This is a genomic window from Kocuria marina (assembly GCF_000786655.1).
Taxonomy (GTDB): Bacteria; Actinomycetota; Actinomycetes; order Actinomycetales; family Micrococcaceae; genus Kocuria; species Kocuria marina_A.
In genome coordinates this window covers 57,672-114,303 of sequence record NZ_JROM01000045.1, presented here as the reverse complement: position 1 = coordinate 114,303, position 56,632 = coordinate 57,672, and the positions used below count along the sequence as shown (strand labels likewise).

Here is a 56,632-nt window from a genome sequence, read left to right as displayed (position 1 = left end):
CAGACAGATGCCCGCCCCCAGGAGCGGACCGTCCGTAAGTTCGCTCAGGTGCATCACGAGTTCTCGCGACTCGGTGAGCGTGTGGTGCGCGTAAGGGTTGGAGTCCCGCGTGATGTCCGAGCGCACGAGCTCGCCGGTGTCGGAGCGTTCGGCGAGCAGGCACACGGCGCCGCGTGCGGACGCGAGCAGCGCGGTACGCAGCCACAGACCGCCGGAGGCCTCCATGACCTCCGAACCGGGGGAGATGAACGCCAGCCCGGGGGCGTCGTGGTCGCGGGTCACCGGCTCGGTGATGATGGCCGGGCGTCGGGCGGCCCCGCTGGTCGAGCGCCGCAGCACCACGGATGTCCCGGCCACGTCCACGGTGATCTCCTGCTCGGGGACCAGGCCGTCCCCGTCGGGACGAGCGGTGTCATCCGGCGTCGTCCCGGCCGGGGCGGCGTCCAGCGCGGTGCGCACGGTGGTGATCAGACGGGCGGGGACGGCGGCCGCGCGGGGGTGCACGTTGATCGGGAGGGCGCCCGCTTCCTCGTCGGACAGGATACGGATCCGACGATCGGGATCGTCCGCGGGCTCGGGCAGCGCCTTGAGTGCGGCCGCGCCGTGCGAGGACAGCTGCAGGTTCATCAGTTCCGTGCCGTCGCTCACGCGGGGCGGTAGGTCGGGCCCGCCCATGCGGCGCAGTGCGCTCTGGTGGCGCACCCACTGCTTACCGGACACGGGGGCCAGCACCAGCCGGGAGGCCCAGCCATGATCCTCGGTGGCGGCGAGCACGGTGCCGCCCAGGCTGAAGCCCACCCCGTGGACGGGGCCGTGGGAGCTCGCCCAGTCGCGGACGGTGGTCAGGTCGTCGACCCACAGTCCGGCGTCCACGGCTTCCTCGGCGGTGGGGCTCTGACCGGTCCCGGACCAGTCGAGGCGCACCACACGCCACCCGTGAGCGGCCAGCGCCCGGGCCGTGTGGATCATGCTGCGGGTCAGGGTCACGCGCTCGCGTCCCGGGGACCCCACGATGATGACGGTCCCGCCGCGCTCGGTGGCCGTGGGTTCGTGCACGTCCACAGCGATCCACCGGTTCCCGGCAGGCACCCACCCGTGGCGTACGGAGTCCTCCTCGCGAACACGTGAGCGGTGGCCGGGCCTGGAACGGCGCAGCTGCGAGTACGTGAGCATGAATGATCCCCCAAGTAATACGTGTCTCCGCCGCGGGCGTCCGGTTCTTCCCCAAGAACCTCGGCGCGCTTGCCCCCTGACGAACTTTTGCCCAGACTAACCATTTTCCCCGGGACGGGCGGAGTGAACTGTGCAAAAGCATACGCCTTTGGCACGTGATTCCGGGGTTCCCGAGGGGAAATGCCTGCCCTCCCTTTAGGGGGTACTTAGGGCAGTTACCGGGTTTTCGCGGGGTCTCGCAGGTCGATCCCGAAGACCCGCTTCACCGCAGTGGTCACGTGGCGGCCATAGCGCTGCGAGGACGGCGTCGAGGAGAACGGCAGGAACCTACCGGGGACGTCCGGGTGGGTGATCTTCCCGTGGGTGGGCCCGGACGTGGTGACCTCGAAGCCCGCCCCGCGCAACCGTTCGAGCAGTTCCCTGCGGTTGGTGGGATAGCGGGTGCCGCTGCCCCCGGGTTTCGCACCGGTGTGCTCGAGGGAGTCGGGGGTGTCCGCCCAGGTCTCGTCCGGGCGCCGGGCGATCGCCCACCCGCTGCGGTAGATCCCCACCACGCGGTGCTCCGCCCGGGTCACCTGCACGCACAGCCGGCCGCGCACGTAGTAGTCGGTGCGCCCGAGGTCCGCGGTCCAGGTGTCCTCGGGGTCCGCCACGACGGCTTGCAGCGCGCTCTCGCTCACGTCCCACACGCCCTGTACGACGACGCCGTCCGCGGGCACCTCGATCGCCGGGGCCCCCGACAGATCGGAGTCCACGGTGTAGAACGCACGCTCGGGGGCAGTGGTGTCGGGGGTGATGCCCGCGCGCAACAGGCGAACGAACTCCGCGAGCTGCGGGTCCACCGTGAGCTCGCGTGGTGCTTCGGACGCGATGGGCCTGGTGGGTTCCCCGGCGGGGACCGTGCGCGGCCCGGGGCCCGGTTTGGGTACCCCGCCCGCTGCAGGAACAGCACGGGTGCCGTCCGCGCCGGGAACTGTTCGGGGCCCGGGACCTGACCGAGGCGTCCCGTCCGGCGCTGCTCCGGCCCGAGGTTCGGAGTCATCGCCGACGGCGTCCGCGTCCCCTTGCCGCGCGGAAGGACGCCACGAGGTGTAGTCCACCGGGCGGACGCCCAGTGCGGGGTCCTTGCGGCCGCGCATCGCGGCGGGGGAGGGATGTGGGGTGCTCATGGCAGGTCCTCGGGCGGAAGGGGCGGTGTCCGTGCCACGCTGTCACGATACCGCCGGGATTACCAGCGGGCGGGCGGCCCGAGCGGGGAAGGGGCGCGTGCGGCGTCGTCGTAGAATCGAGCGGGTGGAATGCGGATATTACGACCGGGACCTGTGCCGATCCTGCACGGTGATCGAGGTACCCTACGCGCGGCAGCTCGCGCGCAAGCAACAGCTCGTGCGCGACCTCGTGGACGCACACGGTGAGCCGCGGTGGCTCGAGCCGGTCGCGTCCGTGGAGGCGGGGTTCCGCAACAAGGCCAAGATGGTCGTGGCCGGGAAGGTCGGCGCACCGACCCTAGGCATCCTGGACCGCGGGGGCCGCGGGATCGACCTGCGCGACTGCCCGCTCTACCCCGAACCCGTGACGCGCGCGATCCACGCGCTCGCCGAGTTCATCGCGCGGGTGCGGCTGTTGCCGTACGACGTGGCCAAACGGCGCGGCGAGCTCAAACACCTGATCGTCACGGGGAACCCGGACGAGCGGCTCATGATCCGGTTCGTGCTGCGCAGCACCGGGCAGCTGGCCAAGATCCGGGACAACACGGATCTGCTGCGCGAGCTCGTGCCGCACGCGGACGTGCTCTCCGTGAACATCCAGCCCGAGCACAAGGCCGTGATCGAGGGCGCCGAGGAGATCCTGCTCTCGCGGCAGGGCGAGCTGATCATGCCGGTCAACGGCATCGACCTGCGAGTCCGGCCGCGCTCGTTCTTCCAGACGAACACACGGGTCACGGAGCAGCTGTACCGCCAGGTCGCGGACTGGGTGGACGCGGTGGACCCGGCGAGCGTGTGGGACCTGTACTGCGGGGTCGGGGGTTTCGCGTTGCATGTCGCCGCTCCCACGCGCGAGGTCGTGGGCACCGAGATCTCCGTCGAGGCCGTGGCCTCCGCCCGGGACACCGCCCGCGCCATGGGGCTACCGGATGAGGGTCCGGGCTCCGTGCGTTTCCTTGCCGACGACGCCGCCGCGACCCCCGCGGATCTGCCCGGCACCCCGGAGCTCGCGATCGTCAACCCGCCCCGCCGCGGGCTGGAAGCGTCCCTGTGTGCGTGGCTCGAGAACTCATCGGTGGATCATTTCGTGTACTCGTCGTGCAACGCCACGACGCTCGCGCGGGACCTGGGCCGGATGCCGTCCTTGCGGCCCGTGGAAGCACGACTGCTGGACATGTTTCCCCACACCGGACACTACGAGGTCGCGGTCCTGCTGCGCAGAGGGTGAGGGGCGGGACTACCGGTTCGATGCCGGCGACCCGACGAGGCTGACGACGGCGCCGGGCCCGGCGCCGTCGTCCCGGGTCGCGGATGGGCACGCGCATCGAAGAAGCGTCCCGGGGTGCCCTGTCGAGCACCCCGGGACGCTTTATACGTTCCCTACGAAGGCGTGGACTACGAGTTCGCGGCGGCGATGGCCCGCAGCTTGGTCACGGCCTCGTCCACCATGTCCGGCACGGACTGATCGATGTCGAGCTTGTAGCCGCCCTCCTCCTGCGCGAGCGGCTCGAGGGTGTCCAGCTGGGACTGCAACAGCGTGGCCGGCATGAAGTGCCCGCTGCGGCCCTCGATCCGCCGGGTCAGCACCGTGACGGACCCGTCCAGGTGCAGGAACAACGCCGACGGCGCTTGCGAGCGGATCCGCTCCCGGTACTTGCGCTTGAGCGCGGAGCACGCGATCACCATGCCCTCGTGCTGTTCCCCGCGCTCGTGCAGTGTGCGGCCCACGATCTCGAGCCAGGGCCAGCGGTCGTCGTCGTCGAGCGGCGTGCCCGAGGCCATTTTCTGGACGTTCTCGATGGGGTGCAGACTGTCCCCGTCGACGAAGTCCACACCCAGCTCGTGGGCCACGAGCGTGCCGATCGTGGTCTTGCCCGATCCCGAGACGCCCATGACCACCACGAGCGGTGCGATGTCCGTGCTTACCCCGCTCACCAGTCGTGCACCGTGCCGTCGGTGAGGCGGTTGTAGGGCAGGTACGCGGTGGTGTACTCGTACTTCTCCGCCTCGTCCTCGTCGATCTCCACGCCCAGGCCCGGGGTGTCGGAGGGGTGCAGCAGACCGTTCTCGAACGTCATGTGCTGACGGAAGACCTGGTTGGTCTTCTCCGAGTGCGGCATGTACTCCTGCAGGCCGAAGTTATGGATGGCCATGCCCACGTGCAGCTGCGCCGCGAAGCCCACGGGGGAGACGTCCGTGGGGCCGTGGAAACCGGACTTGACCTGGTACATCGCGGCGTAGTCCATGACCTTCTTCAGCGGGGAGATCCCGCCGAAGTGCGTGGACGCGCAGCGCACGTAGTCGATCAGCTGTTCGGAGATCAGGTCCTTGATGTCCCAGATCGTGTTGAAGACCTCACCGATCGCCAGGGGCTGCGTGGTGTGCTGACGCACCAGCCGCAGGGCCTCCTGGTTCTCCGCCGGGGTGCAGTCCTCGAGCCAGAACAGGTCGTAGGGCTCGAGCGACTTGCCGAGCTTGGCGGCCTGGATGGGAGTCATGCGGTGGTGGCCGTCGTGCAACAGCGGCAGCTCCGGGCCGAACTCGTTGCGCACGGCCTCGAACACGGACGGGATGTGGCGCAGGTAGGCGCGGGTGTCCCAGTCCTCCTCCGCGGGCAGCGCCGCACGCTGTGCCGGCTCATAGTCGTAGCGCTCGCCGGAGGCCTGCGGCTGGGCGGCCACACCGTACAGCGCGGTGATCCCCGGGACGGAGGACTGCACGCGGATCGCGGTGTAGCCGTGCTCCTGCTCGGAGCGGATCGAGTCGAAGATCTCCTCGGTGTCCCGCCCGGAGGCGTGGCCGTACGTGGACAGCCCGCGGCGGGAGGCACCACCGAGCAGCTGGTACACCGGCATCCCGGCCACCTTGCCCTTGATGTCCCACAGGGCCATGTCCACCGCGGCGATCGCGGCCATGGTCACGGGACCGCGGCGCCAGTAGCCGGAGCGGTACAGGAACTGCCACGTGTCCTCGATGTTCGCCGGATCGCGGTCGATCAGCAGGGGCGCCACGTGGTCGGACAGGTACGTGGCCACCGCCAGTTCGCGGCCGTTGAGGGTCGCGTCACCGATCCCGGTGACACCCTCGTCGGTCGTGAGCTTGAGCGTCACGAAGTTGCGTGAGGGACTGGTGACGATGACCTTGGCTTCGGTGATCTTCATGGTGTTTCCTCTCTGGAACGGTGGGCCCGCTCGATTATGGCGGATCAGCGTGTGGACGGGCCGGACCCGTCGCCGCGCTCGGACGGCACGGCCGGGCCCTGGGTGGTCATGGGGTGGGAATCCCGGGCCGTGGGGCCGAGGCGGTCGGTGCGGGTCCCCGCGGGAGCCGGGACCTCACCGGGGCGTAGCTGCTCGTGGCCCATCTTGCGGGTGAACCAGACGGCGGAGTAGGTGGCACCCTCGGTGTGGATTCCGGTCTTGTACTCGCCGTACTCCACGGGGATCCAGAAGCACAGCAGGCTGGAAAGCAGCAGGGGCACGGAGTAGCACAGCAGGAACGGGCGGAACGTGTCCCAGCGGGTCATGGTCTTGTCCACCATGCGCCTTCGCGCGTCCACGAGCGGCAGGGCGCGCTCGGCGAGGGAGCGTTCCTCGCGGAGCAGTCCACGAGCCTGCATCAGCTGGGCATCAATCCGGTGACCGTTCTGCTGCGCAGCGCCATGTACGTCTCACCCATCGAGCTCGCGGTGTGGTGGATCGCGTTCTCCCTGGTCGTGGCGCCCATGGAACACCGCTTCGGGTGGCGGCGCGTGTTCGCCGGCTTCGCGATCGGGCACGTGGGTGCCACGGTCTCGACCGCGGCCCTGCAGATGTGGGAGGCCCAGGCCTTCCCGAATCCCGACCTGATCCCGGAACGGATCGACGTGGGCGCGAGCTACGGGTTCTTCGCGCTCGCCGCGCTGGCCACCTATCACGGCTCCGCGCGCCGCGGGCTCCTGTGGGCTGCCGGGCTCGTGGCCGTGGCGGCCGGGGGGATGGTCCTGGACTTCGGGTGGACGGCCATCGGGCACGCGATCGCGGTGCTGCTGGGTTTCGCGAGCTACCGACTGGTGAATTCCGACGCCGCCGTCCACCACGAAGCGCGCGTCCGGGCCCGGCGGCTGTACGAGATGGAGCACTGATCCGGCACGGCCCCCGGTCTCGTGCGCCCGGACCGGAAGGGGCCGACGGCGCCGCGGAGTTCGACGGCGCTGCGTAGTTCGACCGCGCAGGGGAGTTCGACGGCGCCGCGCAGTGTGACCATCCAGCGGACCCACTCGTCCCGGTTGCCCGCGTGACGCGCGCCACCTAGTATGCAGCTTGTATCTATGCGACCCGCGGCCTGATCGCTATGGGCCGCCGCTCGCCCCACACCCCGGGGCGCGCGGACGAACGAGTGGGTACGGAACCGGCCGGAGCGACGTCGAACAGGGAGCACCATGGCGCACAACGCGGCCGAGCGCGCGTACGAGCACGTCAAGGCCCGGATCCTCACGGGTGAGCTGGACGGGCACATGTTGTCCGAGGGCGTCTTCGCCACGGAGCTGGGGGTCTCGCGGACTCCCGTCCGGGAGGCGTTCCTGCGGCTCCAGGTGGAAGGGCTCATGCGGCTCTACCCCAAGCGCGGTGCGCTCGTGGTGCCGGTGGGCCCGCACGAGTCCCGCGAGGTGCTCGCGGCGCGGCGGGTCGTGGAGTGCGCGAGCGTGAAGGAGGCGATCGGGGATCCCGAGCTGCCCGACACCCTCGCCGACCTCCTGGAACAGCAGCGGGAAGCTGTGGGCACTCCGCGGTTCGGTGAGCTGGATGCCGCGTTCCACACCGCTCTCGTGGAGGCCGCGGGCAACAGTCTGCTGAGCGGTTTCTACCAGGGGCTGCGGGACCGGCAGATCCGGTTGATCGCCACCGCGGTGCGCACGGTCCAGGAGCGGTCGGACGAGATCCTGGCGCAGCACGCGGAGATCGTGGCGGGCGTTCGGGAGAAGGACGTGGATCGGGTGGAGGCCCTGTTGGCGGAGCATTTGCAGCGCGTGTACGAAGGGATCGTGTCATGAGTGTGAAGCCCTGGATGAGGGTCAGTTCGGCGCTGTTGGCGGTGGCGTGGGGTGGCAACGAGTTCACCCCGTTGCTCGTCATGTACCGCACGGTGGAGGGCTATGAGCAGGTGGCCGTGGACATGCTCCTGGCCGCGTACGTCCTGGGGATCGTCCCGGCCCTGTTGATCGGCGGACCGCTGTCCGACCGGCACGGGCGGCGGGCACTGATGATCCCCGCCCCCATCCTCGCGATGGTGGGCAGCATCCTGTTGGCCCTGGGCGCCGGGAGTCTGGTGCTGCTCTTCGTGGGTCGGGTCTTCTCCGGGCTGGCCCTGGGTCTGGGCATGGCCGTGGGGACCTCGTGGATCAAGGAGCTCTCCGAGCGGCCGTACGAGGAGTACCCGGAACGGGTCTCGGGCGCTCGCAGGGCGTCCCTGTCGCTCACGGCCGGTTTCGCCCTGGGGGCCGCGATCGCGGCGACGCTCGCCCAGTTCGCACCGCTGCAGACCGTGTTGCCGTACGTGATCAACCTGTCGATCTGTCTGCCCGCGGTCCTGCTGGTCGCGGGCGCACCCGAGACACGTCACGCCACCGCCCCGCACGGCTCGCTCCTGTCCGACCTGAAGATCCCGGCCACGCGCCAGCACCGGTTCTGGTTCGTGGTGGCGCCGTCCGCACCCTGGGTGTTCGGGTGCGCGGCGTCCTCGTACGCTATCCTCCCGGCGCTCATGGCGGACGTCGTGGGCCCGGACTACGGCATCGCGTTCTCGGGGCTCATGTGCCTGGTGGGCCTGGGCTGCGGGTTCTTCATCCAGCCCCTGGGCCGTCATCTGGACCGCGACGGTTCCATCCGTTCGCTCGCCGTGGGCATGGTCGCGGTGATCCTGGGCATGCTCACCGCGGTGGCCGCCGCCGCGACCCTGAACATCGTGGTGGTCCTCGCGGCCTCCGCGGTCCTGGGTTGCGGCTACGGGCTCGTGCTGGTCTCCGGGCTGCAGGAGGTCCAGCGCATCGCCCGCCCGGACGACCTCGCGGGACTCACCGCGGTCTTCTACTCCCTGACCTACGTGGGCTTCTTCGTGCCCATGGTCCTCGCGCTGATCGCCCGGTTCACGTCCTACCCGTGGTTGTTCGCCTCCGGCGCCGTGATCGCGGCCCTGTGCCTGGGTGTCATGGCCTACGGGCGGCGACACGAGGTGCGCGACCTGGACGCCCTCGAGGCCGCCGCGGTCGCGCGGTAGCCGGGGCAGCGGCGTCGTCGTCCCGTGACGGGTACGACCGCGCGGCAGCCGCGCTCAGCCGAGCGCCAAGGACGCCGCGCCGCGCAATAGGACGACGACGCCGCCCGCGGCCGCGAGCGCCATGGCCAGTTTCTGTGCGGTCGTCTTGGTGAGGTGACGGGAGAGCCAGGTCCCCACCGCGATCCCGGCGAGGACCGTGAGCACGAGCGCGCCCACGGCCACGACCGCGGGGACGGGCAGGGCGAAGTGCACCCCGGCCGCGAGTTTGGAGACCACCGACAGGGCCCCCATGGACATGAACACCGGTTGCATGGTGGCCGCGAACCGGTGCTGGTCCCAGCGGGTCACGCGCGAATAGATCACCATGGCGGGGGCCGCCACACCCGCGGTGGAGTTGAAGAATCCCCCGATCACCCCGGCCGGGACCATGGCCTTGCGGCGGGAGAGCTCGGGAGTCGCGGGGGAGAAACGCGTGACGGCGAGGCCCGCGAGCACCACCGCACCCACGGCCACCTGCAACCACGCGCTCGGCACCCAGCGCACCACGAGCGCGCCGGCTACGATCCCGGGCACGGCGGACGCGACCAGCACCGCCGCGTGCCGCCATTCCACGAGCCGGCGCACGGACAGGGTGATCAGGAAGCCGGAGCACGTGGTGGCCGCGTTCGTGGCGAGGACTCCCGGGCCGGGGCCCATGATCAGGGACAGCACCGGTGCCACCACGAGACCCACCCCGGTGCCGGACACCCGTTGCAGGACGGTACCCACGAGCACGGCGAGCAGGGCGGCGATGAGGATCGACATGGGCGGCTTCCGGTGAGGGGGTCGGTGGTTCGAGCGTAACCGTGTGTGCGCCGCGGGGTGGTGCCACCTGGGATCCGTGGCGCATGTCATGGGTGTTGCCCCCGGGACATGGGTCACGACCTGGGACGACGGTAGGAGGATAGGGGTATGAACTTCCTCCGCGGCATCATCCGGGCCCAGGGCCAGATCTTCCTGCAGGCCGGATGGGGCCCCGCGGTGTTCGCGCTCGCCGCCATGACGGTGGCGTCCCCGTGGTTCGCGCTCGCCGCGCTCGCGGGGGCGGCGGTCCAGGCAGGGTGTGCGCTAGCGCTCGCCGGGTGGGACGACGCACGGGGCCTGCACCGTCTCCGGGAGGGCGGGAACCGGGCGCGGAGACGTCCCCTGGGACACGACCCCGAGAGCTCACGGGTCGATGCGAAAGCCCTGGCCCGGAACCGGTCCGGGGTGATCCCCGCGGAGGTCGACCAGGGATTGCACGGCTTCAACGGTGCCCTGACCGGGTGCGCCGCGGTGCTCGCGTGCGGGCCCGGAATCCCTGCGGCGTTGTGGACCCTCGCGGGTTCGGCGGTCTGCGCGGTGATCGTGTGGGGTGCACCCAAGCTCTCGTGGCCCGCATCCCTTCCGCTGCTCACGGGGCCGTTCTGCCTGGTCAACAGCATCGCGGTGGCCGTGGCGGCCCCGTTCGAGCGGACCCCGGGAGCCGTGGTGCCCCTGGGATCCCCCGTGCACGATGTGCTCGCCGGGGCCGTGCGGGGAGCACACCAGGTGATCCTGGGTGGTTCCGTGCTGGGCGGGCTGCTGGTGCTCGCGGGGATGTTCGCCGCGGGGTGGCGGGCCGGTGTGTGGGCGGCGGCCGGGACCCTGGTGGGCACGCTCGCCGGGTTCGTGGGGATCGGGCAGGGCCCCGCCGCATCCGGGTTGCTGGGCTACGGCGCGTTGCTCGTGACCGTGGCGCTCGGTGTGGCATTCCCCGCGCGGGGGTCCCTCGCCTCACGGATCGGGGTGCCCCTCCTGGCCGCCGCGGTCACCGTGCTGCTGTGGTGGGCCATCACGGCCGTGGGGGTCGCGCCGTACACGTGGCCCTTCGTGCTCGTCACGTGGACGGTCCTGGCGCTGCGCTCCCGTCAGCGGAGGGCGGGGGAGGCCCGCCACGACGAGCGGTGAACCAGGGCGAAGATCCCCCACACCGCGAGCAGCCCCGCGATCAGCACCAGTCCCGCGTGGCCCAGGTCCACGGAGGCCAGGAACGTGGTGAGCGGATCGTCCAGGTCGAACGCGGTGTTGAGCACCGCACCCACCGTGATGAACGCGATGAACAGGGCGGAGACCGCGGAGATCCCCGTGATGACCGCGTTGAACCCGAGTTTGCGCACGGGATCGCGCCACGTGGAGCCGTACATGCGCAGCACGGCCAGTCCGTTGAGGGAATCGCACAGACACATGCCCGCGGCGAAGAAGAACGGCAGGGAGATCAGGGTCCACGTGGACACCCCTGCCACGGACGCGGAGGCCGTGACGATCAGCAGGGACACGGTGCTCGCGGTGTCGAAACCCAGACCGAACAGGAAACCGATCACGTAGATGTTGCGCGGGCTCTTCACACGCTGCAGCGGCCGGTCCAGGACCCGGGCGATCAACCCCTGGGACCGCATGTCCTCCTCCGTGATCCGCTGCCCGTCCGCCACGGCACGTCGTAACCGCCACGACCGCACGCTCGCGGTGGCGTTGTACGTTCCCAGCACCAGGAGGAAGACCCCGGACACCGTGCCGCCGATAACCCCCAGGGCGGTGTTCGCGGTGGTCCCCTCCTCGATGAACGAGGACACGAACGTGGCCCCGAGCACCACCAGGATCCCCGCGAGGATCACCACGGAACTGTGCCCCAGGCTGAACGCGAGACCCACGCTTGCGGGTCGCTTGCCCTGGGAGATAAACCGGCGGGTGGAATTGTCGATCGCGGCGATGTGGTCCCAGTCGTAACTGTGCTTCACCCCCGTGAGGTAGCACGTGACCACGAGCCCGATCGACAGGGGCACGGAACTCTCCAGGGCACCCGCACCCAGCATGCCCAGCGCGAGGACGTGCAACAGCAGCACCGCCCCCAGGGTCGCGAGCACCCGGGCGCGCAGACTCCACTCACCCACCCCCGCGCGGGCCATGCTGCTTCCACCGGTGTGCGCCATGTCTACCTCCAACGGACGTCAGTACTTCCTCAGGTTCACGGGTTCCTGCCCGAAGAACCGCTTGCGGACCACGGCCACCGCGGCCAGGATCAGCTCGTCGATCTCCTGCGTCGAGTCGCCCAGCACCCGCAGCGCGAAGCCGGGCACCGCCAGCGCGGATGCACCGCCGCGCAGGTACCCCGCGCGCTCGGTGAGCAGTGCACGGACGGCGGCCAGAGCGGCGTCGTCCGCGCGGGGATCCAGGACCAGCAGCGAACCCACGTGGCTGAACCCCTCGAACGAGCCCACACCGCCGAATCCCGTCTCGTCCCCGGACGGTTCCAGGCGGATGTTGTCGAGCGCCACCGGTCGCCCGGACATCCGCACCTCGGTGCGCAACCGGACGCTGTCGTAGCGGAAGGGCTCACCCGTGGGGGACCAGCCGGGCGTCACGACCTCCGCGAGCACCAGGGTCGCGGACGGGTCCATGTCCACGAGCGTGTGCTGGCGGTAGCGCGAATCGCGGTAGGCGATCAGCTGGTCCGGCAGGTACTCGAGCCGCGCGCCCGCGCCCAGGCGCACGGTCATCTCCTGGGTGGAGCGGCCTACAGGGGTGCGGTAGATCTTGGTCGCGGACTGGGTGGTCAGCAGCAGGTCCGCGTGGTCCTCGACCGTGACGGCCACGCGATAACGGTCGCCGTCCAGGAACGCGCCGCCGGGGTTGACCATCGTGTAGGTCACCTGCCCGCTCGCGTCCAGGTAGTGCGGGCGCAGCACGCGCAGCGCCCCGCGGTGGAACTGATGGGTCGCCGCCGAACGCCCTTCGCGCGCCGTGATTCCCAGCTCCAATTCACCGCGCCACGTCTCTCGCGCGGTTCCGGGGGACGACGACGCCGCGGTCGCCATGGTCGCCGATGCCGCCACAGTCAGTGTGGTCGCAGCTGTCCCCGCGGTCGTCGACGCCGACTCGGACGCGTCGTCCCGCGTGGCCGTCGGCGCGGCGGAGGCGTGCGTGTCGGTCACCGGTGCGGCTGGGTTCACGCGAGGTCCTGCATGAGGACGTCGTGGCGCAACCACTCGATCACGTGCTCGAGGCCCTCGTCCGTCTTCAGATTGGTGAAGCAGAACGCCTTGTCCCCGCGGAACTGGCGGGAATCGGCCTCCATGACCGTGAGGTCCGCCCCCACGTGCGGCGCCAGGTCCGTCTTGTTGATGATGAACAGATCGGACTTGATCATGCCCTGGCCGGCCTTGCGGGGGATCTTCTCGCCCTGGGCCACGTCGATAATATAGATCGAGAAGTCCACGAGCTCGGGGCTGAACGTGGCGGAGAGGTTGTCCCCGCCGGATTCCACGAACACGACCTCGAGGTCCGGGTGCTCCTGCTCCAACCGGTCGATCGCCGCCTGGTTCATGGAGGTGTCCTCGCGGATCGCGGTGTGGGGGCACCCGCCGGTCTCGAGTCCCACGATCCTATCCAGGGGCAGCACGCTGTTGCGGGAGAGGATCTTGGCGTCCTCGATCGTGTAGATGTCGTTGGTGATCGCCGCCATGGAGATGTCCTGGCTCAGCGCCCGGGTGAGGCGTTCGATCAACTGGGTCTTGCCCGCGCCCACCGGTCCGCCGATCCCGATCTTCACTGCCGTCATGTGGTTTATTCCTCCGTACGTTCGGTGGCGCGGTTCAGCTCATGAACATGCGCGCACGTTGGGTTTCGTGATGCATCTGGGCGATCTCCAACCCCGGGGAGACCACGCCCAGATCGGACATGTCCAGCGTGGAGATGCGCTCCCATGCGGCCGCGACCCGGGGGCGCAGTGCTCCCAGGGTGCGCTGGCCCGCGTTCTGCCCGATGGGGATCCCGCGCACCGCGTTCTGGGTCAGCGAGGTGAGGGTGGAGAACAGGAACGCCTGCGTGACCGCTGCCGGGGGCACACCGTGGTCCACCCCGATCAGCGCGAACACGATCGCCTGGTGGCCGTGGCACGTCCCCTCCGCCACGAGGCGGGCGTAGCGTTCCAGTCCCGGGCCGGGTAGGGACAGCGTGCCGATCTCGAGCAGCCGGCGTCCCATGGTCAGCCCGGCTTGTCGCACCTGGGCCGGGAGGGCCTGGGCGAACAGGAGGGCGTCGAGTTGGACGAGGCCGGCGTCGATATCGGAGTCGGGTGTCGCGTCCGCCGGGGCTGCGGGGGGATCCGCGGGCGACGCCGCGCCATCGGCGGCCGCCAGCGCGGAAGGTGCCGTGCCCGCCGAGGCTCCGTTCGCCGTCGTCCCCGCGAACAACTCCGCGGTGAGCCGCACGGCCAGACCGTCCGCGTAGACGAGCTGGTGGTCGAGGAAACGTTCGAGCCAGTCCTGGAAGCTCGCTTGGTCCGACACGGTGCCGCGTTCCAGGTAGGTCTCCATGCCGAACGTGTGCGCGAACGCCCCCGTGGGCAGCGCGGAATCGCAGATCTGCAGCAGCGGCAACAGGGAACCCGCCCAGTCCTGCGCGTCCCCGGTCATTAGTGCGTATGCTCCGCGTGGCGGAACGGGACCGGCATCACGCGCTCCTGCCGCTCGTAGGGCACGCCGTGCTCGTCCAGGTACTGGGTCACCGTGTGGTCAAACTGCACCACCATGACCTCTGCGCCGTATTCGGAGGACGAGTCGAAGAACTGGGCCTGCAGGTGCCGGTTGCCCAGCCCGTGCGCCGTCATGCCCATCTCGGTGATGGTGCGCGGGGCGATCACGAGCACGTCCGTGGCCTCGACGGACACGACGACGACGCCGCGCTCGTCCCGGAGCAGGATGTCTCCGTCCTGGAGGTCGCCGGCCGCGCCGCGCGGACTGTCCAGGCGCAACCCCAGGGTGCGGCCGTGATCCGTGGTCACGCGCTGGATCCGCTTCACGAGGTCGGAACTGGGCAGCACCACCTTCTCCACGTGCAGCCCCTGCCGTTCGGAGGGGGACAGATCGGCCAGGTTGCCCAGGACGCGGTCGACGATCACGAGATCCTCCTTGTCGGGAACGTGTCGGGAATGGTTGTTCGGGGTGCCGGTGCCAGGGCGGCAACGACGGGCCCGTAACGACTGGTTGGCGGCGCCGGGTGCCCGCCGAGCACCGTCGTCAGCGGATTGCCGGCGGCCGCGTGGGTTCAGAACAGGAAGTACCGCTGGGCCATGGGGAGCACGTCCACGGGCTCGCACGTGACCTTCTCGCCGTCCACGCGCACCTCGTAGGTTTCGGGGTCCACGTCCAGCTCGGGGGTCTCGCCGTTGAACGCGAGGTCGGACTTGCGCAGGGACCGGATGCCGTGGACCGCCTTGACGGTCTTCCGCAGACCTAGCTGCTCCGGGACGCCCGCGTCCACGGCCGCCTGGGACATGAACGTGACGGAGGAGGAGTGCACCGCGGAACCCAACCCGCCGAACGAACCGCGCATGGTCATGGGCTGGGGCGTGGGGATGGACCCGTTGGAATCGCCCATGAGGGAGGAGACCACCTGCCCGCCCTTGAACACCATGAACGGCTTGACGCCGAAGAACGCGGGTTCCCACAACACCAGGTCCGCGAACTTCCCGACCTCCACGCTGCCCACGTAGTCACTCACACCGTGGGCGAGCGCGGGGTTGATCGTGTACTTGGAGATGTAGCGCTTGAGCCGGAAGTTGTCGCCGCGCTCGGTGTCACCGTCCAGCTTGCCGCGCTGCTTCTTCATCTTGTCCGCGACCTGCCACGTCCGCAGGATCACTTCCCCCACGCGGCCCATGGCCTGGGAGTCGGAACTCGTGATGGAGAAGATGCCCATGTCCTGCAGCACGTCCTCCGCGGCGATCGTCTCCGGGCGGATGCGCGAATCCGCGAACGCCACGTCCTCGGGGATGTCCGGGTTGAGGTGGTGGCACACCATGAGCATGTCCAGGTGCTCCTCCTCCGTGTTGCGCGTGAACGGCAACGTGGGGTTCGTGGAGGCGGGCAGGACGTTGGGGAACGCGGCGATCTTGATGATGTCCGGGGCGTGGCCACCGCCGGCACCTTCGGTGTGGTACGTGTGGATGACCCGCCCGTCGATTGCCCGGATCGTGTCCTCCACGAACCCGGCCTCGTTCAGGGTGTCCGTGTGGATGGCCACCTGCACGTCGTAGTGGTCGGCCACCTTGAGCGAGTTGTCGATCGCCGCGGGCGTGGCGCCCCAGTCCTCGTGCACCTTCAGTCCGATGGCCCCGGCCTTGATCTGTTCGGCCAGCGGTTCCACCGCGCTCGCGTGCCCCTTGCCCAGCAGGCCCACGTTCATGGGGAAGTTCTCGACGGCGCGCAGCATGTTCGCGAGGTTCCAGGACCCGGGCGTGATGGTCGTGGCCTTCGTGCCCTCCGCGGGCCCGGTGCCGCCGCCGATCATGGTGGTGATCCCCGAGTTCAGGGCTGTGGCGAACTGGTCCGGACTGATGAAGTGGATGTGGGTGTCCAGGCCCCCGGCGGTGAGGATGCGCCCTTCACCGGCCACGGCCTCGGTCGCGGGACCGATCACCACCTCCACGCCGTCCATGATGTTGGGGTTGCCGGCCTTGCCGATCGCCAGGATCCGCCCGTCCCGCAGACCCACGTCCGCCTTGTAGATCCCGGTGTGGTCCAGGACGATCACGTTCGTGATCACGGTGTCCGCCACGGCCAGGTCACCGGGGGCACCGTCGCGGACGGTGTTGCCGTCCTGACCCATCCCGTCGCGGATGACCTTCCCGCCGCCGAACACGGTTTCGTCTCCGTGACTCGTGAGGTCCTTCTCCACCTCCAGGAACAGGTCCGTGTCCGCGAGTCGGACGGCGTCCCCCGTGGTGGGACCGTACAAGCCGGCGTACTGCTGCCGGGACATCTCGAAGCTCATGCGCGTTCCTCACTGCCCAGGGGGCCGTTGACGGCGTTGCGGAATCCGAACACGGCACGGTCACCGGCCATCGCCACCAGGCGGACGGTCTTCTTGTCCCCCGGTTCGAAACGCACCGCCGTGCCGGCGGGGATGTCGAGGTGGAAGCCGCGAGCGGCGTCGCGATCGAAGCGCAGCGCCGGGTTGGTCTCCGCGAAATGGAAGTGGGAACCCACCTGCACCGGGCGGTCACCGGTATTGGTGACGTCCAGCTCCACGGTGTCGCGGCCCTCGTTGCACACCACGGGGGTGTCCGCCAGGACGTATTCGCCAGGGATCATGGGAGTCTCCTGCCTATCGGATGGGGGTGTGGACGGTGACGAGCTTGGTGCCGTCCGGGAAGGTGGCCTCCACCTGGACGTCCGAGATCATCTCGGGCACACCCTCCATGACGTCGTCCCGGCCGAGGATGGTGGTCCCCCAACTCATGAGGTCCGCCACCGTGCGGCCGTCCCGGGCGCCCTCGATCAGTTCGTAGCTGATGATCGCCACGGCCTCCGGGTAATTGAGCTTCAGGCCCCGGGCCTGGCGTCTGCGTGCGAGGTCCGCGGCGACGACGATCTGCAGTTTCTCCTGCTCGCGAGGGATCAGGTGCATTGCGGCTCCAAGGATGGTCAGAAGGACGTCCGGCAGGGAAAGAAGACTACCTAACAATCGGCATGCTACGCCTGACGTGTGAAAACACACCCCGTAGTGCTCCGTCGTGTTCTTAGGAGTTGCCCGGGAGCCGTCCGGGCCTGCGCGCGGAGGTGCCCGAGTGGCACAGGTCGCCGGGCCCGGTCGACGACGCCGCGCAGTGCCCGACGCCGCATTGGGTGCGCTCCGCGGGTACGACGACGCCCGGGCTTCGTGTGCGGAACCCGGGCGTCGTCGTCGTGCAGTGGTCGTGGCGCGTTCGCTACGCGCGGGCATCACGAAGGATGGAGCCTACAGCTTCCACTCCCAGGCCTGGTCCACGAAACCGGGCGCATAGACCAGGGTTCCCGTTTTCGCGGGCACGTCCAACACAATCTTGCCGGTCGCACGCTCGGCGGGCCCCATCTCCGGGATCCGCTCTGCATCGGGCAAGCACATGTAGGACGCGGCTGATGCCACCGAGTTCGCCGTGGTCCCGGCCGGAGTGATGAATTTCCATTCGTGCGGATTGAACATGTAATCAGTGCCGTAGAAGGCCTCTTGGAACTGTTCCCTCGGTCCGGTCTCAGCGGACACATCGAGGGTCACGAAGTGCCCGTTCTCGGGTTTCTGTGCGTAACTGGTGCTGCACTTCGGGTCCACCTCGATCCTGTTCACCACGAAATTCACGACCGGGGTGCTCTCCTGACCGTTGATGGTGATGGACGAGGATTCGCCCACGCGCTTCATCAGGTTCCCCCGCTCGGACAGGCCCGGAGTGGGCTGGGCTTGCGTGGTCTCGGCAACTGCGGGCTCCACGCTCGGCGCCGTGGGGGCGCTCGCGGGTGCGTCGCCGGATCCCGCGCACGCGGTGAGTCCAAGGAGCAGGACGGGTACGGCCAGCAGTTGAGCCGAGATCTTCATAGTGAACCTTCCGGTCGAGGGGACATGGGATGCAGCCCGCGGAGCTGCCGCCGAGACAGTCGATGAGGGAGAGAATAACTTTGCACTCGCACATGCGGTGATCCGACGCGAATGTTACGTCTGAGTAAGCACAAGGCACCGGAGGTGCGGCGTCCGGCGGGGGCGGGTCACCGACTGTGGTCGGCGGGATCCGTGTGGTCGGAGGTCAGGGAGCGGAGGCGGCGAAGGTCCTCGGGATGCATGTCCTTCTGCGCTTCGAGTCCGTCGAGCAGCAGTTGCATCTGTCGCTGCAGAGCCGGAACCAGATCGGGGTGCCCCTGGTTCCGCAGGTGGGTGATCAGCATCCGCAGCACCCGCAGCATGGTGGCGGCCACGTCCGGCTGGTCGAGGCACGTCTGCCGGAGCTGATCGAAGGCGTGGGCGATGTATTCCTCATGGGAGAGGTTCCAGGGCTGGACGAGTACCCGGCGGGATCCGTCCTGCAACGCCGGGGGTGGAAGGGGAGTGATGAGCAATGTCCGCATCAGACTCCCCAGCCGGAGGATGACTTCCACGGCGGTCGTGGGGTCATTCACGGCCGGACTCAGGGCACGCAGCCCGATGTCCACGAGCTGCCGGATGGAGAAGTCGACGTCCTGGAGCGTGGTGCGCATGTCGGACACGCCGATCGACCCGGTGAGACTCTTCCTGCTGGCGGCCGAGGGGCGGGGCCACACCGTCAACAGGGGTTCACCCGCGTGGATGTAAGCACCCACGCGGGTGCCCATGCGCACGGTGGTGCTGGGGGAGGCGGCCGCGAGGAGCTGGCGGATGTCCACCTGACTGATCCATCCGCTGCGCGTGGCGGAAATGACTGCGGCGTCGTCGGGGGCATCGTGGAAGTCCCGGGGGTCGACCTCACGCATCCCGGAGGGCACTTCGTCGAGTGCGGCGGCCACCTTCTCTCCCTCGTCCGCGATGACCCGGGCCACGTTGCCCACCTGGAGCCCGTGGGCCAGGTGGTCCAGGTGCACGATGATGCCGATCACGGTGATCAGCGTCAGCACCACGGCGAGCGTCAGCGACACCCTCGGAGCAGGGACCGTGGTCTCCCCGCTGACACTGGGCAGCACCAGCACGCAGTAGAAGAAGGTGGCCACGAGCAGACCGATCACGCGCTGACTCAGCCGGTCCCGGATGAAGGACCGCATGACCCGTGGGGAGAACTGGCTGCTGGCCAATTGCAGGCTGACCACGGTCAGGGAGAACACCACGCCCACGGTGGTGATCATCGCCCCGGCCACGGTGGCCAGCAACCACGTGGCGGCGTTGCTGCTCATCTCCAACGTGAACGGCACGTGGGTGTCGTACCCCAGGGCGTGATCGACGGACGTCGCGATGATCGCCAATACGATCCCGCCCAGCATGATGATGGCGGGGTAGAGGAACAGGCTCTCCTCGAACCGGTACCGCAGCGCCGCGAGGCGCAGCCGCCACGAGACGCCTCCACGTCCAGCCACTGTCTGTCCTCCGAGCTTTGTTCGCCGACGAGCCTGCCGATCGTCAGCCTACCCAGTCCGTTCACGGAGGCGGGCACGCGGAGCCCGGGCAAGGGGGCGGCACTTCGATAGCCTGGCCCCATGACGGAACAGAACAAGTGGCTTGCCCAGGTGGCTCGGAACCCCGGGCATTCCCAGTGGTACATCGAACGGTTCCGCACCATGGCCGCGCGCGGTGAGGACATCGTGGGGGAGGCCCGGCTCATCGACGCCATGGTTCCCCGCGGCGCTCGCATCCTGGATGCCGGGTGCGGAGCGGGGCGGCTGTCCGGGTACCTGCACGCGGCCGGGCATCGGATGGTCGGGGTGGACGTGGATCCCGAGTTGATCGACGCCGCCCGGCAGGACTACCCGGGCCCTGAGTATCGCGTGGCCGATCTCGCCGTACTGACCGACATGGACCTCGGAGACCCCTTCGACGTCATCGTGTGCGCGGGCAACGTGGTCACCTTCCTCGCGGAAAGCACCCGGCGGGACGTGCTACGCGGCTTCCGCAGCCACCTGGGTCGGGACGGCCGCGCGGTGGTCGGTTTCGGCGCGGGGCGCGGCTACTCCGCCGAGGAGTTCTTCGCCGACGCCGCTGCGGAGGGTCTCACACCGCAACTCACCCTGGCGGGGTGGGACGTACGCCCCTGGTCCCCGGACAGCGATTTCCTTGTGGCCGTGCTGGGCGCCGCCGCGAAGTGAGTCGCGGCCGCATTCCGTGAACGAGTGGCCCCGGATCAACCGTTGAAGCGGTCCACCGTTTCGCGTAAGGCGTCGCTGAATCCGTAGATCTGCTCAAGGGCGTCGATCCCGTGGCGCGTTTCCACCTTGTTCTCGTCGAGAAGGCCCACGTACTTGCGGCTTCTGTTGAAATGCAGGCGGGCAATCGTCTTGCGGTTGTTGTTATCCAATAGAACCGCGCAGTATGACTTCGCGTCCCGATAGGTCACCCGAGACATGTCGACCCGATCGCAGACGATCGCACGGACGATGTTGAACGCGGTGAGTTCATCCGCCGTGGTGACGATGTCGTCCTGGCTCTCCTCGAGATCGCGTTCGGCTTCCTCCCGACTGGTGACCTCTTCCGTGACGTCGTCGCCGGAGGGCATCGACGGGGGCACCGAGCTCGCGCCCAGAGCGGTGGCGAGGCGATTGTTGACCTGTTCGTTGAGGAATTGCTGGGACGCTTTGCTCACCAGCGGCGTGAATTGTTCGCGCACCTTTTGAGTGAACGCACCTTCGTAAACCCGGTTGGTGAAGAACCGGACCCAATCGTCGGACGGCTCCTTGAACTGAGCCGCAATGGCTCGCTTGATCTGCCCCACGTACTTCAACTCGCCGGCAGCGTTGATGATGGAATCCAGATCGAATTCCGTCTTGCTCAGCTTGAGCAGTTCCGGGATCAACGTGGCATCGATGTCGAGCAGGTCCAGGACGAGGAACGGTTTGTCGTCCATGCGGTTGGGCGCATCGAGGTCGGTGTAGAAGTGGTACTTCTCCCCGTTCGTCAGAATGGCTATGCGAGCGTTCGTGACGGCGAAGTACCGGTACAGCTGCGAAGCGTGCTCGAGTGAAAGCGGTGACCCCACGTGCTTGCACTCGATGAGCATCTGGATTTGCCCGTCCTGGACGATCGCGTAATCGATCTTCTCGCCCTTTTTCAGGCCGACATCCGCCGTGAACTCCGGAACCACCTCGGAGGGGTTGAACACGTCGTATCCCAGGATCGTGGAGATGAAGGGCATGACGAATGCGTTCTTGGTGGCTTCCTCCGTTTGGAGTGCATCCTTTTGATGCGCGACCTTGTTTGCAAGAGCGGCCAGGCGTTCCGTGAATTCCATGAGTTCCTCCGGGTGAGGGAAATCAAACAGTGCAAGTGTCACGCCGGGGGGGGCGATTATGCACTTCCTGAATTGGATCCACCCTACTGACCCGCCGTTCCAATTCAGCGGGACGCGCCGTGCATGATTACCGATTCATCCCCGACAACGCCTGCAGGTGCTCCGGGCGGACGGGTGTCGCGTGGGGTTGGTAGTCGTCGTGCTTGCCGAGCCAGGACTTGATGTAGGGGCACACCGGGACGATGGTCTTCCCGTCGGCGATGGTGCCGTCCAAGGCCCCCCGCGCGAGCTTGGACGCGAGACCCTGACCGCTGTAAGCGTCGTCGACGGTCGTGTGGTAGAAGATCCGCTGCGGCTCGTCGGCGCCGTCGAACGGCAGGTAGTGCGCCTCGCCGATGACCGCGTCACCGTCGAGGAGTTCGTAGCGGCGCCCGTCGGCGTTGTGGCGGACGGTGATGTCGGATTCGGTTTCCACAAGACTCCCCTGGGTGGGATCGGACGGGAGTGGGATCGGGCGGGCTCAGCCGCGGGGACGCAGGGTGACGGTGGGCAGGGTCGGGGCCGGCAGCGGGGCAGGCTGACCGTCGGGGAAGGGACCAAAGCGCGGGTACGGGGTCCCGTCCGAGTAGGTTCCGGACTCCGGGGTGGGGGCCGGTTCGGCGTCGATCTCGGCCTGCCACTGCTCGCGGTAGGCCACGACCTCCTCGTGGGTGCGGCCCACGAAGTTCCACCACATCACGATCTGTTCCCCCAGGGGCTCCCCGCCCAGGAGCATGGCCCGCACGGGCTTCTCACCGGCGGTCAGGACCATGCTGTCCCGCCCCGTGGGAAGGTAGGCCAGATGGTCCTCGGGAACCGGCGCCGAGTTCAGGCTCAGGTCCCCGGTGTCCACCAGGACCCCGTGCTCGAAGGACGGGTCCAGGTCCAGTTTCAGTTCCGCTCCCGGTTCCATGAGGATCTCGGCGGCCACCAGCGGGGGTGTGTACGTGTTCACGGGGGACGTGGACCCGGCCAGCTCACCGATGAATATCCGCAGCTCGGCGCCGTGGCTCTTCACGGGCTCGGGCGTGTAGTGCTCGAAGGTCGGTGCCATGTGGCGGGTGTCGTCCGGCAGGGCGTACCACAGCTGCACGCCGTGCAGGGTGGTGGTGTCCGGGGTGGAGAACTCCTGGTGGGAGATCCCGCGCCCGGCGATCATGAGGTTGACCTCCCCAGGGCGCACGTCCGCGCTGTATCCAGCGGAGTCCAGGTGGGAGATGCCGCCGGTGAACAACCAGCTCACCGTGGCCAGCCCGGTGTGGGGGTGGCGCGCCACGGACATGCCCCCGGTGTCCGCCACGGGATCGGGGCCGTAGTGGTCCAGGAAGCACCACGCGCCGATGAGGCTTCGATGGCGCTGGGGCAGGGTGCGGCGCACGGTCATCGCGCGCGGGCCGCCCAGGGGCACGTCCCGCGGGGTCAGCAGGGCCGCGCCGGCCCCGATCGCCTCGGTGCACAGGACCTCTTGCGGGTTGCGTTCCAGGTTGGTCATCGCGCACCTCCGGTGCTCATGGTCGCGCCGGTGGACGCGGCCTTACGGGGACGGACGGGGTGTCCGGACAGGATGGAGATCCGGTTGAAGGCGTTGATCGCGATCGCTGTCCACTGCAGGGCGGAGTACTGCTCGTCGTTCAGTGCTTCCCGGGCCGCGGCCTGCTCGGCGTGCCGCGTGTTCTCGTCGGGCAACAGGGTGGCCGTTTCGGCGATGATCAGGGCGGCCCGTTCCACGGCATCGAAAAGGGCGGTGTCACGCCATGCGGGGAGCACGGCGAGTTGCTGCGCGGTCACCCCGGCCGCCTCGGCCTTGCGGACGTGCAGGTCCAGGCAGAACGCGCACCCGTTGAGCTGGGACACCCGCACGTTGACCAGCTCCACGACCGAGGCGGGGATGCCCGCATCCTCAGCAGCGGCACCGACCTTGCGGGAGAAGGCGTTGACCGCCCGCCAGCTGGAGGGGTCGGACTTGTCCAGGAAGAAACGGTCCTGCTCGGGCATGGCGGCTCCTCGTGGTTTCGTGCGCCGACTGTATTCGCCGGGGTCGACGACGCTGCTGTCGCGGCCACCCGGCGCGGGTCCGGGATGCGACGGGGCGGTCCGGGTGGAGATCAACTGGTTTGAACGGAAATATCTTCCTCGCAAGACTAACTTGCGGTCGGGGTTCGCTCAAGGGTGCGGGGCAGGGTGCAAGGCTGGAGATGGCTGCGCAAGAAGATTCTTAGACAAATGTTTCCGAGGCGAGGTAAAATCACCCCTCAGCTCAACGAGTTCTAAGGGCTTGAAAGGGGAGATCATGACCGCGCACACCGACACCGCTGCCCAGGCGGTGGACCCCGTGACCCTGTGGGGCCAGGTGATCGAGGGGTTCCAGGTCACCAACAAGAACCTGCACCGGACGATTGCCCGGGCGTACGACTTGGACGCCGCCGAGGCCGAGGCGTTGCTGCGGCTGATCCGCAGCCCACAACGGCGCATGTCCATGGCCGAACTGGCCCGGCAGGTGGCCTTCAGCACCGGCGGTTTCACCAAGGTCGCGGACCGGCTCACCAAGCGCGGTCTGGTCCAGCGCGCTCCGTGTCCCGAGGACCGGCGCGTCGTCTACCTCGAGCTCACCGCCGAGGGTCGCACCACGGCCGGAAAGGTCCGTGATCTCGTGGCCGAGACGATGACCGCCACGTTCGTGGACGTCCTGGGTCCGGAACGCGCCGTCGTGGTCGCCCAGGCGATGGCCGATCTGCACCGCAGCGGCCTGGATCGCGCGTAGCGGTCCAGGCGAGCGAGGTTCGAACTACCCCGGGCGTGGGACGATACCGCTCGTGGTTCGCCCGGGCCGCGGCACCCTTTACGCTTGTCCTTGATCGAGATGGCTGAGCACAAGGATTGAGGGAGCCTGATGGCCGCTGGACTGGCTGCGCTGCTGGATGACATCGCGGCACTCGCGAAGTTGACCGCCGCGAGTGTGGACGACGTCGCCGGCGCGGCGGGGCGTGCGAGCGCCAAGGCCGCGGGCGTCGTCGTCGACGACACCGCGGTGACCCCGCGATTCGTGCAGGGCGTGAACCCCAAGCGGGAACTGCCGATCATCAAGAAGATCGCGATCGGCTCCCTGCGCAACAAGCTGTTGATCATCCTGCCGGTGGCCCTGATCCTGAGCCAGTTCGCGCCGTGGTTGCTCACGCCGCTGCTGATGCTGGGCGGGACGTACCTGTGCTTCGAGGGCGCGGAGAAGGTGATCGAGCACCTGTCCCACAAGGACCACGCTCCCGACGAACCCGCCGCGAACCGCGGGCCGGAGGCGGAGAAGAAGATCACCTCCGGGGCGATCCGCACGGACCTGATCCTCAGCGCGGAGATCATGGTGATCGCGCTCAACGAGGTCTCCCACGAGCCGTTCCTGTCCCGCACGCTCATCCTGATCGTGGTGGCGATCGTCATCACGGTGCTCGTCTACGGCGTCGTGGCCCTGATCGTGAAGATGGACGACATCGGCCTGGCCCTGGCCCAGAAGGACTCCGAGGGCGCCCAGAAGTTCGGGCGGGGCCTGGTCAAGGCCATGCCCACGGTGCTGTCCGTGATCTCGATCGTGGGTGTCTTCGCCATGCTGTGGGTGGGCGGACACATCATCCTGGTGGGCATGGCCGACCTCGGGTTCACCCCCGTGTACGACTGGGTCCACCACCTGGGCGAGTCCGTGCACCACGTGGCCGGGGTGGGCCCCGCGCTCGCGTGGCTCGTGGAGACGTTCTGCGCGCTGGTGCTCGGCATCGTGTGGGGTTCCATCATCGTGGGCATCGTCCACGTGCTGCCCTTCGGCAAGAAGCACGGTGACGACGCCGCTCACTCCTCCGACGCCGCCAATCGTCAGTCCTCGGACGCCGCCGACGCCGCGTCCGGCCACCGGGGGGACGTCGCCGCGGTGCCCGGAGCGCCGTCGTCCGGGGTCTCGGCGACCGGGGCGCCGTCCTCGAAGAACTCCCATGAGGACGGCGGCTCGACCGCGCTCAGCGAGCCGCCCCGGGGCTGACCTCCCGCAACCCCGCCGAAGCGCACAGCTCCACGAGGCCTTCCATGCCGAAGGCCTGCAGCGGGCCCACCACCCCGCGCGCCCGTGAACGGTCCTTGAGCACGTGCTCCGCCCCGGCCGCCAAGAGGTGACCCGTGAGCGTGTAGACGTTGGGACCCGCCACATGGACCTCGGACACGGTCTCGCCCCGGGAGTCGGTGACCATTGCTATGGCCAGGGAGGACGACTTCGCCCGCTCACTCGCGCTCGGCCCGCCCTCGGACCCGGTCAGGGCGGTGATGCCCTTGCCGAGCGCCTTGCGGGCCAGGGACGAGGAACCGGCCACGGCCATCACGGGCAGCGTAGCCTTCATGACTGGCCCCGGCGCGGAGAACCACCCGTTGAACACCTCGATGTTCGCAACCTTCGGGAACGCGTCCGGCAGGAACACGATCTCGCTCCCGGGGACCATCACCGCACTGCGCTTCGCCCCGTCTACCGTGAACGTGTGTTGCCGCGGTATCCGCCCCGGCTTCTGCCACCGGTGATCACGCCACACCAGGAACGGTTTGCTCAGCTCTTCGAGCATGGTGGTCATGGTCCCGCCGCTCAGCCCGGTAGGGCCCGCCCCGGGGGCGAAGTAGCCCACCCGCAGGGTCTCGGCGCGGTCCCCGGCGCGTTCCAGAGCCAGGGATCCTGCGAGGATCCCGGGCACGTAGTCGTAACCGAATGCGGGCAGCATGGTGCCGCGGGGCGCATCACCCGGCGCAGCGGCGTCGTCGGACGCGGCGGCGGGATAGCGCTTCTGGAGTCGACGCACGAAGCCCACCTCACCCGTCGAGTCCAGGTAGTGGGCACCCTGGGCCGCGGCGGCGTCCGCGGCCACGTCCCCGAGTCGCTCGAAGGGACCCACGGTGGTGACCAGGACGTCCCCCTCGGAGACCAGCGCGCGGACGGAATCGGGCTCGGCCAGGTCCGCGGTCCGCACGTCCAGGCCGCCCAGCGTGCAGGCCAGCTGGTTCAGGGGCCGTTCGCGGCGCCCGGCCAGGACGGGGCGGACTCCCCTTTCCACGAGGGACTCGACCACCAGGCGGCCGGTGTATCCGGTGGCTCCGAAAACCACCACGTGAGCGTTCATGGGTGTCCTCCTGCGCTGGGACGGACCGCAACGGATGTCGTGCGGGCTGATTCGTCACGTTACGGGACGGAGCCGGAGTGCGCGACGACTACGCGGGCTCCCCGCGGACCACGTCCACGTGCACGTGGTCCAGGTGGCGCAGGATCTCGTTCGCGGGCGGCGGCGCGTTGTAGGGGTGCCAGCGCCCGGCGGGGGAGCGCGAACCCCAGACCATGTCGTCGAAGATCACGTACTGGACGTCCAGGTCCTCGGCGTGGGCCACGAGCCAGTGCGCGAGCTGCCACCCCTGCCGGCGGTTCTCCTCCGTCACGGGGCGGAAGAACACATCGACGGCGCGCCCGTCGTAGTGCGTGGAATTCTCGCCATGTCCGTGGCCCACACCGCCCGGGGCGTAACCGCCGAGGCTCAGGGGGCCGAAGACCTCGATCATCGCGTCCCGGACCGCTTCGGCCCGGGGCGTCAGCCCGGAGGGGGTGATCTCCTGCGCCTGGAGTCCCTCGTTGCTGTGCCCGCGGCAGCGCAGGCTGGGCCCGGCGTCGTCGGGCGGGCCGTGCGTGAGACGCTCCATGACAGTCGGCTCCACGCCGGGTACCGCGGAGGCGTCCGCACCGCGCACGACGGCGGTGGTCGCGGCTTTGGCCTCCTCGCGGGTCAGAGGGACGTCCCCGTCCTGCGTGGTCACGGTGCATACCGCCCTGCCCAGTGCGGGAGGGGCACTCGACACGATCGAACGCAGCGGTCCCGAACCGGCCCACACGGCACCCACCACGAGGGCCAGCACCACGAGCAGACCCAACGTCCAGCCGACGGCGCGTCCCGGAGCGCGGCTCATGAGGCGGACGGGGACGTGGTGTGCGGGTGCATGACGGGTCCTTATCGGGGCGCGGTCGTGTGTCACCATGATGCCGGGTCAACCTTGCCGCGCCCTGCGTACCGGCCCGCTCCCGTGCCCCCGGAGGTCATGATGAACGAACGCCCCGTGTCCCCGTGGCGGATCGAGGACGTGGACGTCCCTGGCTACCTCGCGGCATTGGACGTCGACGCCGCGCAGCTCGCCGCCGCCCCGCGGGACCTGGGCCTGCTCGAACGGCTGCACCGCGCCCATGTCTTCACGTTCCCGTTCAGCAACGTGGAGGTGCTGCTCGGACGGCATCCCGGGGTGGAATTGGCGACCGTGCAGGACCAACTCGTCCGACGCCGCCGCGGCGGGTACTGCTTCGAGCACTCGCAGTTGTTCGCGGCCGTTCTGGAAACGCTGGGCTTCACCGTGCGCCGCGCCCTGGGCCGCGTGCGTTCGTTCGACAGCCCCCGCACCCACATGACCGTGATGGTGAACCTCGCCGGCACACGCTACCTGTGCGATCCCGGGTTCGGTTTCAGCATCACGGGTCCCATCCCGTTGCACGACGGCGCTCGCCGCGTGGAGGGGGACCGCACCTTCTCGATCGGGCGGGTCACGGACGAGGGCTGGCCCGTGTGGTCGTTCGAGCGGGACGGGGCCATGGAACACGTGCTGGACGAGTCCACCATCCACCCCGCGGACGTGCGGATGGGCCACCTGCAGACCTCGACCGGTGCGGAGTCCATATTCCGCCATCACCTCATGGTCATGAAGCACACCCCGCGGGGCCACGTGACTGTGACCGAACACGGCACCACCGTGCGCACCCCCGGGCGGCCGACCCGGCAGCGGGAACTGACGGCCCCGGAGATCGTGACCGAGGTCCGGGATCTGGGCGTGCGGATCACCGAGGAGGAAGACGCGCAGCTCACCGACGTCGTGACCCGGATGAGGGGTTGATCGGGGCGGGACCGGCGGCCGCAGGCGGCCAGTCGTGGGGGCGACGGCTGCGAGCGGCCGGGACACCAAAAATTAACGCGGCACGGGCTTCGCGTTCGCAAAATTCCATCACGCCGATGGCATGATCTTCACCTGGCTGAGCATTTCCCCCGATGCTCTGCCAGTGCTGCGCCCGGAATGAGCTGACCGAGCGGGCCACAACTGAATACCCCCCCCATGTAGAAAGCAGCCCCCCATGCGTTTCTTCCGTTCCTCCGTGGTGCCCGCGGCGGCCCTCGCCGTGGTCACGGCGCTGTCCCCGTTGGCGCTCTCCCCGTCACTCCTGGCCCCGGCGAACGCCGCTCCCGCAGTGGCCGCTCCCGCGGTTCCCGCGGTCCGGACCGCGCCGCGGGTTCCCGAGGCGCCCGTGCACGCGGCTCAGGCCCCCGCCCTTCCCGCGACCGCCCATCACAAACCCTTCAAGGCCGCGGGCAAGAACTCGAGCTACCACATCTACACGAACGGCATCGACCGTTCGAAGGCCGTGGGTGTGCTGTTCTACCTGGGCGGCGACTACGACAACCCCGGCGAGACCTGGGTGCACAGCCCCCAAGGGACCGCGCTCACAGCACTGGCCGCTCAGGCCCGCAAGAAGAACATGATCCTGGTGGTCCCCATCTCCCCGGACCACAAGCTCAAGCCCAACGGCATCACGTGGTGGGAGGACGCGGACGGCAACGGCGACTACTTTCGCGCGCTCAAGGACAGCCTCGTGAAGACCTACGACCTGGACACCTCCCGCGTGTGGCTCGCCGGCTACTCGGGTGGCGCGGAGTTCATCACGTACGAGCTGCTGGCCGATCGGCAGAACTGGATCCGTGGCGGCGGTGCGACAATCATCGGCGGCGGCGGTGCCAGCGGCATGCAGACCGCGCCGAGTGCCGCGGTGCGCTCCCTCCCGATCACGTGGCACGCCGGGACCAAGGACGTGGTCGGAAGCACCAACCCGCCCACGTGGTCCGCGTCCGCCGCCGCAGCCCAGGGCATGAAGCGGTTCCGGGCGGACGGGTTCACCCGCACCTCCCTCAAGACCCTGCAGGGCTACGACCACGACGACTACGACATCGTGGGCCTGATCGCCCAGGGCTTGGCCACGCTGCCGCCCGCACCGACGACGACGGGCCAGACCGCCACACTGGGCACCCCTCAGACGTCCTGGCTGCGCGGGGCCATCCGGACCGACTACGTCGCCACGGGCGGGATGGGGACATACGGGCAACCGACGTCGGCGGAGAAGCCCACGGGCCGCGCGGGCGGGGTCTACCAGGGCTTCACGAAGAACTACACGTATTACTGGAGCCCCGCGACCGGCGCCCACCCCGTGAAGTGGGGGACCGGCATCGGTAACGCCTACAAGGCTGCCGGTCTGGAGCGCGGGTGGGGCTATCCCGTAATGGCGGAGCGCAAGATCCCCGGCGGCGCCTACCAGGACTTCCGCAACGGCAACGCCCGCTACCGCGCCATGTACTCCCCGGCCACGGGCACCCGCGTGATCAAGCTCAGCGGCGGGATCGGTACGGCCTGGCAGAAGGCCGGGCACGAACACGCGTGGGGGTACCCCGCGACCGACGAGTACGCCGTCTCCGGCGGTATGGCCCAGCGCTTTTCCCGCGGTGTGGTGGCCACGTGGCACCGCTCCACCGGCAAGGTCACGGTGAGTCGGGGGTAGCGGTACCCGACCGGTGTCCCGGACTCACGGCAACCACCGTACGTCCGGGGCGTGCCACCTGGGGCGTGCCACCCGGGACGTTGCACCCCTGGTCCGGACGAGGGCGAGATGCCCCGGTCCCCGCGCAGGGACACGACCGGCGCCTGCAGTTTCTCGGCCAGCGCGCGGATCTGATCCGCAGCGTGCCGGGCCTGCCCGTGCGCTGGGTCGACGACGTCGTGGCCGCGGTGGCCCGGCGGGTCGTGCGCCCCGGGGAAGCCGTCGCGGAGTCCGCGCTCAACGAGCGGCTGCGGATGTTCGTGCTCGACGCCGCGTTCTTCCGCCGGCACGCCGTGGACATGGGAGTGCTCAGGCGCGCTCCGGACGGGACCCGGTACGAACTGACCGAGGATTGAGCGGGGGCCGCGGCGCGAGGGGCCGGCCGCACCATCGATACGGAGGGTTCCCGCGGTCTCCGTCGGCTTCGGTTCTACGGAGCCGTCCGGTGGGGAGCGCCGGATAACGGTTGCCTTGGACCGGCCCCGCGAATGACGAAGTCCCGCCCGACCTTCCGGTCGAACGGGACTTCTTGCGGTGGGTGGTTCACGAAACCTGCCAGCAGGCGGATCCAGGGCCCAGATTCCCGGTAGTTGTACAGGGACGAGGCCCGGTTTTGTACACCGTCGATCGGAGGCGTCGGGCGGAGGCAGTCAGACTGATGCGTCGACAATGGCTCGCCCCGGCCCGCTGGGAGTGTCGGGAAGTGGGCTTCGAGCGGTGAGCACCATGAGAATCTCCACACCTGGGCCGGTGACGGTGGGGCCGTGCCCAACTGACACATAATCGTGCATCAGTCCCCGATGACAATCTCCGCCTAGACATGCCCGAGGTCCACAAGCGAAAGGGACGGCCGCACTTCAATCACCGACCGGACGCCACTGAGGACGTGTCTGACCTCGGATTCAGTGGAGGCCATGGCGGCCTGCCAGAACTGCCACGGTCTACCGCGCGCGGTCGCGCTTGGGAACATAGACTTGTCGACAAAGGGGCACGTGCCTCGATCAGGTGTGGTGACCTTTCAAGGAGATCCGGTGGCTATCAACTTTTCGTTGTCCAACAAGCGCCCCGAAGACCCGCTGGAGTCATGGGGAGGACGTCCGTGGCACGGATGGGTACCGGAGGCCGACCCCGAGGAAATCTGGGCGAACAACCGGGGGATCTGGAGATTCGGGAGCCGGGTCGAGGAAGAGCGCATCGCCACCTTCTCGCGGCAGGGAGAGATCGTGCTCGTGGCCGCGATCACCGGGATCGAAGACGTCGGTCCGGAATTCCAGGCCAACGGCGTTCGGCGCCGAGCCCTGCAAGGACATGTCCTACCTGCAGGGCACCCGGTGCATGAGGCCCTGATCGGTCGTTCCCTGCCCCGCCACCGCGTAGAACTCACCTATCACGACACCTCTGAGCAGGATGCGATGCTCGCCGCCGGAACCGGGCGCACGGCCACCGAAGAGCAGGCTCTCCTCGAGGCCCCTGAACAAGGGCGAGTCATGGATCGCCAACGTCGGAAGGCCCTTGAAGACGCCGCCCAGCACCGGTTGGAGACCTACTACCGCGACCGTGGCTGGGACGTCGAGGACGTCCGTTTCGACGGCCCCTACGACGCCATCGCTCGGAAGAACGGCCAGACCCTGTACCTGGAGGCCAAGGGCACTCAATCCAACGGCACCACCGTCACCGTGACCGCCGGGGAAGTAACCCACGCCCGGCAGCACCCCGGTGAGTGCATCATCGGGATCCTCAGCGGCCTACGGTTCACCGACAACGGTGAGCTCGACGACAGCAATGCGGAGTTCACACTTCGGCAGTGGTGCCCGGCCGAGGAAGACCTCCAAGCCATCGAATACCGATGGAATGCCCCGCCGACCACGGCATTCCACTGGGAAGAAGCCAGCGACTCATAGGGCCACCCACGAATGCGGCTCGGCCCCTGGTGATGTGATCACCAGGGGCCGAGCGGTTCAAGATTATGGAGTTAGTTGCGCTTGTCCTGAGACGTGGATCCACTCTTGCCTTGGGCGACAGTCCGGCCCGTCGAAGCGCTCTTGCCTTGGGCGACAGTCCGGCCCGTCGAAGCGCTCTTGGTGACATACGTGCCCGACCGGCCGGATTGGACAGACCGGACGAAAGGGGTCACTCGCTTGGCGGAAACCACTCCGTTCCGGGAGCTGATGCCATAGCTGCTGTTCATGTCCTGCTCCTCCCCACAGTTTGAAGTCTAGCGGCCCTCAACGACACGGGAAGCAAGCCCCGCCACCGCGGCGTAGATCATGACCACATCGGCGTCGCTCTTCTGCAAGGTGCCAGCGTCCGGCACGTCGTAGGTGAGCATGCCGTAGATGTCGGAGTTGACCACGATGGGGCAAGAAACGAAGGCCTTGTAGTCGGAGCCGGTGCCTTCCCAGCCTGCCGGCAGTTCATCCTCGTCGTCCACGTCGTTGCAAATAAGTGGCGGTCCGTTTCGGAGGAAGTCCCATACGGCCTCGCCGCGCGGCGTGTCCGGCTCGAAGTCGCGCGCCCGATCGTGCCGGCCCCTGCAGGTGGCCGGTGACAGCCTCCCATCCTCGTGCGGCACGTACAGCGTGGCACGGCCTCGTTCGTGATGAACGCGGAGCACCTTTAGCAGCTCGACGACGATCTGTTGCTGAGTCGGCAGGAGCTGGTGAGCCCGCGATGCAGGAGATTCGCGAACTAGGCGTGCGAGGACGTCGAGAAGCCCGCCAACACTGGCGCTCACTTCGTCGATGAGAGTGGTCTGGGTGCTGAGGCGCGCTTGGTACTCGCCCTCAAGCCACTCCCGTTCGACTCTCGCCTCCTCAGTCAATCGGTCTTGCTCGGCCTTCTCCCGTTTCTTCTCGGCGTCCTGGAGTTTATGGCGTACCGCGACGCACCAGATGCCAGCCAGGAACACCAGGGCGAGGCCTATCACCTGCCACGGGTGCTCGCCCGGCGCTTCGAGCTCGCCAAAGCCAAGCGTCGCCAGCGCCGGCAGCGCGACGGTGCCGACCTGCAGCCAGCGAATCTTGTTCATGCATTCAACTTACTGCGCTTCCAAAGCCGCACTCAGCCAAGCCGGTCCGTCAGGGTGCGCACGAGGACCAGCAACGCCTGCACCGAATCGCCGTCCTGCGACGTCTGGGCCCTGAGCGTCGGGACTGCCGCACGATCAGGTGACAGTTGGGGGGGGTGCCTCTATGGTTTTCGTCAAGCCGCCAGAGCGACTGACGACGGCACCGAAGGCGTGGTCGGGTCTTCGTACAGGGTGCCATCGCGCAGCATCGCGTAGAGCACGTCGGTGCGCCGCCGGGCCAGAGCGATCAGTGCCTGGTTATGGCGCTTGCCCTGGGCCCTCTTGCGGTCGTAGTACGCCCTCGAGGCCGGGTGATGCAAGGAGGCGAAGGCCGAGAGGAACAGGGCTCGCTTGAGGCGCTTGTTGCCTCCGCGGGGTGCGTGTTCACCACGGATCGAGGACCCGGATCGTCGGGTGACGGGAGCGATGCCGGCGTAGGAGGCCAGGTGCCCGGCATCGGCGAAGTCCTTGCCCACGACCTCGGTGAGAATCCGTGCAGCGGTCCTGACCCCTACCCCGGGCATCGAGATCAGGACCGGATGAAGAGGGTGGGCCTCCACCACAGCCTCCACCTGGATGGCCAGCCTTGCCCGCTGATGGATCAGCCCTGCCAGCTGCTCGGCCAGAATCGGCACCACGGTGACCGCAGCCTCAGTACCTGCCACGACCACGGTCTGCTGGGCCAGGGCTTCGAAGATCTCCTCCGTCAAGGAGCTGGCCAGTCGGGGCGCGTGCTTGCGCAGCCGGGCACGCACATGCCCGGGCCCAGCGGTCTTGAGCTTGCCCGGAGTCGGGTACCGGCCCAGCAGATCCGCTACCGCCGGGTGCGTGATCCTGGGCCCCAGCACCCGTTCCAGGGCGGGGTGGATCTGGGTGAGCAGCCCGCGCAGCCGGTTCGAGGCCGCGGTGATCTGCGCGGCGAGGTCATCGTCGGCCCCGGCGAGCATGGCCAGCTCGGCGATCTGCTCATCATCGACACGGATGGCTCGCAGGGTGTGGGGCATGGTCCGTGCGGCTTCGGCGATGATCGCGGCATCACGGGCATCAGTCTTGGTCGAGCCGGGGTGCAGGTCCGCGATCCGGCGCATGGCCAGTCCCGGCAGATACGCCACCTCAACACCGGCACATGACTGGGCCACGGCGACCGGAAGGGCACCGATCGTGGCCGGCTGATCGACGACAAGCAGCACGGGCCCATGGGTCTTCAAGAGTTCGTCGAGGATGGCTCGCAGGCGAGTCTCGTCGTTGGGCAGGGCCTTGTCGTAGACCGTCTCGCCGTTGCTGGTGAGGGCGACGGCGTGGTGATCGGACTTGCCGACGTCCAGGCCGATGTACACGGCCGGTGCTGGGGTGGTCATGGCGTTCCTCCTGGGCAGCTAGGCCATGGTCGTGCTGGCCAGCTCAGAGGTGATCACGCTCGGCATCCACGTTACAAAGGCCCTCCCGAAGAAGAGCTCCCGCCTCTATCAGCGATCTGTGATCACCAGACCGGTCCTCGGTGACAACACCCCCCGGATCATGAGTGCGACTGGGGGCAACGATCATGCCGAGGACCGGCTGGCCGGCACCTGCTCATCCTGATCGATCCAGGCGCCGCCGAAAAGGTAACGGGGCAGACGCGGGCGCGGCGGACAGGGGCGAGTGCTTTGAGGCTCGCCTGCAGCACCCGACGGCACGGGAGATCTGGGCGGACATCAGTGACCGGACGCTGTGCCTCTGAGGCCTCGTGCTGCGTTGATGCCCCGCATTATCAGATCAGTTCGCGCAGGGCCCTTCCCGCGCAGTCCAGCCATGAGGCCCATCCGTTCGTCGGACGCCCGCGGATGAGCGCAGCTGCGGAGCTGGGGTCCTCGAAGAGGTGATCTCGCACGAACTCCAGCTCGCGGCCCGTGCCTTGAAGCACTCCCATCTGTAGCAGTGCGATCCGGCGGTATCCGATTTCGACGGTGTGGGTGCCGTTGGGTTCGAGGTCCTCGAGGACAGTGCCGGCGTGGATGAGGATGCCTTGGGGGGAGGCTGTCGCTTGGGTGGTGTCGGGCAGGTCGCACAGGTGCAACAGCGGTGTGTGCGTGAGTTCGCGCTGGGCGGGTGAGCTGAGGAGGGGCAGGCCTGCCGCTTCAGTGAGAGCGGCGATGTCGTGCAGTTCGGAGGCATGGCGGGTGGACAGCGATAGACCCGGGGGCGGACTTGGTGATCCGCTGATTCGGAGTCTGCTCGCTCGTGCGGCTCGTTCGGCGATCTCGGTCGCCATGAGCTGGGCCTCGTGCGCCGCCCAGGTGCCACGCAGCGGGGAGGCGACCAGGACTCGGGCCCAGTCTGGCGAGCCAGCATCATGGCTGGCCAGGAGAGAAGAAGTGGGGTCGGTGGTGCTGAGGATGTGCACCTGTGCGGGCAGGACGACGCCTGCGGTGTCGTTGACGACGAGGCAGACGGCGCAGGCATCCAGGGCATTCGAGCGGGCCAGCCGTGCCGCGGCTATGCGATGGGCGTCGACGACGCTGACGTGACCGGCGCTGGTCCTCATGTGCCGGGCGTCGTGTGCGTCGGTGCGGATCGTGACCGTGTGCTCGAGATGATCTGCGCCCCAGGTGGTCAGCGGGTGCCCGGTGGTGGGGCCCTCTGGCTGTGTCATAGCTGCTGGGGGTCCAGGCCGATGGCCTCGAGATAGCGCACGGGTTTGGCGCCGCTGGCGAGCTGATGACGGGCGTCTTCGCGCAACGCCCAGACGTCGTGGTAGGCGGCCCGCACCTGGTGCTCCAGCGTGGCGCGCTGTGCTCGGCGCATCCGGGCCGCCTTGAGGATGAGGCCGATGATCACCGCAAGCGCCAGGGTGGGGATGGAGGCAACGACGAACGTGAAGGCGCCGCCGAGGGCTGCTGCTGCCGGTGTCTCCCCAGCGCTGAGGACTGCTCCGATGATGATGGCGATCAGTGCTGCCGGAACGAACCAGACGGCCAGTGGTATCAGCAGCCAGGTTTTCGTGGTGGGCAGGTTCGGTGGTGTCGGCTGCGGGGGTTCCTGGATCGTCGGTAGGGGCTGGCCGTTGAGGAGCTGTTGGCGGTCCTCAGCGGCGAGCTCCTCGGCCCACGACTCGACCTCGGCCCATTTGGTCTGGTCTTTGGCGAGGAGGGTGCCGCCGAGGGCGGCGCCGCCCAGGGTGCTCCAGGTCGCGGTGGTGAGTAGGTTCACGGGTCAGTCCTCGCATCGGTGCAGGTCGCAGGGGTGCATCTGCGCGAGTGAAGCACCCTGCACCAGAAAGTGCAAGGTCCTGCACTGCGCTTCTCGGGCACCCGGGTTTGCCTGTAAGGGTGCTACGCAAACCTGCCGATCGACCTGAGCCGAACATGAGTGCTCTGCGACGGGCTTTCACCGAGCTCCGGGCAGAAAGCGGCATGACCTACGACGAGCTCGCCGAAATCTCCGGACTGTCAAGGCGGACACTGCTCAACATCGGCGCTGGCACCTACCGCGGAGACCTGAGGACCTGGCTCATCCTGACCCGCGCCCTCGGCCTCTCCCTCGACAGCACGCTGAGCCCGGTCTGGGGCAGCGACGATCCGAGAAAGGAGCCCGGGGCGCAAGATGGCCGCAGGGGGCTGTAGGCCCTGGCATAGCCTGCCGTCATGCCTGCATCACCGAATTCTGGCCACCATCCCAAGCATGTCCTCGATTCAGCTCTCCACGGTGTGCAGGGGCGCTCCGAGTGGTCAGGGTTGAGGTGGTACGACCGGGCGCGCATGAGTTTCCCTCTGCGCAGCCTCTCGTTCTCCTTGGCCGCAGCAGTGGCGGTTACTCGTGCACTCGGCGAAGAAATCGCCCGCCTCGAGGACGAAGCACCTCAGGAGCCGCGGCGGCGCTACGCCTACACGGTCTTGGCCCGGCGTCTGGGTCTCACGTACTCGGCCTTGGAGCGCACCGTGCTGGGGGAGCGGTGGCCGACCCTTTCGGACATCCAGCGGATTCTGGTTGAGCCGCGCTGCGGCGAAGCGCTGCGTCGACAGTGGCGCGGTATCGACGCGGGCCTGCCACTCCAGCCCGAGAATGTTGCCCTCGGTGACGGGTCCGCCGATTCCTGGGGAACGATGGGTCACATGACACCCGCGGTTCAGGAGCTCGAGCGTTCAGCTCAGGAGCTCATCCGGCAGCTCAGCCAGCTACAGATGCTCCACAGGCAAGAGGGTCGCAGCGTTGGGTTCACTGCCGACTGGTTGGCGGTCGCCCGTCAGCTGGATGCCCCAGCGCGACCATCGGCCCCGTTGCCTCGTTGGTCGCTATCCGACCAGTTGCGCCACGCTGGCTGCCCTTCTTTGGCGCAGATCGTCCGAGATTGTCTGACTGGCAATGCGCCGGCTAGACCATCCACGATTCATCGACATGTCGTGCAGGTGGTCGATGACTACGGGAAACGGCGAGGACAGTCGTTCCCGTTTCCGACGCGCCATCAGGTGACTGACGTGCTGGCATACCTCAAACGTCGTGGCGAGGTCGAGGCCGACGACCGCGGGTTCTACGTCCTGACAACCCAGGAAAGGTGATGGGTAACAGCTGATGAAAACGCGCCGCATGGCGCGTAGGCAAGACGAAACCCCCACAAGCGCCGTTGAGAACGTCTGCAGGGGCCTCGGAAGTGCTGGTAACACCTCCAAGGATAATGCTCGTTCTCGGTGGTGGCAAGGGGGCGCGTGGTCTGCGCGTACCCAAATTCTTCCCATAGACCGTCGCAGAGTTTCCTCGCGACCGGTCGCCATGAGTCCTCAACCCCATGCAGATCTGCGCGGGTGGTGGGGGTGGTGAGGCCGATCCGAGTCGCCGGCGGCGTCGCGGGCACTGCCGAGGAAGTCCTTGAGGCGTATGCGCCGGATCCTGAGCTGATCTCCTCGGGCGAGTGGGCTCATGTACGGGGTATCGCGATCGCTGCGACCAGGGCGGCCGGGTATGAGGCGCCGTCGTCGGCCCGGCAGGCGCTGCGGTACGCCGCGCGCATGCTCGTGTGGGCCTATCGCCTCGGCCAGCCGCTGGACCCTGAGGCCGTGTTCACCCAGGACAATGTGAAGTCGTTCCTCACCGCCGAGGGTGCGGGCTGGTCGGAGGCCGGCCGCGCTACGGCGGCGTCCTACTTGCATCGGCTGGCCTGGCATGCCACGACCAAGGCGCCCTGGCACGGGCTGCCCACCCCGGTGGGGCGGGCGCGTCCGATCGCCCCGCCGTATACAGCCCGAGAGATCGCCAGCTACTGGGCCGCAGCCGAGGTCCAGGCGACCGAGGCGCGGACCCGGGTCTTCACCGCGATGTTGACCCTCGGACTCGGGGCTGGGGTGAAAGCCGGGGAGCTCCTGCACGTCACGGCTGCAGATGTCCTGGTCCACCCCCAGGACTCCCGCCTCTGGGTCGTCGTGCTCAGTGATCGGACGGTGCCGGTATTGATCGAGTACGTGCCGGCACTGGCACGTCTGACGGAGAAGTACCCGGAGGGCCCGCTGATCGGTCCGCACAACACGCACGCCCGGGACCCTGTGGGCAAGCTGCGTTCGAGCCTGGAGATCCCGTCTTACCTGCCTCCGTTGCGGCAGGCCCAGCTGCGGACCACGTGGATGGTGCAGCTGCTGTCCATGGATGTGAGGATCACGGAGTTCATGACGATCGCGGGGCTGTCCAGCGGTTCGGTGCTCGAGAAGTTGTTGCCCTACGTCGCGGACCGTGACGATCAAGACCGGTACCTGCTGGCAGGAGCCGGCCTGTCCCCACGGGGTGGCCCGCGTGCCTCGTAAACAGCGGCAGCTGGCGGACAGTGTGGCCAACGAGGTCGTCAACCGCGCGGTGACCACGATGCAAGCGCCGCTCGTGGAAGAGCTCCAGCAGCGGATGACGGCCTCAACAGGCCGCCGTCGTACACACTCCTGGCGCACGCTGTTGACCGTGATGCTCATCGACGCCCTCGAGCGGCCAGGGGAGCTGCACTGCACTCGGGCCTGCGACGTCGCCCATCGCCTCAGCCCTAGTCAGCGGGCCAGGGTCGGGCTCAGCCAGCGGCTGACATACCGGCAACTCACCGGCGCGGTGGAATCACTCGGCCGCGCCGCAACCGAAACGGCTGACCCGGTTACAGGTGAACTGCGCTCGAGTGTGCCCCTGAGTGATCTGCTCACGAGCCTCGTCCGAGCGCCGATCCCTGACGACCTCCTCGGTAGCAGAAACGTCGCAATCGACGCCACCGATTTGGAGTCGCACTACAGCCCCCACGGACGCAATAACACCAAAAGGGGCGTCCCCAAGCCGCAAGGGAGAGCAACCGCGAAAGATCCGTCGTCGAAGCCCCCGAGGCGACGTAAGGGCGGAGACCTGCCCATCCTTGGGGCTGATGGAAGAACGCAGCACACCGTCGACCCTGATGCCAGGGAAGGCTACCGGGCGGGCAAGAACCTGAAGCCGAAGGAAACGTTCTTCGGATACAACCTGCATATCGCCGTCGGTGTCCCGCCAGAAGGGGAACGCGCCCAGGCAGCTTTGGCCCAGGGGCTGGTGATCTGCCCGGCAGGTGCCGACAGCGACCGGGCCGGACTCCTGGTCATTGATGCCCTCACACGACAAGGTGCTGCCGTGGACCGGATTTGCGTAGACCGTGGGTACTCATATCGCCTGGCAATGGGTTGGGCAAGGGAACTGCAGCGTCGGGGTATTGACCAGACCATCGACTTGCATCGCACCCAACGGACCACCCATCCCGGCCCAGTCCCAGGCACGATCTTCGTTGACGGGCACCTTTTCATCGATTCCCTTCCCCGATCCATGCGCGATCCAGGGGGCTTTCCGCAGATGCAGACCGTCGAGGATCGACTGAAGCGCATCGCCGAATACGACAATCGAATTCCTTACGCGTTCTCAAGGCTGGGTCGTCCCGATCGGGAACGAGGGACTCAGCGGTACCGCGGCCCGGCCGTGACGGGGAAAGTGCGATGCCCGAACAATCCGGCCTCAATGCGACTGGATCCCGCGTCGAGACCCACGACGAACTGCGCGGGTCGGGAATGCTACTGCTCGCGCACCATCAATCTTGGTCCCGATGATTTTCTGCGGGAACGACAGGACCATCTCTATGGCACCACGAAATGGGCCAAGGATTACGGTCGACGCAATCACGTCGAATCCCTCAACGCCAGCCTCAAAACTCACCATGGCGGCCTGCGACGGGGCGGAATCCGGGTGCAAACCCTTCAGCGGACTGGGCTACTGGCAGCACTGGTCCTGGCGGCCACCAACGTCAGGATCCTCACCGAGGCCTACGGCCGTGGCATCAGCGCCCCCGCTCCACCCAACACAACAGACCCACAGCCCCAAGCTGCTGGTCGTGCCGGTCGAACACCACGCCGACCCCGGACCCCCAAACGCGGCACCGGGCCACACCGGGCGAAGGACCCACCGCCTCGGACGCCGACTGACACGACGGACTGGTTGCCAGCCACCAAGGCCCACAAGCGCTGAGACCACCTGGCAATAGCCCCTGCCCGGAAACCCCGGGCAGGGGCATTCTCATGGCCAAAATCACGTGCGAGTGAAGATCTGGCGGGCCTCGGCAACCGCGACTGGCGTGCGGGCGGGTGTCAGGCGGGCTCGGAATCACAGAACTCCCGATCAGAGACATCTGATCGGGAGTTCTGTGAACTGGAGGCACACACTTAAGTGAACCTCCCGCGGTGCGCGAGGGGGGAGTTGAACCCCCACGCCCTCTCGGGCACACGGACCTGAACCGTGCGCGTCTGCCTATTCCGCCACTCGCGCTCGTTGTTACACGCGGCATTCGCCGGTGAGCAACGTCGAAAAGAATACCTGACGCGTGCGACGTTTGGCGAATCGCGGCGTCGTCGAACTCTCGGTAGGGGCGACGGCGCTGTGGCGCCTCAGATGCTCACCGTGAGTCCCGCCCACGTGACGCCGGCGCAGAACAGTCCGGCGAGCGCGTAGAGCGTCACCGGGACCAGCAGGGCGATCTCCCGGGCGGACCCCGCGTTGCCGAGCACGGGGAAGCGCACGAACGAGCGGCCCTTGTAGAACGTGGTGGGCAGCGGCAGGGACGTGCGCAGGGGCCACAACAGGTGGATCCCCTGGGTCGTGAGCAGGTCCCCCAGCATGTGCACGGCGCACCCGAGACCCACGGCCGCCACGAACCAGCGCGGGTCCTGCGGGGGATTCGCCGCGACGAACGCCCCCAGCAGGATGCCCACGATCCAGTTGGCGTGGGAGAGCCGGTCCGGGATGAACGCCAGGACCTTCACCGCGCACGCGATGAGCAGCACGGACAGTACCGCAGCCAGGGGCCACACCTGTCCTGGTAACGACGCCGCGGCGTCCGGGATCTCTCCCGCCTGTCCTCCCGTCCCGGGCCAGGAGAAGGAGTTCCAGCGCAGGGCGTCCCCCACGGGGACGGACGCGCGCTGGGACAACAGCGAGAGGACGATGATCAGGAGCAACCCCACGAGCGAGTGCGTGGCCCTGCGGTGACCCCCGGAGAGTTTGCCGACCGCCCGGGCCACCCATGTGGACAGCGGTGGGAGGGATCGGGCGACCGTGCCCCCGGGGTGGTCGAGATCCGGGAGCAGGGCGGCACCGGCGCAGATCAGTGCGCCGGTGATGACGCCGGGGTCGCCCACGGGCATCACCCCCAGACCCACCGGGAGGGAGACGTCGGCGAGATGCACGGTGTAGGTGCCGGTCAACGCCACCCACGCGGCTGCACCGCACGCGGCATGGCTGGGGCCCATCATCGGGGGAACCTGGGCATGGTGGTGGTCCTCTCAAGACCTCGGGGAAGAAGCAGACCCCAGGGTAGGAACCCGTTCCGACCTGCATAAGCGGCCGCGGAGGACGCCTCGGCGACTTGCTCGGATCCGCACTGTGCGCGGCAGTCGATCACCGCGCGTCCGTGCCCCGCGTCATCCGTTCACGACGGTCGGCGCACCGCGGCCCAGCCACCCGCGCGGGGCCATGCCCTGCCCTGCCTTGCCCTGCCGAACCAGCGTGCGTGGAACCGCGCACCGCCAGTCACCCCATCAAGGTGGGAACTCAGTCCAGGGACTTGGGGTTCCACGGGAGCTGTTGATCGCACCCCGGGGTAAGCCAGGCCTTGATGAAGCCGCCCGTCTGGTGCAGGTACTGCATGAGCAGGCTCTTGCCCGTGATGTGGAAGTCCACGGCGGACATGCGCAGCTCACCGGGATAGCAGCGGGAGAGGATGAGCCGCGATCGGGGCACGTGCTGGGTGAAGGTCACGGCGGTCACGGTGTCCCACCCGCGTTCTTCTGCGAGCTTCTGCAGTTCCATGGCTTCGCCCTGGGTCGTGGACGGATCCGGTTTGAAGCAGATCACCTCCACGCCCTCCCGGGGCGCGCAGAACGGGCGGGTCGAGTAGTACTCCTGCATCTGCGGTGGTTCGTACGGCTGGGGGTCCGGTGCGGAGATCACCAGGGTGTCGGCCACGTGCTGGTTGAACACGAGGTCCTCGGCGTAGGCCATGCGGGACGTGTCCGGTGGTCCGAGCACGAACACCGCGTCCGATCGTTTCGGCGGATCCACACGGGGGTTGTCCAGCACCGCGTGGCACACCGCGAGCCACAGCACCACGAGGATCGTCAGGACGATCAACACCAGCAGGGGCCACCGCCGCTTCTTGGCGAGGGTCTGCCCGGGGGCCGCGTGTGCCACGGATGTCCTTCCGATGTGGGGCTTTACAGGAATGCCGCGGATATCATCTCATCCAGCGGAACCCCTCCCGAGGCTTCTGCATCTCGCACCGGTAAACACCCAGCAAGGAGTCAGCGCATGCGCTCGAACGACCACCTCGAACGCTCAGTGACCTGCCAGGTTCCCCTGCGGTGGGGGGACATGGACCCGTACGGCCACGTGAACAACGTGGAGGTCATCCGTGTGCTCGAGGAAGCCCGCATCGCGGCGTTCGGCGTCCCCGTGGGCACGGGCGAACAGGTCCTCCCCGCCGAGATCCCCTTGTTCTCGGTGCTCCCGGAGGGCACCCAGGCGCTCATCGCCGAGCACCGGGTCAAGTACCTGCGCCCCCTCGAGTACCGCAACGTCCCCGTGGACGTGCGCGTTTGGGTGGTCTCCGCCCGGGCCGCCACCCTGGTCCTGGGTTTCGAGATCCTCGACTCCGCCGACGGCGCTCCCTGCGTCCGCGCCCAGACCCAGCTCGCGTTCTACCTCCCGAGCACGCGCACGGTGGTGCGCCTCACCCCGGATCAGCGCGAGCTGCTGGAACCGTACGTCGCGCCGTCGCCGTTCTGACCCGCGCCCACCCGCGCACGGCGACGACGCCGCGCTGCCGCACCCCCTCAGCCGCCCCGCCCGAGGGGCCATGACATCTGTGCTGCGGAAAGACGCGAACCCGGCCTGAAATGGGGCGTATCGCAGCACAGATGTTCGTGGCCGGTCTCGGCACATAGAGGGGGCGGTGCGGGTCCGCGGCGGCAGGGCCCCGGCCGGCGACGTCGCTCAGGCGGCGAGCTTCACCGGGGTCCGCAAGCGCAGCTGCGCGCGGGTGCGCAGGATGTGCCCGCTTTCCGGCAGGACCCGCCACGTCCACCACAGCACGGCGTGGGAATCCGGGTCCGCGTGGCACGTGGCGGCGGTGACCGCCGCGGGGTCCTCGGTGTCCTGAACGCACACCGCCAGGGGCGCCGCATCCAGGGTGTCGTGCAGGCGCGCGAGTTCCCGCTGCAGACCGCGGGGGGAGTGCTCGGTGACCGTGCAGCCCACTTCCACGTGTGAGGCGAACGGCGTGGGGTGGGCGATGCTGCACAGCGTGGGCAGTTGCGCCGCGGAGTCCTCGAACAGCCCTACTGTCTCGACCCACTGCTCCCCGGCGTGGGTGATCACGCATTGGTGGTGCCCGGAACCCACACGCAGTTCCACGACCGTGTGCTCGTCCACTCGTAGTGAGCGCCCGGCCGGTGCGTCCAGCACGCCCAGGTCCGTGCGGTACCCGAACTGTTCCGGGCGGCACACGACATGCCCGTGCAACGGGGTGAGCCAGCGATGCTCCATAGCCTTGTTCTCCCTCTTCGGCCACGCGGCAGCCCGCCGCATCGGCTTTACAGAAGAAAATATCCACGGAGTAGGGGCGCAAGCAAGCACCGGAAGGTCACCGTTTGATGACGACGCATACATGCCACCCGGGCTCACACGGACACGGTGCGTGCCGGAACGGCCGCGGTGAGAGGGTTTGGATCAGGGCAGCGGACGGCCCCGCGCCGCCGTCCACAGTGCGTACCAGTCCTCGTGGGTCAGGAGCTCGGCGGCCCGCGGCGCCTGCGCGCACGCGGCGATCCGCTGCGGGTTGAGCGTCCCCACCACCGGGCGGATACCGTACGGGTGGCGCAGCAGCCAGCCCACCACCACGGCCTCGCGGGACACACCCATGCGCTGGGCGAGCCGTTCCACGAGGGCGCTCGTCCGCTGGACGGGGTCTTCGTCCTCGCCGGACTCGACAGCGGGCGCGGACGCAGCTCCGGACACGGGCGCTGGTGCACCCGAATAGATCCCGCCGGCCATGGCACCCCATGCCTGCAGTTCGATCTCGTCCGCGATGCACTGGGCGAGCAGCCCACCGGGGAAGGACACCCCGGTCCCCTCCGGGTGGTTGGCGAGCACCTGGGACTCCACGAAATCGCGGTGGGCCAGGCTCATCTGGATCTGCACCGCGGTCACCGGCACGCTCAACAGTTGCTGGAACGCGGCCACGTGATGCGGCGTCATGTTGGACAGCCCCACGGAACCGATCAGCCCCTCACGGTGCAGTTCGTCCAGGGCCCGCGCGGTCTCGCCCAGGGGCGTGAGCGGATCCGGGCGGTGCAGGAACAACCGCTCCACGTGGTCCACGCCGAGCCGCTGCAGGGACCCCTCCAGGGAGGACCGCACCGAGTCCCGGTCGAGTCGGTAGTGGACGGGTGAACCCTGGGGCCCGGTGTTACCCGGCAGCTTGATCCCGCACTTGGTCTGGATCCGCACCGCGCGCCGCAGCAGGGCGTCCTCGGCCAGGATGCGACCGAACAGGGTCTCCGAATCCCCACCGATATAGATGTCCGCGTGGTCGAAGAGCTCGAAGCCGGCCCGGTGCGCGGCGTACACGGCCTCGCGAGCGACGTCGTACTGGGATGCCGGGACGGACTCCTGACCCCAGGTGCCACCCAGGGCCATGCACCCGTAGATCAGGGGAGTGCTCACGGGCGCCCGCCCTGCTGCTCGGCGCCGCGGCGCAAGCGGGCGGCCTCGGCGAACGCGGCGGCGGCCTCGTCGAGTTTGCCCGTGCTCTCGTAGACCGTGCCGAGCTCGGTGAAGCAGTCGGAGCGGTCGCGCAGGGAATCGGGGACCTCCTCGTAGAAGTCCACGGCGCGGTTGTACGCGGTCACGGCCTGGGCATTGCGCTGGGTCTCGCGGTAGACCCGTGCGAGGTTGCTGTAGCAGTCGGCCTGATCGCGGGGTTCGTGGGGAGCGTCCAGGTACTGGCCCAGGGCGTCCAACAACTGGGTCTCGGCCGCGCGCAGTTCGCCTGTCTCCACCAGCAGGGACCCCAGGATCAGGTGCGCGCGGGCCTTGTGCTTGCCACTGCCCGGGAGCTGGGAGAAGTACTCGAGCGCGGTGCGGTATTCCGCCACGGCTTTGCTGGTGCGCTCCATGACCACGTAGATGTGGCCCAGGTTGTAGTGGCACGCGGCGAGTTCCTTGGCGGTGTCGCCGGATTCGTGGAACAGCTCGATGGCCTGCCGGTACGCGGTCTCCGCGAGGGCGTGCTCACCGCGGTCCTCGGCGTCCAGGGCACGCGTGAAATAACCGTTGCCGTCATCCGAGTAACTCATCAGATCAACCTCCCGGGACCCAGTAAGAATCTAAGGATGCTACATGGTGGGCCGATTCGGAACCCGGCTGCTAATCTCAAAACCACACTCTCCCAGGAGGTCAGGATGGCAGTACAGAACACCGCACCGGGGCAGGACCCGCGCGACCCCCGCCACGCAGCAGCCCCGGACGACGAGCATGCTTCCGTGATCCGTCACGAGGAGCGTCTGGTGATCAACCGCGAGGAGGAGGTCACCGGCCGTGCCCGGCTGCGCAAGTACGTGGTGAGTGAGCCCGTCCGCCAGGAGGTCACCCTCGCCTCGGAGGAGGCCAACGTGGTGCGCACCCCCATCACCGAGGAGGAGCGTCAGGCGTTCCTGGACGGTCGCGAACTGCCCGTGGGTGAGGACGAACTGATCCTGTACCGCACCGAGCCCGTGGTGCAGACCATGCGGGTCCCGTACCAGCGCGTCCGCCTGGTCGCCGAGCGCGTCGAGCGCACCGAGGTCATCGAGGAGACCCTGCGCAAGGAGCGCGTGGACATCGAGACGGACGAGCGCCCCGCGCACTGAGCCACGCGGCGTCGCCCGCGGCAAGAATTTCGAACGGACCGGCATCCCCGAGCGGGGTGCCGGTCCGTCGTCGTAGGTGCTCGCAACGGAACACCCGGCCCGCGGCACCCGCGGTGGGTGCGGCGTCGTCCGCGTCCGCGCCACAGGGGGACGACGCCGCTGCGGCGCCCGGGTGCCCGCGGGGTAGTTTGGTGGGGTGAGCGAAACGACCCTGACCCTGATCCGCCACGGCCAGACGGACTGGAACCTGCAACGGTTGTTGCAGGGCCGCACGGACATCCCCCTCAACGACACGGGCAGGGAACAGGCCCGCGCGGTGGGCCGGGAACTCGCGGCGTCGGGGCGGCACTGGGACGCGCTGGTCTCCTCACCCCTGCAGCGCGCGCGGGAGACGGCCCGGATCATCGGGGCGCAGCTCGGACTCACGCCGTCGGGGACCTACGCGGACCTCGCGGAGCGCTCCTTCGGGGACGCGGAGGGCTACGACTGCACCGGCATGACCGAGGACGAGCGGCACGCGTTCATGGAGGAACACGGTGAGGCGGCCGAGCACGTGGTGCAGCGGGGGATCGCGGTGCTGCGCGAGATCGCCGCGCGGTACCCGCAGCAGGACGTGATGATCGTGGCCCACGGGACGTTCATCCGCCTGACCGCGGGCCGGATCCTGGGGATCGAGCTGCCGAGCCTGCAGAACGGGGAAGTGGTCGAGGTGACCACCGAACAGCTGGCCGCCGCCCGCTGACCGACCTACCGGTCTACTGCTCCGCGCCCGGACGAGCGGCCGCGGTCTCGGTGGCCTCCGTGCGGGCCGGACGGTGCGCGTACATCAGCGCGAGTCCGGTGAAGACGAAACCACCCACCAGGTTGCCCAGCAGCACGGGGATCTGGTTCCAGATCCACCAGTCGCCCAGCCCCACGTCCGCGCCCATGAGCATGCCCATGGGGATCATGAAGAAGTTGACCACGGCGTGCTCGAAGCCCAGGCCGTAGAACGCCATGATGGGCAGCCAGATGGCCGCGATCTTGCCGATGGTGTCCTTGGAGACCATGCCCATGAACACGCCCAGGCACACGAGCCAGTTGCACAGCATGGCCTTGACGAACACGGTGGCCATGCCCGCGAGCCCCAGGGCCTCGTACGCGGTGGTCTTGTCCTGGGCGGTCTGGGCGAAGCGTTCACCCAACGCGCCGGCGTCGTGCGAACCGAAGCCCGTGAGCCCGGCCGCGTAGAGCAGGGCGAACGCCACGGCGCCGATCAGGTGACCGATGATCACCATGAGGCAGTACCGGCCCACCGCGGACCACGGGACGAGCCCGCGCACGGCGGCCATGGGGGTCAGGGCGAAACCGCCCGTGACGAGTTCCATGCCCATGAGGGTCACGATCGTGATGCCGGCGGGGAACAGCAGGGCCCCCACCACGGAGGAGCCGGAGCTCACGGCGGCCGAGACCGCGAAGGACGTGGTGGCGCCCAGCAGCGCACCGCCCAGGATCCCCTGCAGGATCAGTCTGCCGGAGGAGGTCGTGGCCTTGGTCTTGCCGGCGGTGATGGCTTCCTCCACCACGACCGGGGGTTTCACGTTGCTCATGGAACGTCAACTCTCTGTTCGGGACGTCGACCCCGTGGGGTGAGGCGGGGCGGTCGCGGACCTCTCGGGCGGGTGATCCGTCGAAGGGCGAAATAAACCGTGACCGCACGAGTGTAAGACCACGGGGTGACACGGGCGCGGTCTGGCTCCCGCGCTCCGGGAGTCATAGGGTTGGGGACAACGCGGCAGTGTGGCCGTGGAGAGTGCGGACGCGAGGGTTTCGGGAGAACGCCCGAGCGTCCTCACGGGTACCCCGATCGGGTATCACGTGCCACGCCGCGCAGTTCCGACCCGTCTCGACGACAGCTAAGGCGTGATGTAGTAGTGACCCCTCCCCAAGCCACGACCCAGGCCATCCCCACGGTGTGGCAGCGACCGCGGTGGAACGCGGCGCGGACATGGATCAACGAGTACTACCGCGCCGTCCCGGACGCGGACATGGCGGGCACCGATCAGGACGTGCACACGCAACGCGCCGAGACCCACCGGGAGGTGGGCCGCACCCGCCGCCCGGACGAGCTGTGCATCGACGTCCGGGAGGACCACGGGGCCACCGTGTTGTACATGGTCACCACGGACATGCCGTTCCTGGTGTCCACGCTGACCACGGAGATCGCGGCCAACTGGGGTGGCGCACAGCTCGTGCTGCACCCGTTGCTGCTCGCCACGCGGGACGCCGGGTCCCACGAACTGGTCTCCCTCGAGCGGGTCCCCAACATCTCCGCCGTGTCCTCCGGGGACACCACGGCCATCCCGCTCACGGACGCGCTGCGCGACGGCGCGGACACCGGTCACACGGACACCGCCGTCGAGTCCTGGATCCGCGTGGAGCTGCACCGCTCGCTCGACGACGACGCCCGCGCCCAACTCGCGCAGCACATCACCGACCTGGTCGCCGACGTGCACCGCGTGGCCGAGGACCAGGAGGCCATGCACCGCCAGACGCGGGAGATCGCGCAGTCCCTGCGGTCCCTGGACGAGCTCACGTTCGCGGACGGTTCCCACCTGCCGGACGTGCAGGCCGGTCGGGAGTTCCTCGAGTGGCTCGGGGACGGGAACTTCGTGTTCATGGGCGTCAAGCGCTACGACCTCGAGTCGGACGGGGACGACGCCGTCCTGCGTTCCCGCCCGGACACGGGCCTGGGACTGCTGCGCGAGGAGGGCTCCACGGGCCACGCGCAGAAGCTCACGGGTCTCGGCAGCCGCCATGCCCGGGACCACCAGGCCGTGTTCGTGACCAAGGCCAACCGGCGCTCGTCGATCCACCGCCGGGAGTACCTGGACTACATCGGTGTGCGCACGTTCACCGAGGACGGCGAGGTGGACGGGGAGTACCTGATCCTGGGGCTGTTCTCCCGCCACGCCTACTCGGTCCCCGCGCAGGTGACCCCCATGGTCCAGGACAAGGTGGAACGGGTCGTGCGCGAGTTCGGGTTCCTGCCGGACTCGCATTCCGCGCGTGACCTCATGGGCATCATCGAGGACTACCCGCGGGACGAGCTGTTCCACATGAGTGCGGAGGAGTTGTACCGCACGGCGTCGGGTGTGCTCGCGCTCAACGAACGGCGCCAGACCCGCTTGTTCCTGCGTCAGGACACGTTCGGTCGGTTCATGTCCGCGGTGGTATATCTCCCCCGCGACCGGTACAACACGTCCGTGCGTCAGCGCATCGAGTCGCAGCTCATGGACGTCTTCGACGCCGAGGCGATCGATTTCGAGGTGCGCCTGACGTCGTCGTCCCTCGCGCGCTTGTTCTTCCGCATCCGCTTGCCGTACACCGGCGAGGTGCGGGAGTTCGACCACGAAGACCTCGAGTCGCGCCTGCGCGCGGCCGTGCGCTCGTGGCCGGAGTCCCTGGACCGGGCCATCGGTCTGGAGTTCGGCGACGAGCGGGCCGCGTCCCTGTGCCCCGTGTGGGACGAGGCGTTCCCCGGTTCGTACCGCGAGGACTACGAGATCGAGGAGGCCGTCCAGGACCTCAAGCGCTGCGAGGAGCTGTGGGGCCGGGACCCGAACCTCCCCGCCGAGGTCCGCGTGGCACACACCGGCGATCAGGTGCGGCTCAACATCTACCTGACCCAGTCGCTGTCCCTCACGGAGCTGTTGCCGCTGTTGCACAACATGGGTCTGCGCGTGCTGGACCAGCGCCCGTACACGGTCACCCCCGCGGACGGCCGCGAGTTCCAGCTCTACGACTTCGGCGTGGAGCTGCCCGCGGACGTGGACCCCGAGGGCCCTGAGGACGCCAAGACCGAGGACCTCATCGAGGACACCCTGTGCGCGGTGCTCTCCGGCCGGTCCGAGTCGGACAGCCTGGATCGCCTCGTGCTCACCGAGCGCATGGGGTGGCGCACCGTGGCGGTGCTGCGCGCCTACGTCCGCTACCTGCTGCAGCTGGGCTACTCCAACTCGTTCGAGTTCATCTCGGACACCCTCGTGGAGTACCCGCGCGCCACCCGTGAGCTCGCCGAGCTGTTCTCCGCGAGCTTCGATCCCGAGCGTTTCGCGGAGGACAACGCCGCTCGCGAGAGTGCGCGCGAGTCGTCGCTCGAGCGCCTGGACGAGGTCCTGGACGAGGTGCCCAGCCTGGATGCGGACCGGCTGTTCCGTTCGCTCGCGGACGTGGTGAAGGCGACCCTGCGCACCAACGTGTTCCAGTCCCGGCCCACCATGGCGTTCAAGCTGGACCCCGCCGCAATCCCTGCCGCACCGCAGCCCCGCCCGGCCTTCGAGATCTGGGTGTGGTCCCCGCGGGTCGAGGGAACGCACTTGCGCTTTGGTCACGTGGCCCGCGGTGGGCTGCGCTGGTCCGACCGGCGCGAGGACTTCCGCACCGAGGTGCTGGGTCTCGTGAAGGCCCAGATGGTCAAGAACGCGGTGATCGTGCCCACCGGTGCCAAGGGTGGCTTCTTCCCCAAGCAGTTGCCGGATCCGCAGGTGGACCGCGAGGCGTGGCTCACCGAGGGCCGGGAGGCGTACAAGCTGTTCATCGCGTCCCTGTTGGACGTCACCGACAACATCGAGCGTGAGACCGAGGCCGGCGCGGCGGGTGAGCAGCGCGCCGAGGGCGATGCGGCGTCGTCGTCCGGGGATGCCGAGCGCGAGGCGGACTCCGGGGACACCGTGGTGCACCCCGAGAACGTGATCCGTCGCGACGGCGACGACTCCTACCTGGTCGTGGCCGCGGACAAGGGCACCGCCGCGTTCTCGGACACCGCGAACGCCATCTCGCTGGAGCGGGACTTCTGGCTCGGGGACGCGTTCGCGTCCGGCGGGTCCGTGGGTTACGACCACAAGGCCATGGGCATCACGGCCCGCGGCGCGTGGGAATCGGTCAAGCGCCACTTCTTCGAGCTGGGCGTGGACACCCAGTCCGAGGCGTTCACCGTGGTGGGCGTGGGTGACATGTCCGGGGACGTGTTCGGCAACGGCATGCTGCTGTCCGAGCACATCCACCTGATCGCCGCGTTCGACCACCGGGACATCTTCCTGGACCCCACCCCGGACGCCGCGGCCTCCTACCAGGAACGCGAACGGCTGTTCAACGCCGGGCGCACGTCCTGGCAGGACTTCGACCGGGACGTGATCTCCGAGGGTGGCGGCGTGTTCTCGCGTCGCGACAAGTCCATCCCGCTGTCCCCGCAGGTGCGCGAGGCACTGGGCATCGAGGACGACGTCGAGTCGCTCAGCCCGCAGGAACTCGTGCGCAGGGTGCTGCTCGCGCCCGCGGACCTGCTGTACAACGGCGGGATCGGGACCTACGTGAAGGCGTCCACCGAGACCCACCAGGACGTGGGGGACAAGGTCAACGACGCCATCCGCGTCAACGGCGAGGACCTGCGCGTGAAGGTCATCGGTGAGGGCGGCAACCTGGGGGCCACCCAGCTCGGCCGCATCGAGGCCGCGTTGCACGGGATCCTGGTCAACACGGACGCGATCGACAACTCGGGCGGTGTGGAGTCCTCCGACCGCGAGGTCAACATCAAGATCCTCGTGGACGGCATGGTCCAGGCCGGGCTTCTGGGCGAGGACGAGCGCGCCGAGTTCATCGAGTCCATGACGGACGAGGTCGCCGAACTCGTGCTGCGCACCAACGTGGCCCAGAACGTCCTGCTGACCACCGAGCGCGCTCGCGGTGTGGAGTTCACCGAGACGTTCATCCGGCTCATGCACTGGTTGGAGGAGCACGCGGACCTCAACCGCGAGCTCGAGTTCCTGCCCTCGGACGAGCAACTGCGCGAACGAGCCACCCAGGACCAGCCCCTGACCGGGCCGGAACTGTCCGTGCTGACCGCTTACGCCAAGATCCAGCTCACGGGTGCGCTCGTGGACAGTGACCTGGCGCAGGACCCGTGGTTCGGCCGGACCCTGGCCCAGTACTTCCCGGCGCAGATCCGGGAGCGGTTCGGGGACCAGCTGGACAGCCACCCGCTGCGCAAGGAGATCATCTCCACCATGGTGGCCAACCAGATCATCAACTACGGGGGCATCGCGTTCGCTTACCGGGTCGTGGCGGACTCCGGGGCCGAGCTCGCGGACGTGGCCCGCGCGTTCACCGCGGCCGTGGAGATCTTCGACCTCGAGGACTACGCGTCCCGCCACGCCCACGTGGGTGCGGACATCCCCCTGGAGCTGTGGAACCAGATGTCGCTGCGGATGCGGCGGCTGTTGGACCGCGTGGTGCGCTGGTTCCTGCACCGCCAGGAAGCCGGGGACGGCATCCAGGAGCTCGTGGACGCCTACCGACCCACCGTGCAACTGCGCTTCGGTAACGACCGCTTGCTGGGTGAGGAATCCGCCGAGCGCGCCCGGACCGAGGCCGAGCTCGCCGAGCGCCAGGGCGTGCCCCGCGCACTCGCCGTGGAATGGGCGGAACTGCTCGACGCGTTCGCGCTGCTCGACGTCGCCCGGCTCGCCCAGGCGCAGGGCATCGCGGGGTACGAGTCCGGCGACGCCGCAGCGTCGTCGGGCGACACCGCGCAGGGTTCCGGCGAGGGCGTGACCGTGCAGATGATCGCCCGCGTGTACTTCGCGCTGTTCGACCGCTACGGCCTGGAGAACCTGCTCAACCGGATCACGGCCCTGCCGCAGACCACGCGGTGGGAGAACATGGCCCGGATCGCCATGCGCGAGGACCTGTACTCCACGCTCGTGGCGCTCGCTGGTCAGGCCCTGGACTCCCCGGGTGACAACGCCCAGGAGAAGGTCCAGGCGTGGGAGCAGGAGAACGCGGACCGGCTCGAGCGGTTGCGGGAGGTCCTGGACGAGATCGAGTCCATGGCCGACAGCGACGACGCCGGCGCCGAACTCGCCGCGCTGTCCGTGGCACTGCGGACGCTGCGCAGCGCGCTGTCCGACTGAGTCGGGAGGGTCCCGCCGCGTAGGTGGCTTCGGCCGCTTGTGAGTCGGGACGTGACCGGGGGCCCGGGTGACGATACGACGTCGCCCGGGCCTCCGGTCATTCCTGGACCCGGATCAGCCCCCGGGCGCCCCGCTCAGCTTCGGCGAACGAGTGATTGACGAACGTGTAGGTCCCGGGCTCGCGGAAATCGAGTTCCACGAAGCCGCCCTGCGCTGGTGCGAGATCCAGGGCCTGGGCGCCGCCCGTCCCGCCGGGATTACCGGGTCCATCGGGGGAGAGCTGGTACGCGCCCTCCTTGTACACGGTGTCGAACTGGCCGCCCACCACGTGGAAGCTCAGCCCCTCGGACGGGCCGGCCGCGAGCACCCAGATCCGCACGCGCTCTCCCGGGCGGGCCGTGAGCGGGTCGTGCATGTACTGGGTGGCATGGCCGTTGAACATCGTGAATGAGGGTTGCTTCGCGGCGATCTTCTCCGGGTTCACCACGGCGTTGACTCCCTCCGGGAGATCGGGTTGATCCGGGGACGGGGCCGCGAGGTACGTCTCGCTCTGCACGAGCAGGTATTCACGGTCCACGCTCGGCAGGTTCGGGGGATCGATGATCACCGCGCCGAACATGCCCGCTGCGACATGACTGCTCATGGGCATGGTGGAGCAGTGGTAGAGCCAGATCCCGGAGCGGTGGGCCGTGAACCGATACACGAGCGATTCGCCGGGGGCGATCGTGCGCATGGCCTGGTCGGGGGAGATGTCCCCCGCGTGGAAGTCCACCGAGTGACCCATGGTGCCGCCGTTGGTCAAGGTGATCTCGAAGGTGTCACCCACCTTCCCGCGCAGTGTGGGTCCCATGTACTGACCGTTGTAGGTCCACGCGTCCAGGGTCACGCCGGGGGCCACCTCGCGGGCCACTTCCTGGACGTCCAGGGTCATCCGGTGCACGGTTTCGTTCGATGCGGGGGCCAGTTCGGGGGAGCGGGTCGTGAACCCTTCACCGGGGGCGGCGTTGAAATCCGCCGCCTGCGCCGGGTCCGTTCCGGTGTGCTCCGCGTGCCCGTGTGAACCGTGGGAGCCGTCCGTTCCGGTGGCGGTAACCTCTTGGCCTTGTGCGTCCACGGGAATCACGTCGACGGTCATCCCCATCGAGCGGTGACCGATCACCGAGCACCACCCCTCCAGCCGGTTGCTGATCACTCCCACGTCCACGGTCGCGGAGGCACCCGGGTCCAGGCGGCCCGAGGTGGCCCCGTTGGCGAAGACGAGATCGTGCACCGTGGTGGGGTCGTCGTTGGTCAGGTGAACCACCAGGCGGTTGCCCTGCGGTACCCGGATCTCGGACGGGTCGAAACGCATGTCCTGCCGGGCATGCATCGTGACCTCGGTGGTCTCGCCGGTGCCCTCCGCGCTCGAACTGTTGCCTCCGGCCAGTGAGAAACCGGCGGATTGGGGTGCGACGGCGATCCCCGCCGCGATCGCGAGCAGCACCGTGAGCACCCCGGCCAGGAACTGGGTGGCCGCTCCCATCCCCCGGCGGGAGGGCTCGGCCGCGTTTGCCCCGGTGTGGTCCGTGGTCGTGGTGCCGGCCGCGCGTTCGGCGACGGCGCGGCGTCGTGCGGCGATGGCCACCTTGGCCGAGGAGATCATGAGCGGGATGAAGGCCGCGAGGGCCACGGCCCCCACGATCGACACGAGCGCGCGGACCCACGAGGGCAGGACCCCGGCGGGCAGGGCGAACAATGCGATGCACAGGTTGGCGACCGTGACGCGGTAGACCCCCGCGCGGTTCATGGCGGCCAGGGACGCGCGCACGGTCGCGGGGCCGCCGCCCATGGTCGAGGGCAGGATGTAACTCATGGCGCCGAAGAGGGTCTGCACCAGGAACCCCGCCACGAAGGGGATCGTGAGGGACTGCGCCACGGAGGTCTCCACCCCGCGGGTCAGCACGAGCCACGCGGCCAGGACGGTGGTCACCACGAGCCAGGCGATCCCCGAGGCCACGGACCATCCCATGTAGCCCTCGGGGCGGCGCTGCATCCCGGTCCGCAGCATGAGCCACCCCACAGTGGCCGCGCCGGCGGCGTAGAGCAGCAACGCGGCGGCTGTGAGCGGGGCTGTTCCGAGGAGCGCGAACACGGCCGCGAGGAGACTGCCCGCGGCCATGAGGGGCAGAGCGATGCGTGACAACCGCACCGCGTCGTCGCGCATCCGGGTGCGCAGGATCGTGGGCCACAGCGTCAGCAGGGTCGCGCATACCGTGAGGCCCACGAATCCCAGGACGTTGACGGCCTGGTGTGCCAGCAGGAGCCGGGAGTGCCACGTCGCGGAGAGATCGCGGGCCAGGATCGCGCCGAACACCGCGCCCATGGGCAGGAAGAACGCGGCCGTGGCGTACCAGCGCACGGTGAGTCCGAATCGCGCGGGCAGAGCGGTGCGTAATTGTGCCAGCAGGGCCAGGCCGTGCCAGGTGAGCATCACGCCGATCACGGTGGCCGCGATCACGGTGAGCCACCACCAGTTCGCGAGCATCCCCACGATCAACAGGGCGGTGCCCGCCGTGACGCCGTAGATCCGCACAATCTGCCGGGGGCGGTCGGAGTCCGGGAGCTTGTGGTGCAGCAGCGCCTCGGTGAAGTGCTGGGACCACACCATGATGGACGTGGTGATCAGCCCGAGCGTGACCATGTGCACCATGAGCCATCGGGTGTCCGGGATCCACCGGTGCGCCGCGATCACGATCACCAGGGCCACGAGCCACCACCGCACGGGCTTGCCCGCGGTGCGGTGCCACGAGCGGCCCTTGCGGGCGGTGGAGGTGCTGGGCCGCTGCGGGGCACTGATGGGGGGCACGCTGAATCCGTTCCTTAATTGGTGTACGAAATACCATAATAGGCGGCTGCCGGTGCCGCCCGGACCGCCAGGGGGACCTCCGCCCGAACCTCCGCCCGGACCGCCGGCCGGATCGGCGCGGGCCCCACCGTTCTGATCGCCGTTCATCGGCCACGAGCCTGCGGAACCACCGGTGTCACCGGGTGTTGTGCATGGGTTGCGCAGTCGATGACGGCCTCCGCGCGCCGC

At 68.6% G+C, this 56,632-nt stretch carries 53 protein-coding genes and 1 tRNA gene (1 of these 54 running past the window's edge); 20 read left to right on the top strand and 34 right to left on the bottom strand.

Annotated elements, in window-relative coordinates; genetic code table 11:
* Both AS25_RS10510 and AS25_RS10505 read right to left on the bottom strand, forming a co-directional pair.
* Positions 1–1,173, bottom strand: the 5' portion of a protein-coding gene (locus AS25_RS10510) for an alpha/beta hydrolase (RefSeq protein WP_052160907.1). 576 nt of this gene lie to the left of the window's left edge; only the first 1,173 of its 1,749 coding nucleotides appear in the window; it begins with the start codon at positions 1,171–1,173; the stop codon falls past the left edge of the window.
* Between the two features lie 215 nt (positions 1,174–1,388).
* Positions 1,389–2,342, bottom strand: coding sequence for a serine/threonine-protein kinase (locus AS25_RS10505; protein ID WP_253270556.1), 954 nt, complete (start codon positions 2,340–2,342; stop codon positions 1,389–1,391).
* Positions 2,343–2,466: 124 nt separating this feature from the next.
* On the opposite strand from AS25_RS10505, the gene rlmC reads away from it, so the two are divergent.
* Complete coding sequence (gene rlmC, locus AS25_RS10500; protein WP_035964937.1) at positions 2,467–3,606, top strand: 23S rRNA (uracil(747)-C(5))-methyltransferase RlmC; 1,140 nt, start codon at positions 2,467–2,469, stop codon at positions 3,604–3,606.
* Between the two features lie 167 nt (positions 3,607–3,773).
* On the opposite strand, the gene AS25_RS10495 is transcribed toward rlmC, so the two are convergent.
* The 3 genes from AS25_RS10495 to AS25_RS10485 are packed head-to-tail and all read right to left on the bottom strand — an operon-like array spanning position 3,774 to position 5,997.
* Entirely contained in the window at positions 3,774–4,313 is a 540-nt protein-coding gene (locus tag AS25_RS10495) for a gluconokinase (protein ID WP_035964935.1), read from the bottom strand.
* Entirely contained in the window at positions 4,310–5,539 is a 1,230-nt protein-coding gene (manD, locus tag AS25_RS10490) for a D-mannonate dehydratase ManD (protein ID WP_035964932.1), read from the bottom strand. The genes AS25_RS10495 and manD overlap by 4 nt, the downstream gene beginning before the upstream one ends.
* 44 nt (positions 5,540–5,583) lie before the next feature.
* A complete protein-coding gene (locus AS25_RS10485) occupies positions 5,584–5,997 on the bottom strand; it encodes a hypothetical protein (protein ID WP_052160906.1) in 414 nt (137 codons plus the stop codon).
* A gap of 18 nt (positions 5,998–6,015) precedes the next feature.
* On the opposite strand from AS25_RS10485, the gene AS25_RS10480 reads away from it, so the two are divergent.
* The 3 genes from AS25_RS10480 (at position 6,016) to AS25_RS10470 (ending at position 8,633) form a co-directional block, all read left to right on the top strand.
* A complete protein-coding gene (locus AS25_RS10480; RefSeq protein ID WP_052160905.1) occupies positions 6,016–6,501 on the top strand; it encodes a rhomboid-like protein in 486 nt (161 codons plus the stop codon).
* A gap of 297 nt (positions 6,502–6,798) precedes the next feature.
* Positions 6,799–7,410 carry a GntR family transcriptional regulator gene (locus AS25_RS10475; protein ID WP_035964928.1) on the top strand — a complete coding sequence of 204 codons (612 nt, stop codon included), beginning with the start codon at positions 6,799–6,801 and terminating at the stop codon, positions 7,408–7,410.
* A complete protein-coding gene (locus tag AS25_RS10470) occupies positions 7,407–8,633 on the top strand; it encodes an MFS transporter (protein ID WP_035964927.1) in 1,227 nt (408 codons plus the stop codon). The genes AS25_RS10475 and AS25_RS10470 overlap by 4 nt, the downstream gene beginning before the upstream one ends.
* Before the next feature lie 54 nt (positions 8,634–8,687).
* Here the strand turns inward: AS25_RS10470 and AS25_RS10465 are convergent, their stop codons facing one another.
* Positions 8,688–9,437 (bottom strand): TSUP family transporter, encoded by a 750-nt coding sequence (locus tag AS25_RS10465; RefSeq protein WP_035964926.1) that lies wholly within the window; start codon positions 9,435–9,437, stop codon positions 8,688–8,690.
* A gap of 147 nt (positions 9,438–9,584) precedes the next feature.
* On the opposite strand from AS25_RS10465, the gene AS25_RS10460 reads away from it, so the two are divergent.
* Entirely contained in the window at positions 9,585–10,601 is a 1,017-nt protein-coding gene (locus AS25_RS10460) for an urea transporter (RefSeq protein WP_052160904.1), read from the top strand.
* Here the strand turns inward: AS25_RS10460 and AS25_RS10455 are convergent.
* The 10 genes from AS25_RS10455 to AS25_RS10410 all read right to left on the bottom strand — a co-directional run bounded on the left by AS25_RS10455 (position 10,562) and on the right by AS25_RS10410 (position 19,540).
* Entirely contained in the window at positions 10,562–11,620 is a 1,059-nt protein-coding gene (locus tag AS25_RS10455; RefSeq protein ID WP_052160903.1) for a HoxN/HupN/NixA family nickel/cobalt transporter, read from the bottom strand. The genes AS25_RS10460 and AS25_RS10455 overlap by 40 nt on opposite strands.
* An 18-nt stretch (positions 11,621–11,638) precedes the next feature.
* Positions 11,639–12,640 carry an urease accessory protein UreD gene (locus AS25_RS10450; protein ID WP_253270555.1) on the bottom strand — a complete coding sequence of 334 codons (1,002 nt, stop codon included), beginning with the start codon at positions 12,638–12,640 and terminating at the stop codon, positions 11,639–11,641.
* Positions 12,637–13,248, bottom strand: coding sequence for an urease accessory protein UreG (gene ureG / locus AS25_RS10445; RefSeq protein ID WP_035964924.1), 612 nt, complete (start codon positions 13,246–13,248; stop codon positions 12,637–12,639). The genes AS25_RS10450 and ureG overlap by 4 nt, the downstream gene beginning before the upstream one ends.
* A gap of 34 nt (positions 13,249–13,282) precedes the next feature.
* The gene (locus AS25_RS10440; protein WP_035964923.1) at positions 13,283–14,104 is read right to left on the bottom strand and encodes an urease accessory protein UreF; all 822 of its coding nucleotides are present in this window, start codon (positions 14,102–14,104) and stop codon (positions 13,283–13,285) included.
* A complete protein-coding gene (ureE, locus tag AS25_RS10435) occupies positions 14,104–14,589 on the bottom strand; it encodes an urease accessory protein UreE (RefSeq protein ID WP_035964922.1) in 486 nt (161 codons plus the stop codon). The genes AS25_RS10440 and ureE overlap by 1 nt, the downstream gene beginning before the upstream one ends.
* A 146-nt stretch (positions 14,590–14,735) precedes the next feature.
* Complete coding sequence (ureC, locus tag AS25_RS10430; protein ID WP_035964920.1) at positions 14,736–16,463, bottom strand: urease subunit alpha; 1,728 nt, start codon at positions 16,461–16,463, stop codon at positions 14,736–14,738.
* A complete protein-coding gene (locus AS25_RS10425; RefSeq protein ID WP_035964919.1) occupies positions 16,460–16,783 on the bottom strand; it encodes an urease subunit beta in 324 nt (107 codons plus the stop codon). The genes ureC and AS25_RS10425 overlap by 4 nt, the downstream gene beginning before the upstream one ends.
* Before the next feature lie 13 nt (positions 16,784–16,796).
* Positions 16,797–17,099: an urease subunit gamma gene (locus AS25_RS10420; protein WP_035964916.1), complete on the bottom strand. Its 303-nt coding sequence runs from the start codon at positions 17,097–17,099 to the stop codon at positions 16,797–16,799.
* Positions 17,100–17,429: 330 nt separating this feature from the next.
* Positions 17,430–18,041: a hypothetical protein gene (locus tag AS25_RS10415; RefSeq protein ID WP_035964913.1), complete on the bottom strand. Its 612-nt coding sequence runs from the start codon at positions 18,039–18,041 to the stop codon at positions 17,430–17,432.
* Positions 18,042–18,208: 167 nt separating this feature from the next.
* Positions 18,209–19,540 (bottom strand): DUF2254 domain-containing protein, encoded by a 1,332-nt coding sequence (locus AS25_RS10410; RefSeq protein WP_216594114.1) that lies wholly within the window; start codon positions 19,538–19,540, stop codon positions 18,209–18,211.
* A 120-nt stretch (positions 19,541–19,660) separates the two neighbouring features.
* Between AS25_RS10410 and AS25_RS10405 the strand changes: the two genes are divergently transcribed.
* A complete protein-coding gene (locus AS25_RS10405) occupies positions 19,661–20,266 on the top strand; it encodes a class I SAM-dependent methyltransferase (RefSeq protein WP_035964912.1) in 606 nt (201 codons plus the stop codon).
* Positions 20,267–20,301: 35 nt separating this feature from the next.
* Here AS25_RS10405 and AS25_RS10400 read toward each other — a convergent pair whose 3' ends face one another.
* The 4 genes from AS25_RS10400 to AS25_RS10385 form a co-directional block, all read right to left on the bottom strand.
* Positions 20,302–21,405, bottom strand: coding sequence for a type I restriction endonuclease (locus AS25_RS10400; RefSeq protein ID WP_035964911.1), 1,104 nt, complete (start codon positions 21,403–21,405; stop codon positions 20,302–20,304).
* A gap of 127 nt (positions 21,406–21,532) precedes the next feature.
* Entirely contained in the window at positions 21,533–21,880 is a 348-nt protein-coding gene (locus tag AS25_RS10395; RefSeq protein WP_035964910.1) for a GNAT family N-acetyltransferase, read from the bottom strand.
* 45 nt (positions 21,881–21,925) lie between these two features.
* A complete protein-coding gene (locus AS25_RS10390) occupies positions 21,926–22,936 on the bottom strand; it encodes a pirin family protein (protein ID WP_035964909.1) in 1,011 nt (336 codons plus the stop codon).
* The gene (locus tag AS25_RS10385) at positions 22,933–23,439 is read right to left on the bottom strand and encodes a carboxymuconolactone decarboxylase family protein (protein WP_052160902.1); all 507 of its coding nucleotides are present in this window, start codon (positions 23,437–23,439) and stop codon (positions 22,933–22,935) included. Before AS25_RS10385 ends, AS25_RS10390 begins: the two co-directional genes overlap by 4 nt.
* Positions 23,440–23,734: 295 nt before the next feature.
* On the opposite strand from AS25_RS10385, the gene AS25_RS10380 reads away from it, so the two are divergent.
* Positions 23,735–24,205, top strand: coding sequence for a MarR family winged helix-turn-helix transcriptional regulator (locus AS25_RS10380; RefSeq protein WP_052160901.1), 471 nt, complete (start codon positions 23,735–23,737; stop codon positions 24,203–24,205).
* Positions 24,206–24,334: 129 nt separating this feature from the next.
* On the top strand, positions 24,335–25,465 hold the full coding sequence (locus tag AS25_RS10375) for a DUF808 domain-containing protein (RefSeq protein ID WP_035964908.1): 1,131 nt from the start codon (positions 24,335–24,337) through the stop codon (positions 25,463–25,465).
* On the opposite strand, the gene AS25_RS10370 is transcribed toward AS25_RS10375, so the two are convergent.
* Both AS25_RS10370 and AS25_RS10365 read right to left on the bottom strand, forming a co-directional pair.
* Positions 25,443–26,582 (bottom strand): saccharopine dehydrogenase family protein, encoded by a 1,140-nt coding sequence (locus AS25_RS10370; RefSeq protein WP_035964905.1) that lies wholly within the window; start codon positions 26,580–26,582, stop codon positions 25,443–25,445. The two genes, AS25_RS10375 and AS25_RS10370, sit on opposite strands and share 23 nt — an antisense overlap.
* Positions 26,583–26,670: 88 nt before the next feature.
* Entirely contained in the window at positions 26,671–27,414 is a 744-nt protein-coding gene (locus AS25_RS10365) for a VldE C-terminal domain-containing protein (RefSeq protein WP_052160900.1), read from the bottom strand.
* A 129-nt stretch (positions 27,415–27,543) separates the two neighbouring features.
* Here AS25_RS10365 and AS25_RS10360 point away from each other — a divergent pair, with 129 nt between their 5' ends.
* The 4 genes from AS25_RS10360 (at position 27,544) to AS25_RS10345 (ending at position 32,031) form a co-directional block, all read left to right on the top strand.
* On the top strand, positions 27,544–28,383 hold the full coding sequence (locus AS25_RS10360) for an arylamine N-acetyltransferase family protein (protein ID WP_084118148.1): 840 nt from the start codon (positions 27,544–27,546) through the stop codon (positions 28,381–28,383).
* Positions 28,384–28,618: 235 nt separating this feature from the next.
* Complete coding sequence (locus tag AS25_RS13870) at positions 28,619–30,091, top strand: LGFP repeat-containing protein (protein WP_052160898.1); 1,473 nt, start codon at positions 28,619–28,621, stop codon at positions 30,089–30,091.
* Between the two features lie 65 nt (positions 30,092–30,156).
* The gene (locus AS25_RS14310; RefSeq protein WP_156960954.1) at positions 30,157–30,486 is read left to right on the top strand and encodes a DUF2087 domain-containing protein; all 330 of its coding nucleotides are present in this window, start codon (positions 30,157–30,159) and stop codon (positions 30,484–30,486) included.
* A 675-nt stretch (positions 30,487–31,161) separates the two neighbouring features.
* The gene (locus AS25_RS10345) at positions 31,162–32,031 is read left to right on the top strand and encodes a protein NO VEIN domain-containing protein (RefSeq protein WP_035964900.1); all 870 of its coding nucleotides are present in this window, start codon (positions 31,162–31,164) and stop codon (positions 32,029–32,031) included.
* A 314-nt stretch (positions 32,032–32,345) separates the two neighbouring features.
* Here the strand turns inward: AS25_RS10345 and AS25_RS10340 are convergent, their stop codons facing one another.
* The 4 genes from AS25_RS10340 to AS25_RS10320 all read right to left on the bottom strand — a co-directional run bounded on the left by AS25_RS10340 (position 32,346) and on the right by AS25_RS10320 (position 36,386).
* A complete protein-coding gene (locus AS25_RS10340) occupies positions 32,346–33,158 on the bottom strand; it encodes a GAF domain-containing protein (RefSeq protein ID WP_035964899.1) in 813 nt (270 codons plus the stop codon).
* A 173-nt stretch (positions 33,159–33,331) separates the two neighbouring features.
* Positions 33,332–34,555, bottom strand: a complete 1,224-nt coding sequence (locus AS25_RS10335) for an IS110 family RNA-guided transposase (RefSeq protein WP_035964897.1) — start codon at positions 34,553–34,555, stop codon at positions 33,332–33,334.
* Between the two features lie 392 nt (positions 34,556–34,947).
* Entirely contained in the window at positions 34,948–35,829 is an 882-nt protein-coding gene (locus AS25_RS10325; protein ID WP_035964893.1) for a DUF4357 domain-containing protein, read from the bottom strand.
* A complete protein-coding gene (locus AS25_RS10320) occupies positions 35,826–36,386 on the bottom strand; it encodes a hypothetical protein (protein ID WP_035964892.1) in 561 nt (186 codons plus the stop codon). The genes AS25_RS10325 and AS25_RS10320 overlap by 4 nt, the downstream gene beginning before the upstream one ends.
* 155 nt (positions 36,387–36,541) lie before the next feature.
* Here AS25_RS10320 and AS25_RS10315 point away from each other — a divergent pair, with 155 nt between their 5' ends.
* The 4 genes from AS25_RS10315 to AS25_RS14685 all read left to right on the top strand — a co-directional run bounded on the left by AS25_RS10315 (position 36,542) and on the right by AS25_RS14685 (position 40,676).
* Positions 36,542–36,799 carry a helix-turn-helix transcriptional regulator gene (locus AS25_RS10315; protein ID WP_035964891.1) on the top strand — a complete coding sequence of 86 codons (258 nt, stop codon included), beginning with the start codon at positions 36,542–36,544 and terminating at the stop codon, positions 36,797–36,799.
* Between the two features lie 135 nt (positions 36,800–36,934).
* Positions 36,935–37,732, top strand: a complete 798-nt coding sequence (locus AS25_RS10310; RefSeq protein WP_145001091.1) for a hypothetical protein — start codon at positions 36,935–36,937, stop codon at positions 37,730–37,732.
* A gap of 255 nt (positions 37,733–37,987) precedes the next feature.
* Positions 37,988–38,965 (top strand): site-specific integrase, encoded by a 978-nt coding sequence (locus AS25_RS13865; protein WP_156960953.1) that lies wholly within the window; start codon positions 37,988–37,990, stop codon positions 38,963–38,965.
* Positions 38,895–40,676 carry a hypothetical protein gene (locus tag AS25_RS14685; RefSeq protein WP_156960952.1) on the top strand — a complete coding sequence of 594 codons (1,782 nt, stop codon included), beginning with the start codon at positions 38,895–38,897 and terminating at the stop codon, positions 40,674–40,676. The genes AS25_RS13865 and AS25_RS14685 overlap by 71 nt, the downstream gene beginning before the upstream one ends.
* 213 nt (positions 40,677–40,889) lie before the next feature.
* Here AS25_RS14685 and AS25_RS10300 read toward each other — a convergent pair.
* From AS25_RS10300 to AS25_RS10290, 3 genes are all read right to left on the bottom strand, one after another.
* A tRNA-Leu gene (locus AS25_RS10300) sits at positions 40,890–40,973 on the bottom strand.
* Between the two features lie 119 nt (positions 40,974–41,092).
* Positions 41,093–41,956, bottom strand: a complete 864-nt coding sequence (locus AS25_RS10295; RefSeq protein WP_035964889.1) for a metal-dependent hydrolase — start codon at positions 41,954–41,956, stop codon at positions 41,093–41,095.
* 298 nt (positions 41,957–42,254) lie between these two features.
* Positions 42,255–42,893, bottom strand: coding sequence for a YdcF family protein (locus AS25_RS10290; RefSeq protein WP_253270554.1), 639 nt, complete (start codon positions 42,891–42,893; stop codon positions 42,255–42,257).
* A 117-nt stretch (positions 42,894–43,010) separates the two neighbouring features.
* Between AS25_RS10290 and AS25_RS10285 the strand changes: the two genes are divergently transcribed.
* On the top strand, positions 43,011–43,487 hold the full coding sequence (locus AS25_RS10285) for an acyl-CoA thioesterase (protein WP_035964886.1): 477 nt from the start codon (positions 43,011–43,013) through the stop codon (positions 43,485–43,487).
* A gap of 207 nt (positions 43,488–43,694) precedes the next feature.
* On the opposite strand, the gene AS25_RS10280 is transcribed toward AS25_RS10285, so the two are convergent.
* From AS25_RS10280 to AS25_RS10270, 3 genes are all read right to left on the bottom strand, one after another.
* The gene (locus AS25_RS10280; protein ID WP_035964883.1) at positions 43,695–44,246 is read right to left on the bottom strand and encodes a DUF2617 family protein; all 552 of its coding nucleotides are present in this window, start codon (positions 44,244–44,246) and stop codon (positions 43,695–43,697) included.
* A gap of 183 nt (positions 44,247–44,429) precedes the next feature.
* Positions 44,430–45,425 (bottom strand): aldo/keto reductase, encoded by a 996-nt coding sequence (locus AS25_RS10275; RefSeq protein ID WP_052160896.1) that lies wholly within the window; start codon positions 45,423–45,425, stop codon positions 44,430–44,432.
* Positions 45,422–46,057 (bottom strand): tetratricopeptide repeat protein, encoded by a 636-nt coding sequence (locus AS25_RS10270; protein ID WP_035964882.1) that lies wholly within the window; start codon positions 46,055–46,057, stop codon positions 45,422–45,424. The genes AS25_RS10275 and AS25_RS10270 overlap by 4 nt, the downstream gene beginning before the upstream one ends.
* 105 nt (positions 46,058–46,162) lie before the next feature.
* Here AS25_RS10270 and AS25_RS10265 point away from each other — a divergent pair, with 105 nt between their 5' ends.
* Both AS25_RS10265 and AS25_RS10260 read left to right on the top strand, forming a co-directional pair.
* The gene (locus tag AS25_RS10265) at positions 46,163–46,609 is read left to right on the top strand and encodes a YsnF/AvaK domain-containing protein (protein WP_035964880.1); all 447 of its coding nucleotides are present in this window, start codon (positions 46,163–46,165) and stop codon (positions 46,607–46,609) included.
* A gap of 196 nt (positions 46,610–46,805) precedes the next feature.
* Complete coding sequence (locus AS25_RS10260) at positions 46,806–47,351, top strand: histidine phosphatase family protein (protein ID WP_035964879.1); 546 nt, start codon at positions 46,806–46,808, stop codon at positions 47,349–47,351.
* 13 nt (positions 47,352–47,364) lie between these two features.
* On the opposite strand, the gene AS25_RS10255 is transcribed toward AS25_RS10260, so the two are convergent.
* Positions 47,365–48,198, bottom strand: coding sequence for a formate/nitrite transporter family protein (locus AS25_RS10255; protein ID WP_035964878.1), 834 nt, complete (start codon positions 48,196–48,198; stop codon positions 47,365–47,367).
* A 324-nt stretch (positions 48,199–48,522) separates the two neighbouring features.
* On the opposite strand from AS25_RS10255, the gene AS25_RS10250 reads away from it, so the two are divergent.
* Entirely contained in the window at positions 48,523–53,559 is a 5,037-nt protein-coding gene (locus tag AS25_RS10250) for an NAD-glutamate dehydrogenase (protein WP_035964877.1), read from the top strand.
* 97 nt (positions 53,560–53,656) lie between these two features.
* On the opposite strand, the gene AS25_RS10245 is transcribed toward AS25_RS10250, so the two are convergent.
* A complete protein-coding gene (locus AS25_RS10245) occupies positions 53,657–56,404 on the bottom strand; it encodes a multicopper oxidase domain-containing protein (RefSeq protein WP_035964876.1) in 2,748 nt (915 codons plus the stop codon).
* Between the last annotated feature and the right edge of the window lie 228 nt (positions 56,405–56,632).

Excerpts from the sequence above, each read along its gene's own strand:
- AS25_RS10400 (WP_035964911.1), bottom strand. The coding sequence starts at position 21,405 with ATGGAATTCACGGAACGCCTGGCCGCTCTTGCAAACAAGGTCGCGCAT.
- AS25_RS10325 (WP_035964893.1), bottom strand. The coding sequence starts at position 35,829 with ATGACACAGCCAGAGGGCCCCACCACCGGGCACCCGCTGACCACCTGG.
- AS25_RS10280 (WP_035964883.1), bottom strand. The coding sequence starts at position 44,246 with ATGGAGCATCGCTGGCTCACCCCGTTGCACGGGCATGTCGTGTGCCGC.
- ureG (WP_035964924.1), bottom strand. The coding sequence starts at position 13,248 with ATGACGGCAGTGAAGATCGGGATCGGCGGACCGGTGGGCGCGGGCAAG.
- AS25_RS10295 (WP_035964889.1), bottom strand. The coding sequence starts at position 41,956 with ATGATGGGCCCCAGCCATGCCGCGTGCGGTGCAGCCGCGTGGGTGGCG.
- AS25_RS10270 (WP_035964882.1), bottom strand. The coding sequence starts at position 46,057 with ATGAGTTACTCGGATGACGGCAACGGTTATTTCACGCGTGCCCTGGAC.
- AS25_RS10265 (WP_035964880.1), top strand. The coding sequence starts at position 46,163 with ATGGCAGTACAGAACACCGCACCGGGGCAGGACCCGCGCGACCCCCGC.
- manD (WP_035964932.1), bottom strand. The coding sequence starts at position 5,539 with ATGAAGATCACCGAAGCCAAGGTCATCGTCACCAGTCCCTCACGCAAC.
- AS25_RS10370 (WP_035964905.1), bottom strand. The coding sequence starts at position 26,582 with ATGAACGCTCACGTGGTGGTTTTCGGAGCCACCGGATACACCGGCCGC.
- AS25_RS10460 (WP_052160904.1), top strand. The coding sequence starts at position 9,585 with ATGAACTTCCTCCGCGGCATCATCCGGGCCCAGGGCCAGATCTTCCTG.
- AS25_RS10315 (WP_035964891.1), top strand. The coding sequence starts at position 36,542 with ATGAGTGCTCTGCGACGGGCTTTCACCGAGCTCCGGGCAGAAAGCGGC.
- AS25_RS10415 (WP_035964913.1), bottom strand. The coding sequence starts at position 18,041 with ATGAAGATCTCGGCTCAACTGCTGGCCGTACCCGTCCTGCTCCTTGGA.
- AS25_RS10425 (WP_035964919.1), bottom strand. The coding sequence starts at position 16,783 with ATGATCCCTGGCGAATACGTCCTGGCGGACACCCCCGTGGTGTGCAAC.
- AS25_RS10420 (WP_035964916.1), bottom strand. The coding sequence starts at position 17,099 with ATGCACCTGATCCCTCGCGAGCAGGAGAAACTGCAGATCGTCGTCGCC.
- AS25_RS10470 (WP_035964927.1), top strand. The coding sequence starts at position 7,407 with ATGAGTGTGAAGCCCTGGATGAGGGTCAGTTCGGCGCTGTTGGCGGTG.
- AS25_RS10335 (WP_035964897.1), bottom strand. The coding sequence starts at position 34,555 with ATGACCACCCCAGCACCGGCCGTGTACATCGGCCTGGACGTCGGCAAG.
- AS25_RS10360 (WP_084118148.1), top strand. The coding sequence starts at position 27,544 with ATGATGAACGAACGCCCCGTGTCCCCGTGGCGGATCGAGGACGTGGAC.
- AS25_RS10475 (WP_035964928.1), top strand. The coding sequence starts at position 6,799 with ATGGCGCACAACGCGGCCGAGCGCGCGTACGAGCACGTCAAGGCCCGG.
- AS25_RS10340 (WP_035964899.1), bottom strand. The coding sequence starts at position 33,158 with ATGAACAAGATTCGCTGGCTGCAGGTCGGCACCGTCGCGCTGCCGGCG.
- AS25_RS10485 (WP_052160906.1), bottom strand. The coding sequence starts at position 5,997 with ATGCAGGCTCGTGGACTGCTCCGCGAGGAACGCTCCCTCGCCGAGCGC.
- AS25_RS10465 (WP_035964926.1), bottom strand. The coding sequence starts at position 9,437 with ATGTCGATCCTCATCGCCGCCCTGCTCGCCGTGCTCGTGGGTACCGTC.
- AS25_RS10310 (WP_145001091.1), top strand. The coding sequence starts at position 36,935 with ATGAGTTTCCCTCTGCGCAGCCTCTCGTTCTCCTTGGCCGCAGCAGTG.
- AS25_RS13870 (WP_052160898.1), top strand. The coding sequence starts at position 28,619 with ATGCGTTTCTTCCGTTCCTCCGTGGTGCCCGCGGCGGCCCTCGCCGTG.
- AS25_RS10365 (WP_052160900.1), bottom strand. The coding sequence starts at position 27,414 with ATGAGCCGCGCTCCGGGACGCGCCGTCGGCTGGACGTTGGGTCTGCTC.
- ureC (WP_035964920.1), bottom strand. The coding sequence starts at position 16,463 with ATGAGCTTCGAGATGTCCCGGCAGCAGTACGCCGGCTTGTACGGTCCC.
- AS25_RS10405 (WP_035964912.1), top strand. The coding sequence starts at position 19,661 with ATGACGGAACAGAACAAGTGGCTTGCCCAGGTGGCTCGGAACCCCGGG.
- AS25_RS10285 (WP_035964886.1), top strand. The coding sequence starts at position 43,011 with ATGCGCTCGAACGACCACCTCGAACGCTCAGTGACCTGCCAGGTTCCC.
- AS25_RS10390 (WP_035964909.1), bottom strand. The coding sequence starts at position 22,936 with ATGACCAACCTGGAACGCAACCCGCAAGAGGTCCTGTGCACCGAGGCG.
- AS25_RS10375 (WP_035964908.1), top strand. The coding sequence starts at position 24,335 with ATGGCCGCTGGACTGGCTGCGCTGCTGGATGACATCGCGGCACTCGCG.
- AS25_RS10380 (WP_052160901.1), top strand. The coding sequence starts at position 23,735 with ATGACCGCGCACACCGACACCGCTGCCCAGGCGGTGGACCCCGTGACC.
- AS25_RS10455 (WP_052160903.1), bottom strand. The coding sequence starts at position 11,620 with ATGGCGCACACCGGTGGAAGCAGCATGGCCCGCGCGGGGGTGGGTGAG.
- AS25_RS10255 (WP_035964878.1), bottom strand. The coding sequence starts at position 48,198 with ATGAGCAACGTGAAACCCCCGGTCGTGGTGGAGGAAGCCATCACCGCC.
- AS25_RS10440 (WP_035964923.1), bottom strand. The coding sequence starts at position 14,104 with ATGACCGGGGACGCGCAGGACTGGGCGGGTTCCCTGTTGCCGCTGCTG.
- AS25_RS10505 (WP_253270556.1), bottom strand. The coding sequence starts at position 2,342 with ATGAGCACCCCACATCCCTCCCCCGCCGCGATGCGCGGCCGCAAGGAC.
- AS25_RS10385 (WP_052160902.1), bottom strand. The coding sequence starts at position 23,439 with ATGCCCGAGCAGGACCGTTTCTTCCTGGACAAGTCCGACCCCTCCAGC.